50 protein-coding genes and 1 tRNA gene (1 of these 51 running past the window's edge) are annotated in these 57,671 nt (G+C 43.9%); 27 read left to right on the forward strand and 24 right to left on the reverse strand.

The window, feature by feature from the left end; genetic code table 11:
• The 4 genes from ACYVRA_RS11160 to ACYVRA_RS11175 form a co-directional block, all read right to left on the reverse strand.
• Positions 1 to 1,382: hypothetical protein (locus tag ACYVRA_RS11160; RefSeq protein WP_461252782.1), on the reverse strand; the 1,382-nt coding region annotated here is incomplete at its 3' end.
• Entirely contained in the window at positions 1,379 to 1,822 is a 444-nt protein-coding gene (gene nusB, locus ACYVRA_RS11165) for a transcription antitermination factor NusB (protein ID WP_461252783.1), read from the reverse strand. The genes nusB and ACYVRA_RS11160, both read right to left, overlap by 4 nt.
• A gap of 4 nt (positions 1,823 to 1,826) precedes the next feature.
• Positions 1,827 to 2,867 carry a peptidylprolyl isomerase gene (locus ACYVRA_RS11170; protein ID WP_461252784.1) on the reverse strand — a complete coding sequence of 347 codons (1,041 nt, stop codon included), beginning with the start codon at positions 2,865 to 2,867 and terminating at the stop codon, positions 1,827 to 1,829.
• Between the two features lie 224 nt (positions 2,868 to 3,091).
• Positions 3,092 to 4,900 (reverse strand): alanine--tRNA ligase, encoded by a 1,809-nt coding sequence (locus ACYVRA_RS11175; RefSeq protein ID WP_461252785.1) that lies wholly within the window; start codon positions 4,898 to 4,900, stop codon positions 3,092 to 3,094.
• A 777-nt stretch (positions 4,901 to 5,677) separates the two neighbouring features.
• On the opposite strand from ACYVRA_RS11175, the gene ACYVRA_RS11180 reads away from it, so the two are divergent.
• From ACYVRA_RS11180 to hflX, 4 genes are all read left to right on the forward strand, one after another.
• On the forward strand, positions 5,678 to 6,742 hold the full coding sequence (locus ACYVRA_RS11180) for a hypothetical protein (protein ID WP_461252786.1): 1,065 nt from the start codon (positions 5,678 to 5,680) through the stop codon (positions 6,740 to 6,742).
• Positions 6,743 to 6,864: 122 nt separating this feature from the next.
• The gene (locus ACYVRA_RS11185) at positions 6,865 to 10,155 is read left to right on the forward strand and encodes an InlB B-repeat-containing protein (RefSeq protein WP_461252787.1); all 3,291 of its coding nucleotides are present in this window, start codon (positions 6,865 to 6,867) and stop codon (positions 10,153 to 10,155) included.
• A gap of 18 nt (positions 10,156 to 10,173) precedes the next feature.
• Positions 10,174 to 10,566, forward strand: coding sequence for a hypothetical protein (locus ACYVRA_RS11190; RefSeq protein WP_461252788.1), 393 nt, complete (start codon positions 10,174 to 10,176; stop codon positions 10,564 to 10,566).
• Between the two features lie 178 nt (positions 10,567 to 10,744).
• A complete protein-coding gene (gene hflX, locus ACYVRA_RS11195; RefSeq protein ID WP_461252789.1) occupies positions 10,745 to 11,905 on the forward strand; it encodes a GTPase HflX in 1,161 nt (386 codons plus the stop codon).
• A gap of 212 nt (positions 11,906 to 12,117) precedes the next feature.
• Here hflX and ACYVRA_RS11200 read toward each other — a convergent pair whose 3' ends face one another.
• The gene (locus ACYVRA_RS11200) at positions 12,118 to 12,678 is read right to left on the reverse strand and encodes a DNA-3-methyladenine glycosylase (RefSeq protein WP_461252790.1); all 561 of its coding nucleotides are present in this window, start codon (positions 12,676 to 12,678) and stop codon (positions 12,118 to 12,120) included.
• A gap of 45 nt (positions 12,679 to 12,723) precedes the next feature.
• On the opposite strand from ACYVRA_RS11200, the gene ACYVRA_RS11205 reads away from it, so the two are divergent.
• Positions 12,724 to 13,848, forward strand: coding sequence for a ribonuclease H-like domain-containing protein (locus tag ACYVRA_RS11205; protein WP_461252791.1), 1,125 nt, complete (start codon positions 12,724 to 12,726; stop codon positions 13,846 to 13,848).
• Positions 13,849 to 14,016: 168 nt separating this feature from the next.
• On the opposite strand, the gene ACYVRA_RS11210 is transcribed toward ACYVRA_RS11205, so the two are convergent.
• Genes ACYVRA_RS11210 through ACYVRA_RS11220 form a run of 3 tightly spaced genes read right to left on the reverse strand, consistent with a single transcriptional unit; the run spans position 14,017 to position 16,644 of the window.
• Complete coding sequence (locus ACYVRA_RS11210) at positions 14,017 to 14,772, reverse strand: lysophospholipid acyltransferase family protein (protein WP_461252792.1); 756 nt, start codon at positions 14,770 to 14,772, stop codon at positions 14,017 to 14,019.
• On the reverse strand, positions 14,772 to 15,920 hold the full coding sequence (locus ACYVRA_RS11215) for a glycosyltransferase family 2 protein (RefSeq protein WP_461252793.1): 1,149 nt from the start codon (positions 15,918 to 15,920) through the stop codon (positions 14,772 to 14,774). The genes ACYVRA_RS11210 and ACYVRA_RS11215 overlap by 1 nt, the downstream gene beginning before the upstream one ends.
• Before the next feature lie 13 nt (positions 15,921 to 15,933).
• Positions 15,934 to 16,644 (reverse strand): tetratricopeptide repeat protein, encoded by a 711-nt coding sequence (locus ACYVRA_RS11220; protein WP_461252794.1) that lies wholly within the window; start codon positions 16,642 to 16,644, stop codon positions 15,934 to 15,936.
• Positions 16,645 to 16,755: 111 nt separating this feature from the next.
• Between ACYVRA_RS11220 and argS the strand changes: the two genes are divergently transcribed.
• The 11 genes from argS (at position 16,756) to ACYVRA_RS11275 (ending at position 31,324) form a co-directional block, all read left to right on the forward strand.
• Positions 16,756 to 18,600, forward strand: coding sequence for an arginine--tRNA ligase (gene argS / locus ACYVRA_RS11225; protein ID WP_461252979.1), 1,845 nt, complete (start codon positions 16,756 to 16,758; stop codon positions 18,598 to 18,600).
• A gap of 261 nt (positions 18,601 to 18,861) precedes the next feature.
• A complete protein-coding gene (locus ACYVRA_RS11230) occupies positions 18,862 to 20,790 on the forward strand; it encodes a glycosyl hydrolase 53 family protein (protein WP_461252795.1) in 1,929 nt (642 codons plus the stop codon).
• 194 nt (positions 20,791 to 20,984) lie between these two features.
• Positions 20,985 to 22,190, forward strand: coding sequence for a sugar ABC transporter substrate-binding protein (locus ACYVRA_RS11235; protein WP_461252796.1), 1,206 nt, complete (start codon positions 20,985 to 20,987; stop codon positions 22,188 to 22,190).
• Positions 22,187 to 23,674: an ABC transporter permease subunit gene (locus ACYVRA_RS11240; RefSeq protein ID WP_461252797.1), complete on the forward strand. Its 1,488-nt coding sequence runs from the start codon at positions 22,187 to 22,189 to the stop codon at positions 23,672 to 23,674. Before ACYVRA_RS11235 ends, ACYVRA_RS11240 begins: the two co-directional genes overlap by 4 nt.
• 18 nt (positions 23,675 to 23,692) lie before the next feature.
• Positions 23,693 to 24,568 carry a sugar ABC transporter permease gene (locus ACYVRA_RS11245; RefSeq protein WP_461252798.1) on the forward strand — a complete coding sequence of 292 codons (876 nt, stop codon included), beginning with the start codon at positions 23,693 to 23,695 and terminating at the stop codon, positions 24,566 to 24,568.
• Between the two features lie 35 nt (positions 24,569 to 24,603).
• The gene (locus ACYVRA_RS11250) at positions 24,604 to 26,442 is read left to right on the forward strand and encodes a hypothetical protein (protein WP_461252799.1); all 1,839 of its coding nucleotides are present in this window, start codon (positions 24,604 to 24,606) and stop codon (positions 26,440 to 26,442) included.
• On the forward strand, positions 26,415 to 26,630 hold the full coding sequence (locus tag ACYVRA_RS11255) for a hypothetical protein (protein ID WP_461252800.1): 216 nt from the start codon (positions 26,415 to 26,417) through the stop codon (positions 26,628 to 26,630). The genes ACYVRA_RS11250 and ACYVRA_RS11255 overlap by 28 nt, the downstream gene beginning before the upstream one ends.
• A gap of 7 nt (positions 26,631 to 26,637) precedes the next feature.
• Complete coding sequence (locus ACYVRA_RS11260) at positions 26,638 to 27,759, forward strand: glycoside hydrolase family 53 protein (protein WP_461252801.1); 1,122 nt, start codon at positions 26,638 to 26,640, stop codon at positions 27,757 to 27,759.
• Positions 27,760 to 27,767: 8 nt separating this feature from the next.
• The gene (locus ACYVRA_RS11265; protein WP_461252802.1) at positions 27,768 to 29,783 is read left to right on the forward strand and encodes a beta-galactosidase; all 2,016 of its coding nucleotides are present in this window, start codon (positions 27,768 to 27,770) and stop codon (positions 29,781 to 29,783) included.
• A 31-nt stretch (positions 29,784 to 29,814) separates the two neighbouring features.
• Positions 29,815 to 30,849 carry a LacI family DNA-binding transcriptional regulator gene (locus ACYVRA_RS11270; RefSeq protein WP_461252803.1) on the forward strand — a complete coding sequence of 345 codons (1,035 nt, stop codon included), beginning with the start codon at positions 29,815 to 29,817 and terminating at the stop codon, positions 30,847 to 30,849.
• A gap of 97 nt (positions 30,850 to 30,946) precedes the next feature.
• Positions 30,947 to 31,324, forward strand: a complete 378-nt coding sequence (locus tag ACYVRA_RS11275; RefSeq protein WP_461252804.1) for a hypothetical protein — start codon at positions 30,947 to 30,949, stop codon at positions 31,322 to 31,324.
• 83 nt (positions 31,325 to 31,407) lie between these two features.
• On the opposite strand, the gene ACYVRA_RS11280 is transcribed toward ACYVRA_RS11275, so the two are convergent.
• The 7 genes from ACYVRA_RS11280 to efp form a co-directional block, all read right to left on the reverse strand.
• On the reverse strand, positions 31,408 to 32,439 hold the full coding sequence (locus tag ACYVRA_RS11280) for a biotin--[acetyl-CoA-carboxylase] ligase (protein ID WP_461252805.1): 1,032 nt from the start codon (positions 32,437 to 32,439) through the stop codon (positions 31,408 to 31,410).
• A gap of 1 nt (position 32,440) precedes the next feature.
• The gene (locus ACYVRA_RS11285; protein ID WP_461252806.1) at positions 32,441 to 33,052 is read right to left on the reverse strand and encodes an energy-coupling factor transporter transmembrane component T family protein; all 612 of its coding nucleotides are present in this window, start codon (positions 33,050 to 33,052) and stop codon (positions 32,441 to 32,443) included.
• A complete protein-coding gene (locus tag ACYVRA_RS11290) occupies positions 33,046 to 33,798 on the reverse strand; it encodes an energy-coupling factor ABC transporter ATP-binding protein (protein ID WP_461252807.1) in 753 nt (250 codons plus the stop codon). Before ACYVRA_RS11290 ends, ACYVRA_RS11285 begins: the two co-directional genes overlap by 7 nt.
• A 7-nt stretch (positions 33,799 to 33,805) precedes the next feature.
• Positions 33,806 to 34,381, reverse strand: coding sequence for a biotin transporter BioY (locus tag ACYVRA_RS11295; protein WP_461252808.1), 576 nt, complete (start codon positions 34,379 to 34,381; stop codon positions 33,806 to 33,808).
• A 271-nt stretch (positions 34,382 to 34,652) separates the two neighbouring features.
• A complete protein-coding gene (locus ACYVRA_RS11300) occupies positions 34,653 to 36,260 on the reverse strand; it encodes a thiamine pyrophosphate-dependent enzyme (protein ID WP_461252809.1) in 1,608 nt (535 codons plus the stop codon).
• Positions 36,261 to 36,267: 7 nt separating this feature from the next.
• Positions 36,268 to 37,869 carry a sodium:solute symporter family protein gene (locus ACYVRA_RS11305; RefSeq protein WP_461252810.1) on the reverse strand — a complete coding sequence of 534 codons (1,602 nt, stop codon included), beginning with the start codon at positions 37,867 to 37,869 and terminating at the stop codon, positions 36,268 to 36,270.
• A gap of 63 nt (positions 37,870 to 37,932) precedes the next feature.
• Positions 37,933 to 38,496 (reverse strand): elongation factor P, encoded by a 564-nt coding sequence (gene efp / locus ACYVRA_RS11310; protein ID WP_461252811.1) that lies wholly within the window; start codon positions 38,494 to 38,496, stop codon positions 37,933 to 37,935.
• A 132-nt stretch (positions 38,497 to 38,628) separates the two neighbouring features.
• Between efp and ACYVRA_RS11315 the strand changes: the two genes are divergently transcribed.
• Positions 38,629 to 39,576 (forward strand): hypothetical protein, encoded by a 948-nt coding sequence (locus ACYVRA_RS11315; protein WP_461252812.1) that lies wholly within the window; start codon positions 38,629 to 38,631, stop codon positions 39,574 to 39,576.
• 138 nt (positions 39,577 to 39,714) lie between these two features.
• Here ACYVRA_RS11315 and ACYVRA_RS11320 read toward each other — a convergent pair whose 3' ends face one another.
• Together ACYVRA_RS11320 and ACYVRA_RS11325 are read right to left on the reverse strand one after the other, a co-directional pair.
• On the reverse strand, positions 39,715 to 40,467 hold the full coding sequence (locus ACYVRA_RS11320; RefSeq protein ID WP_461252813.1) for an RluA family pseudouridine synthase: 753 nt from the start codon (positions 40,465 to 40,467) through the stop codon (positions 39,715 to 39,717).
• Positions 40,457 to 41,605 carry a glycoside hydrolase family 3 N-terminal domain-containing protein gene (locus ACYVRA_RS11325; protein ID WP_461252814.1) on the reverse strand — a complete coding sequence of 383 codons (1,149 nt, stop codon included), beginning with the start codon at positions 41,603 to 41,605 and terminating at the stop codon, positions 40,457 to 40,459. Before ACYVRA_RS11325 ends, ACYVRA_RS11320 begins: the two co-directional genes overlap by 11 nt.
• Before the next feature lie 90 nt (positions 41,606 to 41,695).
• Between ACYVRA_RS11325 and ACYVRA_RS11330 the strand changes: the two genes are divergently transcribed.
• The 5 genes from ACYVRA_RS11330 to ACYVRA_RS11350 all read left to right on the forward strand — a co-directional run bounded on the left by ACYVRA_RS11330 (position 41,696) and on the right by ACYVRA_RS11350 (position 45,655).
• A complete protein-coding gene (locus ACYVRA_RS11330; protein ID WP_461252815.1) occupies positions 41,696 to 42,958 on the forward strand; it encodes a sodium ion-translocating decarboxylase subunit beta in 1,263 nt (420 codons plus the stop codon).
• A gap of 597 nt (positions 42,959 to 43,555) precedes the next feature.
• On the forward strand, positions 43,556 to 43,864 hold the full coding sequence (locus ACYVRA_RS11335) for a DUF2281 domain-containing protein (RefSeq protein WP_461252816.1): 309 nt from the start codon (positions 43,556 to 43,558) through the stop codon (positions 43,862 to 43,864).
• Positions 43,861 to 44,616 (forward strand): type II toxin-antitoxin system PemK/MazF family toxin, encoded by a 756-nt coding sequence (locus tag ACYVRA_RS11340; protein ID WP_461252817.1) that lies wholly within the window; start codon positions 43,861 to 43,863, stop codon positions 44,614 to 44,616. Before ACYVRA_RS11335 ends, ACYVRA_RS11340 begins: the two co-directional genes overlap by 4 nt.
• A gap of 5 nt (positions 44,617 to 44,621) precedes the next feature.
• Positions 44,622 to 45,248 carry a hypothetical protein gene (locus tag ACYVRA_RS11345; RefSeq protein ID WP_461252818.1) on the forward strand — a complete coding sequence of 209 codons (627 nt, stop codon included), beginning with the start codon at positions 44,622 to 44,624 and terminating at the stop codon, positions 45,246 to 45,248.
• Positions 45,245 to 45,655: a PIN domain-containing protein gene (locus ACYVRA_RS11350; protein WP_461252819.1), complete on the forward strand. Its 411-nt coding sequence runs from the start codon at positions 45,245 to 45,247 to the stop codon at positions 45,653 to 45,655. The genes ACYVRA_RS11345 and ACYVRA_RS11350 overlap by 4 nt, the downstream gene beginning before the upstream one ends.
• Positions 45,656 to 45,718: 63 nt before the next feature.
• Here ACYVRA_RS11350 and ACYVRA_RS11355 read toward each other — a convergent pair whose 3' ends face one another.
• Positions 45,719 to 45,892 (reverse strand): hypothetical protein, encoded by a 174-nt coding sequence (locus tag ACYVRA_RS11355; RefSeq protein ID WP_461252820.1) that lies wholly within the window; start codon positions 45,890 to 45,892, stop codon positions 45,719 to 45,721.
• A 33-nt stretch (positions 45,893 to 45,925) separates the two neighbouring features.
• Between ACYVRA_RS11355 and ACYVRA_RS11360 the strand changes: the two genes are divergently transcribed.
• Positions 45,926 to 46,186, forward strand: coding sequence for a hypothetical protein (locus tag ACYVRA_RS11360; RefSeq protein WP_461252821.1), 261 nt, complete (start codon positions 45,926 to 45,928; stop codon positions 46,184 to 46,186).
• Between the two features lie 105 nt (positions 46,187 to 46,291).
• Here the strand turns inward: ACYVRA_RS11360 and ACYVRA_RS11365 are convergent, their stop codons facing one another.
• Positions 46,292 to 46,543, reverse strand: a complete 252-nt coding sequence (locus tag ACYVRA_RS11365; protein ID WP_461252822.1) for a hypothetical protein — start codon at positions 46,541 to 46,543, stop codon at positions 46,292 to 46,294.
• Between the two features lie 89 nt (positions 46,544 to 46,632).
• Entirely contained in the window at positions 46,633 to 50,502 is a 3,870-nt protein-coding gene (locus tag ACYVRA_RS11370) for a GLUG motif-containing protein (protein WP_461252823.1), read from the reverse strand.
• A 35-nt stretch (positions 50,503 to 50,537) separates the two neighbouring features.
• Here ACYVRA_RS11370 and ACYVRA_RS11375 point away from each other — a divergent pair, with 35 nt between their 5' ends.
• Positions 50,538 to 50,663, forward strand: coding sequence for a hypothetical protein (locus tag ACYVRA_RS11375; protein ID WP_461252824.1), 126 nt, complete (start codon positions 50,538 to 50,540; stop codon positions 50,661 to 50,663).
• Positions 50,664 to 50,693: 30 nt separating this feature from the next.
• On the opposite strand, the gene fusA is transcribed toward ACYVRA_RS11375, so the two are convergent.
• Positions 50,694 to 52,739 (reverse strand): elongation factor G, encoded by a 2,046-nt coding sequence (fusA, locus tag ACYVRA_RS11380; RefSeq protein ID WP_461252825.1) that lies wholly within the window; start codon positions 52,737 to 52,739, stop codon positions 50,694 to 50,696.
• 274 nt (positions 52,740 to 53,013) lie between these two features.
• Between fusA and ACYVRA_RS11385 the strand changes: the two genes are divergently transcribed.
• Positions 53,014 to 54,183: a nucleoside-diphosphate kinase gene (locus ACYVRA_RS11385; RefSeq protein ID WP_461252826.1), complete on the forward strand. Its 1,170-nt coding sequence runs from the start codon at positions 53,014 to 53,016 to the stop codon at positions 54,181 to 54,183.
• 40 nt (positions 54,184 to 54,223) lie between these two features.
• Positions 54,224 to 54,295 (forward strand) — tRNA-Glu (locus ACYVRA_RS11390).
• Between the two features lie 231 nt (positions 54,296 to 54,526).
• Here ACYVRA_RS11390 and ACYVRA_RS11395 read toward each other — a convergent pair.
• Genes ACYVRA_RS11395 through ACYVRA_RS11405 form a run of 3 tightly spaced genes read right to left on the reverse strand, consistent with a single transcriptional unit; the run spans position 54,527 to position 56,452 of the window.
• A complete protein-coding gene (locus ACYVRA_RS11395; protein ID WP_461252827.1) occupies positions 54,527 to 55,057 on the reverse strand; it encodes an adenine phosphoribosyltransferase in 531 nt (176 codons plus the stop codon).
• Positions 55,057 to 55,443: a hypothetical protein gene (locus tag ACYVRA_RS11400; protein WP_461252828.1), complete on the reverse strand. Its 387-nt coding sequence runs from the start codon at positions 55,441 to 55,443 to the stop codon at positions 55,057 to 55,059. Before ACYVRA_RS11400 ends, ACYVRA_RS11395 begins: the two co-directional genes overlap by 1 nt.
• Positions 55,444 to 55,477: 34 nt before the next feature.
• Complete coding sequence (locus tag ACYVRA_RS11405) at positions 55,478 to 56,452, reverse strand: hypothetical protein (protein WP_461252829.1); 975 nt, start codon at positions 56,450 to 56,452, stop codon at positions 55,478 to 55,480.
• 67 nt (positions 56,453 to 56,519) lie between these two features.
• On the opposite strand from ACYVRA_RS11405, the gene mfd reads away from it, so the two are divergent.
• Positions 56,520 to 57,671, forward strand: the 5' end (the start) of a protein-coding gene (gene mfd / locus ACYVRA_RS11410) for a transcription-repair coupling factor (RefSeq protein ID WP_461252830.1). Its footprint extends 2,274 nt past the window's final position; 1,152 of the gene's 3,426 nt are visible here — the first part of the coding sequence; its start codon is at positions 56,520 to 56,522; its stop codon lies beyond the right edge, outside the window.

Raw genomic sequence — 57,671 nt, forward strand, 5'->3', positions numbered from 1 at the left:
TTCGCGAAATCATACCAATCGGGTTCTTGAAAAAGCAACGGGCGCAGAAGTTCTTCCGCCGCGTCAAGTTTTCCTTTTACCATTAAATATAAGGCTTTATAAACATCAACCCATTTCTCATTAATTTGAAGCTGATCAATGCGGTTAAGAAGAATCAACGCCTCGTCATAACCGCGCTGGAAAAAGAAAAGACGGCATGCCCATTGGTAAAGGTCTCTGTTTTTTTCATGGCGTTCCAAAAGAAGCCATGCTTGGGCTATTTGAAAGCCCGGATTCTGTCCCTGTATAAGACGCTTGCAAGTTTCAAGGTCAATGTACGGATAATCATTGGGAGAAAAGTTTTTATCGCTCCTTAATAGCGCAAGCGCCTTCGCGTTGTCAAAAAGGCGGCTGTAACGGATAATGCCAAATTGACGGCTGTCTGATACGGACGATTCAATATTTACAAGCTGTTCCAAATAACCAGCCGCCAAATCGCCGTCCTCTGAAGTTACGGCAAGGTTGTAAAGGCTCAGTTCATTTTGAATATTCGCCAGTATCAGCCAGATTGACATTGCGTTTTGCGGAAAACCGGCAAGGTACAGCGCGTCAGCCTGGCGGAGCATCGCGTCGTTGGTGTTTAATAGGGCGAACAGTTCCGCGCTCCGCAGAAGATCCCCAAAATCGTAATTGTACTCCGCCGCGAAACGTATTGTCGGTAATGAAGGCTCACTGTTCAACAGCGTCTGTATATCGGAGGCAGCGCCGTGGTAATCGGCGCGAAGAACTTTTAAAATTGCCAAATTAACGGCTACTGATTCAGTTCCGTCGGCGAATAGATTTTCAGGTAACAAATGGGCTTTTCGCGGGGAATTAAAGTCTCCAAGCAGCACATGTAAAGAAAGACGCAGTTCGTTATAAGAGGGGTCTGTTATAAACGGCAGCCAGTCGCGGAGTTGGCTGTCAATTTCCCTTGTGACGGCGGAATTTTTTATAAGAGCGGCGGCGGCGACCGCGATAACAGGCTCCGATTTGGGATATGCTTTTAGCGCTTTATTTATGGAAGAGCGGTAAATTTCTTCCGACGGCTGGTGATTTTTTGCAAGAATCCTCCGCCGTTTAAGGATAGAAAGCCACGATTCAACGCTTATTGCCTTTTTTTCCAACTTGTCAAGTTCGCGGTGAAGGCGGTCATACTCTCTTTGAGTCCCGAAAAATTCGCTTGCCATTACGTCATAATCGCGCAGAATGCTTAAAAAGCTGTCCTGCTTGCGGCTTCCTTTCCATTCGCTTCTTTCGTTGAAATAAAGAAAAATTAACGCGCCTAACGCTATAATTAAAAGTATCAGGCCCGCAAGCAGAGTTACGCGCAAATGTTTATGATAGCCGCGCGTTTCGCTCATGATAATTTCTCAGGCGGGGAATTTTCCCCAAGCGTTATGCGAATACTGTCAAGGACGCCGTTTACAAATTTGTAGGAGTCGTCCGAGCCGTATTCCAGGCAAATGCCGATAGCTTCGTCTATGACAATGGAAGGGGATATGTCTTTTTGAAACATCAACGTATACACCGACATCCGTAATATAGCGAGGTCAACGCGGTTTAAGCGCGTTATATCCCAATTTTGCAAATGTTTTTTTATCGTCTCGTCAATAATTTTTATATTTTCAATAGAGCCCGCGATTAACATTCTTGAAAAAACGGCTGTTCCTTCATCAAGGGATTTTAATTTTTTTTCATCAAGCCACGCGAAAGCCATAAGCTCTTCCGTAGGGACTCTGTTGGATTCCCATGAATAAAGGGCTTGAAACGCTAAAATACGGCTCTTCCGCCTGGATGCCATTTTTCTACCAATTTATATTGTTTTCGTATATTTGGAATGTTTTACCCGCTCTTAATTCCTTTACTAATTCTTCGCTTGCCTGTTTTAACGCCGCCTGCTGTCTTTGACTTAACAAACCTTGCCCTATATAATCCCTAACCGTTATTCTTGTTCCAAATTGTAAAATGTCAGTCAGCTCAAGCTGTTTTCCAGCGTAATTTTCAGTCACCTTAATAATCTGATAAGCGTCTTTGCCCTCGATTAATCTGGACACTTGCCCTTGTTTTAAGTTGAAAGCGATATCCATAAAGTTTTGCCCTAAAAGGTTTCTGGCCTCCTGATTTCTTGGAAGATAACCCGCGTCTCCCGCCTGATAGCCTGAGTTTGGGGTAACGCTCCTCTGGGCGACTTCGTCAAACTTTGCCGGATCATTGTTTATTTCTTTTAAAAGAGAGTCCGCGAGATTTTTTGCTTTTGTTCTGGACGCGGCGTCAGCGCCGTATGCGATTTGTATCACTGTGCAACGGATTGTTTCAGGGCGCACAAGTTCGTTTTTCATAAGGGTATATTCGGATAAAATTTCTTCATCAGTCGGAATTTTAACGCCGTTAATTATATCTCCCTTTTTCGCCATGAGGTACTTTTGAACGATAAATTGTTTGCGAAGCTGTTCCCTGAAAGCTTGCACGTCAAGACCGCTTTCTTTTTTAATAGCCTGCGCGAATTCCGCTTCCGTAGGCTGGCGGCCAAGCTGTTGGGCAAGGGCGCTTCGCAACTGCTGCATTTGCTGGTTTATTTCGTTTTCCGTAACTACTATTCTGTCACGCTCGGCGGCTTGTAAAACCAGCCTTTCATTGATTATTACATCCAAAACCTGAAGCCGTTCGGCTTTGCTTAATGTCTTACCTGAGGCTTTTTCCATCCGTTCCACTTCCGTACGGAGCTGTCCAACGGTAATAGCCTCGGTTTTTGTCAAATTTATAGTTGCCGCTGGCTGTAAAGCCGACTGAGAAAAAGCCGGTATTGCTATAAAAATCGCCAATAATAAAAATAAAATCTGTTTCATAAGTTGTCCTTATAAGTTAATATAACACATATATAAACAAATAGTAAATAATAAGGTTATAGGGGAATAAAAAAAACCGTTGATTTTTTAAGTTCTTACGATAGAAGATGTCTAAAAAGTAAGAAAATAACCACGGAGTACACGGAGGAAGAGAAGATTTTCGTACCAAAACTCCGTGAAACTCCGTGTCCTCCGTGGTTTAAAATTCTTCTTGGATATCTCCTTTACAGTAAAACAGCCCTAATCCGGCGTATTCCAGCGGAAGAAGATTGCTCTTTTTGTATCTTAAACGTGCCAAGAACGCCTATTTTTTCCACATGGGGGCCGCCGCAGACTTCTTTGGAAAAATATTCCGATACTGAGTTGCCGATAGTGTAGACTTTTACCTGCGATTCGTATTTTTCTCCAAAAAGGGCAATAGCTCCCCTCGCTTTTGCCTCTTCAAGAGCCATTGTCTCCATAAAAACAGTCAGGTCTTTCTTTATCTGCTCGTTTACAATGTCTTCCACTTTTTTAATTTCTTCGGCAGTCATAGGCGCGTCATGGGCAAAATCGAACCTAAGGCGCTCAGCGGTGATATTACTCCCTTTCTGGGCGACATGATCCCCCAGGATTGACCTTAGCGCCTTGTGCAAAAGGTGGGTGGCGGTGTGGTACTTTACCGCCATCTCGCCCTGATCTCCCAAGCCGCCCTTAAAAGCCTGCCCGCTTTGGGATCGGGAAAGTTCCTGATGTTTTTTAAAAGCCTCGTCAAATTCATCGCGATTTACGGTCATTCCGTGTTCTGCGGCAAGTTCTTCAGTAAGTTCGATTGGAAAGCCATAAGTGTCATATAGTTTGAAAGCCAGCCGCCCCGACATGATTTTTCGCGGATCTTTGAGCAAATTGGGAAGGATTTTTTCAAACTCATGTTCGCCCTTCTGCAAGGTTTCCATGAATTTTTCTTCTTCTTTATTAAGCTCATTTTTAATGAATGATCTGTTTTCTTCAAGCTCCGGGTATGACCCCTTAAATTGTTCTACGACAACTTCCGCGATATTCCAAAGGCTTATTCCAGAGGAGGTTAATTTTCTCCCATGCCTAACCGCTCGGCGTATAAGCCGTCGCAGAACATAACCGGCTCCCACATTGGAGGGGCTTACCGCTTTTGGATCGCCTAAAATAAAAGTCGCCGAGCGCGCGTGATCGGCGACTATCCGTATTGAACGATCAATATCAATATTGGCGCCGCTTGAATATTTACTGCCGGACGCTTTTTCAATCGCAGAGATGATAGGCTCAAAAATTACAGTGTCGTAAACGCTTGCCTTTCCGTTAAGGACTGTAACTGTTCTTTCAATGCCCATGCCCGTATCAACGCACTTTCTGGCAAGCGGTTCATAAGCGCCGCCGGAATTTTTGTTGTACTGCATAAAAACGTCGTTCCAGATTTCCAGCCATTTTTTACAGGAGCATCCCGGCTTGCAATCGGGATTGCAAGGAGAGTCTCCAATATAATAGAACATTTCGGTATCCGGGCCGCACGGCCCTGTAGTTCCCGCCGGTCCCCACCAGTTATCTTCCCTGGGCAAATAGGCAATCCGGTTTTCGGGAATGCCCAATTTCTTCCAAATAGCCGCCGATTCATCGTCCTTAGGAACTTCCCCTTCGCCCTTAAAAACAGTCACCCCCAATTTTTCAATCGGTATATTAAGCCACTGCGGGGAAGTTAAAAATTCAAAACTCATTTTAATCGCTTCTTCTTTAAAGTAGTCTCCCAAAGACCAGTTGCCCAACATTTCAAAAAATGTCAGGTGGCTCGCGTCTCCCACACAGTCAATATCCCCCGTGCGTACGCACTTCTGAAAATCCACAAGCCTCTTGCCCGCCGGGTGTTCCTGCCCCAAAAGATACGGAACAAGCGGATGCATTCCCGCCGTAGTAAAAAGCACCGTAGGGTCATTTTCCGGCAAAAGCGACTTGCCCTGTATTTGGGCGTGTCCTTTGGAAACGAAAAAATTGATATACTTGGAACGTAATTCATCGGCTGTCATGAAGGCAGTTTAGCATGAAATAACATTATTGTAAACTTTCTTTATCGTTTTTTGAGTTCTCTTTTATTAAATTAAGATTCATTTCTTTTCAAAAAAGATTTGATATGTAGAAATGCTGAATAGTACGCGCGAGAAGCGCCGGCATTATACGCCCCTAATTTCATGCACATTTCAGCCACCTTTTTATTTTCGGTGACTTTGTCTGAAAAAGACATATTAGTGTAATATCAAGTTACTTAAGTGTATGTATATATCAATCTGCGAAAAAGCTGACAGAAAGCCGTAAATTTTACAACTTCTTTTATTATATTTATTTGCAGTATTTTATTAAAAATGGAATAGTATTTATGTAATGGGATGTCCAAGACGTAAGAATAAAACCACGGAGTTTATGTCCGAAAATCCGTCTTTCTCCGTGGTTAAATCCCCGCTCGCCCTGTCCCTAATCTTTATCTGAGAAATCTTACCAAATTATGTAACTTTTCATGCTGTTTATTGGTTTATTTGTTTTGGACGTTACAAAATACAAAAAACGTTCAAAAAAGGGGTAAATAAAATTGACAACATTGTTTTTTTGCGATATATTAACTAGTGGTGAAGTGTAATATTAACACTCGCCATTGAATTTGTAATATGATTCATATTGGGAGGTATGATAACAATATCTAACAATATAGGAAATCATATTTTATTAAGTTTCTTTTCGGTTTTATTTTAAAACCGGCAGAAAAATCGGATATTTTGTCCGGTTATATAAATTTTAACAGGAGAGAAAAAATGAAAAAGATTCTCGCAAAGTTTTTAGTCTTAACGGTAATGTTAATGGTTCTTGCGTCCAGTTGCGCAGTATTCGTCGATAACAGCAATAAGGATGACAATGGCAATGGCACGGATGTACCAGAAAAGTACAAGGATTTCTACAATTATCCCGATGGAAGAAAGAATCCAGCCGGAACATTGCAAATTAGGAATTCTATCAATTCACCGGTATTGTTGTTTACAAGTGATGTAAGCGGAGCCAATTATATTGGTACTGTGGGCAGTTTGGATTCAATCAAGGTAACTCTGCCGGAACAGAAATTCTATACAATCGTGGCGGTAGACAAGAAAACATGGGAAGAAAAAGGTGACCAAGCCGAACGCTACAGTGATCTAACCTATTTTTCCAGAACACAGCCTTATTCCATGGCTGTAAGCCCATCCAGTTTGGGCGGCGGAGGTAAATGGATTATAAACAACAATACCAACTATTGGGTTTCTTTTAAGGAAGCGAATCAGTCAGGGGAAATATTCGCGGTAGCGGCACCTAACGCCAAGCGCGTATTGATTCCGGTACAAATAGGTGCAACCTACGATTTTGTTCCTCATTTTTACAGGGAATTGAAATATCAAGGTAATGTTATTGCTTTGGCTGAAAGTGACGTTATAAGCGAGGCGGATACGGTTATCATTCGTTCTACTACTCCTAATCTTACATTTACAACCGACATAGGCGAGCAAAAAATTCCCAGTTCGAAAATAAAGCCGACGGTCTTTTTTACAAATAACAGCGGAAAAACAGTCAGGGTATATAACGGCGGTGTACAGCTTTCAAACGGAGCGGAAGCGGCAGATGATTTTGCCCTTATGAACGGGGATTACAGTTTATTCTCCGGGTTAGTAGAGAATGCTAACGTAAATAATATAAACTTTAGATCCATTGCATGGACTTCGCCAAAATATGTTACTCAAAGTTTGTTAATGGAAAATAATAAAGTATATAAAATTACAATAGGTAATGAAGCTTCTAATTTTGCGACAACAGTAACTGAAGAAGATGCTGAAACTTTTTACGCTAATTAACAATTTCACCTTCCCGGTATAACCGGGAAGGTTTTTTAAAGGTTTAAGAGACTGTCCAAAAAAACTTTTGGTCAGCCTCTTCGATAAAAGCGCCGCTTGCGCAGTTTAGAGAGGTTAGACTTATGAAACGTATAACAAGCTTTACGCTCTGTTTTTTTGTGTTATTTACGTTGTTTTTTGTCTCTTGCGAAGATCCTGATCCCGATCCCAATAATCCTATTGATATCAGCAAATGGTTTACTGATGATCCAGCCACTTCGCCTGACGGCGGCACGTATGTAAAATTTAACAACAATAATAACGCCTTTGCAGTAAGTTTATACAGTGACAGCGCAAGATATGTAGAAATTGTGGAAGTTCCTGCCGGAAGCCAGTCCGACCCGATTCCGTTCGCTCCAAATACAAGCGGCGCACAATTTTATCCGACTTATCAAATAGAACTTGAAGATTTATCACTTCCTTATGAAGGGGCTGGTTTTATTTCAAGAGTAGATCAGAATAAAATCACTACATTAACTGTTCCTTCCCTTAAAGATATAAGTGATAAAAACCCGGACACGCAACTGACAAGTAACGCGTATATAAAAATTCAAAACAACGGCACTTCATCATTAACATTAAGGAAGGGCAATTCTGAAGTGTTTTTGGAAGGGATTGATTCGACAATATTAAACGGCGGAGAAACCGGATTGTATAAAATCACGCCGGGGACTGTTTCAGGTTATTCGCTCAGAAAAAATACAGTTGATCCTGTGGATTTTCCCTCGAGTGTAACGGAATTTAGCGCCGCCCGCGTATACATTTTTAATTTTAACGGCAGCGCGCTTACGTTACTGTCGCAAACCGCGTTAACTCTTGGAGAAGCCGGAAAAGTAGCCGTACCCAACGGTGGAAACAACAACGGCGGAAACAACGGCGACGGTACGGAATCATCTCCGATACAGTTAAATAGCAATACATGGGTTAACGGCGAAATTACCTCGGATAAAAGAAATGTCTGGTATTCAATCAATGTAATCAACGGGACATATTATTATATATGGTGGAATGACTCTGATAGCGGCAATTCTACAAAAACAGCGGATGTCGTAGTTTCAGCTTATTACAGCAATGGTACAAGGATATTTGAAGCGGTTGATTCAGGATATTCGACATCTCAGTCTTTCAGGGCAAGTTCAAGCGGTGTGGTAAAAATCAAAGTAAACGGGTATACGTTCAATAATGGAAGTTCCTCGACCGGCACTTTTGGAATAGCGTATAATTCCACTGGCACAAGACCGACTGTTCCGGTAACATATACTGTTTCATTTAACAGCAATAACGGCACCGGTACGATTCCGTCTTCAACCGGTGCTTCTGGCACTATCATAACGCTGCCAAGCGGGAACGGACTTATCAGAAGCGGTTTTATTTTTAGCGGATGGAATACCAATTCATCCGGCACAGGAACCAATTACGCCGCCGGTTCTTCCTACACCATTAGCAACAGTAATGTAACTCTGTACGCAAAATGGATTACCCAAGTAACTGTTACATTTGATCTCAATGGCGGCAGCGGGACGGTTCCCACTTCGCAAACTGTAAATTCAGGCTTTAATATACAGATACCTGACGGGAGCGGGCTTACCAGAGACGGTTATGCTTTCAGCGGATGGAATACCAGTTCAGCCGGCACAGGAACCAATTACGTCGCTGGCGCTAGTAGTTACGCTCCCAGCAGTAATGTTACTCTGTACGCGAAATGGAATCCCGAATATACCGTATACTTTGACGTTAATGACGGTAAAGGTACTGTTCTTCCCCCGCAAAAAGCATATTCCGGCGACAGTATAAATCTTCCATCGGTAACTGAACCCAGATACGGCTTCACTTTTGACGGTTGGAATACCAATTCGGCCGGCACGGGAACTAATTACCCCGGCGCTACATACACTGTAACCGCTAATATAACTCTGTACGCAAGATGGTCAACAAGTTATTCAACCTCAAACGCGTTATTATTAACAGCAAACGAATGGCTTGACGGTAATATTCTTACGGGTAATACTCATTACAAAATTAATGTTATTTCAGGGACTATCTATAATATCTGGTTGAATGAGAGTAGTAACAGTAATGGCAAAACCGCGAATATTAGTGTTGCTAATGCCATTTACACCAATGAAAATAATGATGATATAGCTAATGTTTCTGGTTTTAGTGTAGAAACCGCGTGGGGAACACCGAAATCGTTCACAGCCGATAGAGATGGGATTGTAAGATTGAGGGTAATCTATAGTACCGCCGGTACATACGCCATTGCGTATAATACGACTGGCACCAGGCCGGATGTTCCTGTTATTGTTAAATTTGACGTTAACGGCACTAATTCGGAGCCTGTTACAGGAGGAACGCCGTCTGAACGAATCGCGAATTCCGGTTCCGAAATAACGCTTCCATCCGGGGATGGATTTTTCAGAAACGGTTATGAATTTGGCGGTTGGATTACCAGTGCATCCAGCACAGGAGACCCTTACGCCGCCGGTTCTTACTATACAGTTAGCAGTACCAGTACCATAACTCTTTACGCGAAATGGAATAAAGTCTATACCGTAACATTTAACATTAATGGCGGCAGCGGGACGGTTCCCCCTTCGCAAACCGTAAATTCAGGTACTATTATACAGATGCCTGACGGGAGCGGGCTTTCCAAAGACGGTTATGAATTTGGCGGTTGGAATACCAGTTCAGCCGGTTCAGGAACTAATTATTCCGTCGGTTATTCCTATACAGTTAGCAGTACCAGTACCAGTCCCATAACTTTTTACGCGAAATGGAATCAAGTCTTTACCGTAACATTTAACATTAATGGCGGCAGCGGAAATATACCGACGCAATCTCCTCAAGCTTCCGGTTCCAGGATAACATTGCCAAGCGGAAGCGGGCTTTCAAAAAGCGGATATACTTTCGGTGGTTGGAGTACCAGTTCTGCCGGTGCCGGTACAGGTACTGATAATTACGCCGCCGGAGCTACCTATACCATTAGCGGTAATGTAACTCTGTACGCGTTATGGTATACAAGTTCAACTCAGGCAAATCCAATACCATTAACTAAACAAGTATGGACTGACGGCAATATTAACACCGCTAATTCTATTTCCGTATGGTACTCGTTTGAAGTTACAAACGGTTATACCTACTATATCTGGTGGAATGACAGTAAAAACGGAAATTCTACCAAAACAACGGATGTTGAAGTTTCCGCTTATTACGGCAATGGTTCAATGATCTTTGAAGATAAGGATTCAGGATATACGACACCACAGTCTTTTAAAGCGGATTCAACCGGTACGGTAAAATTGAAGGTGGCTACATATAGCGGCAGCGGTACTTTTGCTGTTGTATTTACCGAAAGCACCAGCGTCAGGCCTTAATTGGGATAGGAGGGAAAAATGAAAGTTAGAACAATACATATTGGAATACCGTTATTAGCTCTTATATTTGGATTAATATTGACAAGCTGTATAATTGACGATTATGGCGGACAGAAATATACGCTATGGAGCGGCACAACTTCATACTCTGTATTTTCTGAAGTGATCGACGACCTAAGTGACGGATATTTTTTTAATGAAGAGCTTACAGACGCCGAGTTCACTCAGATTTCAAAACACCTGTCAAATAAGAATAAACATTCATGGACTGAATATCAAATTCAAGATTATTTAGCGGAGCGGGGTTTTGGTTATGATCAAGCCGATCAGGAAACTTCAACGTTTCTCAATTACAGACATGGTTTCATCGCGGTCAGAAGCGGATCAACAGTACATATAATTATTAGATAAGGAAGGTTAACCGCAGGATTTCACACAAAGGTACAAAGAACACAAAGTGGATCAAAAGTGTCCGAAGGTTATGCGTGAGCTTCACGATAAGATAACGGACAAAAAATCCCCTTTCCCTCTTTGTGTTCTTCTCTTACTTAGTGTTCTTAGTGTGAACTCTTAACCAATAAATTCTATAATGCCGAAACTCTATGAAACAAAGGAAACTCCCCAAAAAGCGTTTTTAGTCAGTATAATAACCGGCAACTCAAACGACAACGCCATGTTTCGCGAGCTTGAAGGATTGGCGAAAACTCTGGATATTGAAATTGCCGCGCATGAAAAAATTCGCGTCCGCGAAAAAACCGCGAAATTTGGCATGGGCAGCGGAAAAGCTGAGGAATTGTCAAAAAAAGCAAAAGAAATGAACGCGGATATGCTGGTTTTTGATTGGAATCCAAGCCCGTCACAGCAGAGGAATTGGGAAGAGCTGTCAGAACTTCCAGTTGTTGACAGGCAGGAATTAATCATCCGTATTTTCGCGCAAAGGGCGATTACAAGAGAAGCGGAATTGCAAGTAAGGCTTGCCGAACTTACCTATTTCTTGCCGCGATTAACGCACAAGTATATCGATCTTTCACGCCAGCGCGGAGGCCGTTACGGGACAAAAGGTACAGGGGAGACAAAACTTGAAACTGACCGCAGAAAAATAGAAAAACAAATTAATCTGCTTGAAAAAGAAATTGATAAGATACGCAACCAAAGAAAGACCCAAAGAGGGCAGAGAGAACGCAACAACATGCCGGTATGCGCGATTGTAGGCTATACCAACGCCGGAAAGTCAAGCCTGTTAAACGCCCTAACGGGAGCGGACGTGCTGGCGCAAGACAAGTTATTTTGCACCCTAGACGCCGTTACGCGCCGTTTCCAAATTGCTCCCGATGTTACTGTTCTTCTTACGGATACTGTAGGTTTTATCCGTTCCCTTCCCCATTCGCTGATAAAAGCCTTTCACTCAACATTGGAAGAAGCGGCCTTAGCGGATATCCTGATACACATATTGGACGCCTCAGAGCCTGATATCGAAGGCAATTATGAAACAACAATAAATGTTTTAAGAGATTTAACTGCCATGAAAGGCTTAAGCGCAAACGAACTTAAACACGCCAAGAAGACTGATTCACAGGTAGAAAAACCGCCCATTGATATTCCGATGATTACCGTTCTAAATAAGATTGACCGTCTGACAAAAACTGATGTGGAAGAATTGCAAAGCCGTTTTAAGGACAGCGTCGCGGTCTCAGTAAAAAACGGCATTGGCTTGGATACGCTAAAAAATAAAATCGCGGAATTAATTTAAATTTTTACAAGAAGATTTCACACAAAGATCACTAAGGGGATTGAGGGATTGGAGATGAGTCTTACACTGGATGAGACAGGGGACAGGGAGGGAAGAATTTTTAACCACGGAGTACACGGAGGAAGTCCAAAGATTTTCGACAATACTCTCATCCCCCCTTTGTGCTCTTTGTCTCTTCGTGATCTTAGTGTGAGTTCTTGCGAAAAAAATCTTTACTTCGCCTTTGACACAAATTTATTGTCTTTAATAAAAAACCTTAATTCCAATTCTTTTCCCACCGACAAACCGATACGCGTAGCGCTGGCTATTTCATAATTTTTCTTATTATTAAAAACATATAACGGTCCGTCAATTAAAGACAAATTATTGTGCTTTTTTGTAATGCCAAACGCCTGCGTCAGTTTTCCCGGACCGTTACATAAATTCTCTATCTTTTTAGTCTTGCGTCTTTTTTGCATAACAGGAATACCCTCGACAGGCTCAAGAGCGCGAAGAAGCACGGCCTCGCCTTCGCCTGTTTTGCCGCTTACGATGTTAAGGCAGTGGTACATTCCGTAAATTAAGTAGACATAGGTATTTCCGGCAGGACCAAACATCGGCGCGTTACGGGAGGTTTTGCCTTTGCTCGCGTGGCAGCCGGGATCATCCTTGAAAAGGTACGCCTCAGTCTCGACGATCATCCCTTTTAAATCGCCAAAAACAAGATATTTGCCAAGAAGCGCTTTCGCAAGATTGACGGTAGGCTGGTTAAAAAATTTCTTTCCAAGCGGCATGAAAGACATTGTACAATATGATAAAATAAAACCATAGAGGGGAAAATGGCGGTAAATCTGCGTGAAAGACTCAAAAGAATACAGGAAATTAGAAAATTTGAATCTCATATTGACTCTCCGCCTGATGTTCCGCTTAGTGGTTTACCTGATGAATACTGTTTAAAACTGATAAATCTTGGCTGGAAACAGTGCGGTTATAAAACATTAAAAAGAGAAATTAACGCGTCTTCGCCATTTAAAAAGAACTCCACGCTTCCGCCAGCTTTGGCCGTTCTTGTCCCAGATTTGGCAAGCAGGGCATTGCCAAAAACAGAGGATTTTCTATTTTTTGACTTGGAAACGTCGGGGCTATACGGCGGATCGGCGGGGACAATGGCGTTTCTTGCCGCTTTTGGAAAGCCGCTTTCAGACGGAAAAATGCGCGTAACGCAGTATCTGCTCTTGGACTATCCGGGTGAGAATGATTTTTTGCAAAATGTAAATGCGGAATTGAACAAGGAAAACGCGGTAATCGTAACATATAACGGAAAATGTTTTGATTCGCAGATAATAAAAGCAAGGTGTCTTATAAACAGAATAAAGCCGCCTGAATATTTGCACGTTGATCTGCTTCATCCCGCAAGGCGGCTTTGGAAAAATATTATTCAGGACTGCTCTCAAAAATCGGTAGAAATTAATATCCTTAGTTTTGACCGTACAAATGACATTCCCGGCTCCCTTGCTCCTGAAATCTGGTTTGAGTTTCTTAAAACAGGCGAAACAGGCCGTTTAATGGGTATTTGCGATCATAATCTGTCCGACATAAAAGGGCTTGCCTCAATCTTAACGTCAATAATTTTAATAGCCGAAGATCCTTTTAACGCAAAACATAATTATGATGCAGGAAGGCTCGCCCTTTACTGGCGCATTTTTAGCAGGCGTTATGAATACGCGGCTTTACAGGAAACAGGCGCCAAACTTTTACGCTTTGCCGCTGATATTCAATGCCCGCCAAACATAAAAGCCGCAATACTAAACGCTCTGGCTATTGACTGCGAAAGAAAACAAAAAAACCCCGCCCTAGCGATGGAGTATGTTAAAAAAGCCTTGCTATTACCGGAAATCAGCGAAAACTGGCGCAAAGAATTTGAACGCAGAAAAGAACGATTGGAAAAAAGAATTTTTGGATAAGAATTCACACAAAGAACACTAAGGAAGAGAAGATCACAAAGAAGAGTCAGGGTTTTTTGTCCGCTATCCTAGCGTGAAGCTCATGTATAGCCTTCGGACAAAAACCCCTGATACCCCTTTGTGATCTTTGTACCTTTGTGATCTTGGTGTGAAATCTTTTCGAATAATTTAATCATTTACCCCTTTGATACGTTTCATCTGCCCTCGGTAGAAAGCGGAAGAGCCGCCGCGTTTGTCTATTTCCGCCTGCATTTTTTGGCGGACCGCTTGCGCGAATTCGCGTATTGAATCCGCCGTTATTTCGCCTCTTTCATCGCGTTTTACGTAACGGGAAGGGTATTCGGGATCAAGTATAATTAACGTCTCATTTGGAAGGGTACTGCCCCAAAAAGACCAGGGGCGGAACAGGCCTTCGGAAAAGACTGTAACCATAGGTATTACCGGAATATCTAATTCAGACGCGATTCTGAATGCGCCTGTTTTAAATTCTTTAATATTTTGATTGTATAAAAAACATTCGCCTTCAGGATAAAAATGAATAAATCTTCGGTGTTTAAACGCCTTATCGCAAACTTCTACAATTTTGCGGTAACCTGTAATGCCGCGCGGTATTGGAACCCCGCCCAAAAGGCGCGTAAATGTTCCTAAAAACGGAGATTCAACGGTAGATTCAAGCAGGGTATGAAATAACAAGCGCGGAAATGTGAGCAATCCTATTTTTACGGGATCTAAAAAAGTGGTATGGTTTGAAACTGTAATCGCCTTGCGGATACCGTAAACTTTAAAACGGTTTTTATATTTGGTAAAAAACATAAGATGATTAATCGACATGGCAATTGGAGCAATTAAAAGACACGTCAATACTGAGGCGATTCTGAATATTAAAGACGAATCAATTACTGGTCGTCCATGTTTATACGGCATCAGGTTACCTTGCGATCCTTCCAGATGAATCCCCTGCCGGAAATTGTTCTAAACCATGACCATGCCGCCATATAAACTAAATTTAAATAAAATAAAGGCCAAAAAAAACCATACCACCAGTTTAGTCTTAAGCCCAGGAACATAAATAACCATGTTAAGGTATAGAGAATGTTTACAAATAAAATGTGTAATGTCCACTGGCTATTGGTAATAATGTTTCCGATAAGAAGGGGCATTGGAAAAAATAAAAAGAAAACAACGCAAATTAAACACAAAAAAATAACTATCGTATGCTTGCCAAGAAAATTAAAGGTGTTTTTTCCGATGCCCTCTATGGCGCTGTGATGACTGTCATACATTCTGCAAAAAACATATTCGGAAATATTTAAGAAACTTGTTGAGTATCCTTTTTTCTTGACAATTCGCGACATATAAATATCTTCGATTGTTTTTTTCTTGAATGTCTCACATCTTCCTATCGCTTTAAATACGTCATTCCTGATTACTATAAATTGCCCAATCGCCGCCGAAAAGAAACTTAACTTTGTAAAACGGTTTAAAAAAAGCGGAATAACAAAACCTATTAAAAAAAACATTAAAGGGACGGTTATAATTTCTCCGAATGTGACAAAAATCTGCCCTATATAACCTGAGATCATGTCGGTTTTTAAATAATCCATGTTTGTAACAGCCCATGAAATGCTCGCGGGACTGTGAATTGTATCGGCGTCGGTAAAGACAAGTATGTCGCCCTTCGCGTGATATGAAAGCTGTTGAAGGGCGAAAGGTTTGCCAAACCAGTCATCGGGAAGAGGTTTTCCCGAAAACACTTTTACTTTTGAATTTTCCGCCGCGATACGGTCAAGAATTATTTTTGTATCATCTGTGGAATTGTCGTCTAAAACAAGAATCTCGTAATTTGTATAGTGCTGTTTAATAAGAGAATTAAGGCATTTTTCAATGTTTTTTTCCTCGTTTCTAGCGGGGATTAAAACTGAAACAAACGGGCCGTCAAAAATTTCAGGTCCGCGGGTAAATCTCCACATTTCATAATGATTCGCGAGGGATAAAATAAAAAAATAAGCGGCTAATAAAACAAGCGCGTTATAGTAATAAGGGCTGATAAGCGCGGATAAAGTGTTTAACATTTTGTTCCTTCCATTATAATGTTTTTGACAGTAAAATTTGCGCGAATTTATTTGTCGGATAAACTTCCAAACATTTTAAAAGCCAGGGTTTTGCCAGTGAATATTTTTTTTGCTGCACATACGCGTACCCGATGGCTATACATACGTTAAAGAGGTCATCCTTATCACAATTGCACTCCTGCGGAATAACAGTCATCATTTCTATTCCTTTTTTGTAATCGTAAAGGGGCCAGGGGGGATAAACCCATCTGGAAGCCAGCATTATTCTTGCAGCGGCGTTTTTGGGGTCTATTTCAAGAGCTTTCTTTGAATATTTTTCAACATTTAAGCCGTTAGCCATAACGTAAGACGTGGAATTAACGGCGCATGATTGAGATATGTTTTCAGCTAACATCTGGTACGCTTCGGCGCTTATCTGTATTTCCAGAGCCTTTTCCGCCCATTTAATCCCTTCGGCGTAGTAAGAAGCGGCCTTGTCTTTTTTTTCTTCATATTGATACGCCCTACCCATCATATATTCGCAACGGGAAAGCATTACATACAATGGCGAGCCTGAAAGATAAATTTTCGCTTTTTCAGACGTGTTTTTATATAATGGAAAAATCTCATCGGCGGTCAATTTTTGTCCGTAAATAGCGTCTCTCAAAGGCAAATACCACTGAGGCAAGGGTTCTGAGGATATATCAGCCGCCGAAACAAGCAGGATAAAAACAAATGCAAACATAATTTAAATATACCTATTTTTAAACTTTTTTCAATATTATAAATGAATTTTTATAAATTTGAAGATATTGAGTATTATTTTTATTTAAGTTATTGTATTATCGTAAATAAAATGTATGACTTTAAACAATCATGGAAAATAAAAGTAACGTCGGCTATTAACGCCGTATTAAATGACGCGGGTATTAATGAAATTATAAAACCAGATCAAGTTATAGCGGAAGATCCGCCAAATCCCGAATTAGGGGACATTGGTTTCCCAATGTTCAGTTTTTCAAAAATACTGCGAAAAGGGCCGCCGCAAATAGCGCAAATGGCGGCTGAAAAACTCGCGAAACTCCTTATTGAAGAAAAATCCGCCGCGAAGGTACAGGCGCAAGGGCCATATTTGAATGTAAAAATGGACCGCGCTGTTACGGCAAAGACAATTCTTGTGCAGGTTACTGACGGTTATAAAAATGATTTTTCGTTTGGAAGACCCGGGAACTTGGCGGGAAAAAGGGTAATGGTTGAGTTTTCAAGCCCGAATACGAACAAACCGCTTCATCTGGGACATTTGCGAAATGATGTGTTAGGTGAAAGCATTTCGCGCATTTTAGCGGCATGCGGGGCGCAAGTGCGTAAAGTTTGCATTATAAACGACAGGGGTATTCACATTTGCAAGTCAATGCTCGCATATAAAGAACATGGGCAGGGTAAAACGCCCGAAAGCGAGGGTGTAAAAAGCGACCGCTTTGTAGGCGATTGGTATGTGTGTTTCAACAAGGAGTTAAAAAAAGAAACTGAAGAATTGATAAAGGCGGGCGTTGATAAAGACGCGGCGGAAGCGCAAACCAAGTCGATGAAAAAGGCTCAAGGATTATTGCGTGACTGGGAAGCGGGAGACGGCGAAACCGTTGAACTTTGGAAAAAGATGAACGGTTGGGCGATTGAGGGAATGAAAAAAACTTATAAAAGAACCGGCGTATCATTTGACAAATACTATTTTGAAAGCGAAACCTATATGCTTGGCAAGGATGAAGTTTTAAAAGGTCTGGAAAAAGGCATTTTTTTCCGTCAGGAAGACGGTTCTGTCGCCGTCGATCTTAGCGAAGAAAAACTCGATAAAAAGATACTTTTGCGCGGAGACGGCACTTCGATTTACATTACGCAGGATTTTGGAACGGCGATTAACCGTCATAAAGACTGGCCTTTTGACAAGATGATCTATGTAGTCGGCTGTGAACAGCAGTACCACTTTAAAGTTCTTTTTATTTTACTGGAAAAATTAGGCTACTCATGGGCAAAAAACCTTCATCATCTTTCCTACGGTATGGTTAATCTTCCCGAAGGAAAAATGAAAAGCCGTGAAGGTACCGTAGTTGACGCCGACGATTTAATTGACTCCCTGCGAGACATGGCGTTATCTGAAATACGAGAAAAGGGCAGGGAAGAGGACGTGGGAGACCCTAAGGAAGTGGCGGAAAAAATCGCCCTAGGCGCGCTGCATTATTTTCTGCTCCAGCCAAGCCCCGTTAAAGATATGCTTTTTGATCCAAAAGAGTCGCTTTCATTTACAGGGAATACAGGTCCTTATTTGCAGTACATGGGGGCGCGGATATCTTCGATGTTGCGTAAAAATGAGCGATTAGCAATGTGCAATGAGCAATTAGCAATGAGTAATGATCAGGATGGGTTTTCTCTGTTGGTGTCTGATCCTGAGTGGGAGCTTGTTAAGACATTGGCGGAGTATCCGGCTAAGATAAGAGAGTCGGCTGAAGAGCTTGATCCTTCCCATTTGGCGGGATTTCTTTATGACCTTTCCAAGTCATTCAGCCGTTTTTATCATGAGTGTCCAATTCTTAACTGCGAAGATCCCGCACTCTCAAAAGCAAGGCTTGAATTGAGCCGCGCCGTGATGATGGTGTTAAAGGACGCGTTTCATTTAGTTTGCATACCGTTTCTGGAAGTTATGTGACAGGCAGGAAAAGTATTTTTCGCATAGAATCTCACGCAAAGAACGCAAAGACGCAGAGGACGCAAAGTTGTTGTTTGCAGGATCATAGTTTTTCTCTAAAGATTTGTAGTTAAGCTAATAGATCTAGCTCAATAATGGGCTATCAGACAGGAACTTTGCGCCTTCGCGCCTTTGCGAGTAAAATATGAGAATAATACTTTCAGTTACGGAATGTTTATGATAAAATATAACGAAAATTAAAGACAAGATAAGGAACGTTATATGAAGAAGATTATTTTTTTAATCATGGCAGTTATTTTAACGGCTGCGCTTGCCGCTTGTTCATCAAAGTCGCTGAAACCTAAAAATGTATCCGTGCCTAAAGATAACAACGCGAATATTTTCGTGGAGGCCGTGCCAAATCTGCCAAAAAATTTTATGTTCGGCGTTGACGTATCCAGCGTAATAGCGCTGGAAAACAGCGGCGTTAAATTTTACGGTTTTAACGGCGAAGTACAGGATATTTTTAAAACGCTTGCCGAAGCGGGAGTAAATTATATTAGGGTGCGCGTCTGGAATAACCCTTATGATTCAAAGGGCAGGAGTTACGGCGGCGGCAATTGCGATATTAAAAACGCTGCGGCGATTGCGGCTCGCGCGAAAAAATACGGGTTAAAATTATTTGTCGATTTCCATTACTCCGATTTCTGGGCGGACCCCAGCAAACAAATGGTTCCAAAGGCTTGGGCTAATATGGAAGTCGATAAAAAAGCCATCGCGCTGGAACAGTTTACAACAGAAGCTTTGAATGAAATCGGCAAGAACGGAGTTATCGGCATGGTGCAGTTGGGTAATGAGACAAACAACGCCATGAGCGGCGAAAACAAATGGATGAATATTTCAGTGCTGATGAACGCGGGGGCGAAAGCCGTCCGTAAATACGACAAAAACATTAAAATCGCGGTTCATTTTACAAACCCACAAGAAGGGCGTTATGTGAATTTCGCCCAGTATTTAAAGAATTTTAATGTTGACTATGACGTATTCGCAAGTTCTTATTACCCATATTGGCACGGGACGCTGGAAAACCTGACGGCCCAGCTGCTCATGGTCAAAGAACGTTATGGCAAAGAAGTTCTGATTGCCGAAACTGCTTACGCCTACACTGAGGATGAAGGCGACGGGTTCAGTAATGCCATATCCGACCCGCGCGGTCAGGCGTATCCGTTTTCAGTCTACGGGCAGGCGAGGTCATTGCGGAATGTTATCGCGGCGGCGGCGGACGCTGGAGCAATCGGCGTGTTTTACTGGGAACCGGCGTGGATACCGGTAGGGACGGATATATACGCTAACTTTGAAAAATGGGAACGGTTTGGAAGCGGTTGGGCGACAAGTTACGCCGCGGAATATGACCCCAAGGACGCCGGCGTGTGGTACGGCGGCAACGCTGTAGATAACCAAGCGCTATTTGATTTTAAGGGTTACCCTTTGCCGTCTTTGAATGTGTTTAAATACGCAAAAAACGGCGCATCAAAAAAAGAGAATTTTATCGACGCGATACCGGATATTGAAATTACGCAACTGCTGACAGATCCAAGAGTCCTGCCGGAAACTGTCAGCGTAGTTTACGCGGACGGCAGTAAACAGGCCGTACCGATAACGTGGAATAGGACGCAGTTAGACAAAGTAAAAAGTATAGGCGATTATGTCATTGACGGAGAGACGGACGGCAAAGCGGCGGTCAAATGTTACCTGAGCGTCGAATTAAAAAATTGCATTGTCAACGGCGATTTTGAAGATACAAATATGAAGATGTGGAATGTTTCCGGTTCCGTCAGCGCCGACGGCCATATTGAACGGCGCACTACGGACGCAAGGTCAGGGGAGGCTAGTTTTCATTTTTGGGACAGTAAGCCGCTGGATTTTACCGTAACGCAGAACATTTCAAATTTGGAGCCGGGAACATATATGCTGTCGGCGTATCTGCAAGGAGATAAAGGCGGACCTGACGCGGAATTATTTATTTTCGCGCAAGCCGGATCGCTTTATGAGCGAGCGAATATTAAATTGGAAGGTTATAAAAACTTTCAACAGGCTGTTGTTAATTTTAAATTAAGCGGATCAAGTTCCGTAACCGTTGGCTTTACGGTAAAATGCGCTGCGGGCGGTTGGGGCGGTTGGGACGATATCAAGCTGTTTAAATTGGAATAAGAAGTAATCTTATACCACGAAAATCACGAATAAGCAAGAAATATTTTTTAAATTTTTTTGTTGACAATTTTCTATTAGTACGTTATCATTAATTATCAACACGCGTTGATAACACGCGTTGATAAAAAGGTAAAGCGATTTCAAAATTTCAAAATTTGGAGTCACTGCCAAAACTTTATTTTAAGGAGAAACAAATGAAAAAACTTATCAGAATTTTTTCAGTTTGTCTGTTGGTTTTGATGCTGGTTCCTATGGTATCCTGCACCAAAAAAGAGGCAAAAAAGGCGGAGAAACTCACATTCTGGGTATATGATGCAGGCCGTATTGACGTGCTTAATACGCTGGGCAAAAAATTTGAAGCTGAGTTCGGCGTACCGGTGGAAGTATCAATGGTTGATCTGGGGCAGATACGCAACCAATTCCTGTTGGCGTCAGGCGGGGATGAATGCGCTGATATAGCTATTATTCCCCACGATAACTTAGGGGCTCTGGTTGAAAATGGCATGGTAATGGAAATAAACCTTGGCTCAAAAAAAGGTTCTTATCTGGCGCCAGCGCTTGAAGGGTTTAACTATAACGGAAAACTCTACGGTGTTCCTTTGGCGGTGGAGAATATCGGATTCTTCTATAATACTACCATGATGTCCACTCCTCCCGAAACATGGGACGACGCTATAACTATAGCTCAAAACCTTATTAAGGACAAAAAAGCGGAAGTTATGATGGGGCTTCCAGACGCCACTTACAATGCGTACCCCGTATATGACTGTTTTGGAGGGGCGATTTTCGGCAGGAAGAGCGACGGCAGTCTGGATGGGAAGAATGTGCTTCTGGCGGATCCCGGCTTTGTAGCGGGATTAGATTGGCTTACAACCCAAGTTAAACGTAAATTGATTCCGGAAAATATTGACTGGGACGCGGCCCACGTGTTATTTGAAAGCGGCAAAGCGCCTTTCTGCATGACAGGACCTTGGGCGTTAAATCGTTTTAAAGAAGCCAAAGTACCTTACGCTATCGCCAAATTCCCGGCGGCTAAAAAAGGCGGACCGGCGGGCAATCCTTTCCTTGGAGTCCAAGGCATGATTATCAGTTCCGCAAGCCCGCGCAAACTGCTGGCGCAATCGTTCGCGGTTGATTTTATGGCTAGAGAGGAAAATTACAGGGCGATATTCCAAGCTGAACAGAGGCCTTCCGCGTGGAAGTCAGTATTTGAAGGCGCCACCGACAGCGATACCAAAGGATTTAACGCTGCCGGCGTAGCCGCCGTACCAATGCCGTCAATTCCTGAAATGGGCAATGTTTGGGACGCGTGGGTAGCCGCAGCCGCGTTGGCTTTTTCCGGCGAAAGAACGCCGCAAGCAGCGTTAGATAACGCTAAAGCGCAGATTTTGAATAAATGATAAAACAGATAATTAAAATTGCCGGAACAGCGGTTTTTTGTTTCTTTGGCTGTTACTTCATGTTCCGGCTTTTCAGGGATGGGTTTGCCGCTTTTGCGATATTTGTAGGCGCCGCAACCTGTTTTGTTACTCTTATCATGCTTCGCAATTCTCTCACTCCCTGGCGTTGGCTTGCCGCCGGATTGGTAATGGCGGTACTGTTTACCGTGTATCCCATTTTATATACTATTTACCTTTCCTATACCAATATGAGCGGCGGCCACCTTCTGACAAAGGCGCAAGTAGTAAGGCGTCTTTCACAGGAAATGTACAACCCTGATGACGGCGGTTCTTGGGCATGGACCGTCTACAAAAAGGGAAAAGATTATTTGCTTTTACTTCAACAGGATGACAACTTTTCTTCCATAAAGCCCGGCGGTTCTCTTGAAGAACGTGACTTCAGGGAACCGCCTTTAAAAGTTGACGGTTATACGGAAATGAAAAAAGCGGAGATCATGCAAAATCTGAAAGAACTTGGACAAGTGGAGTTTGGGCGGCCTCCGTTTGTCGTCAAAATACTGTCCATGCAGGAAGCTTCGGTACAATTGCCCGTCTACAGTTATAATAACGCCGAAGATACGTTTACCGATAACCGAGACGGCGAGGTTTATAAGAATGTGGTCGGTACCTATACCTCCCAATCCGGTAAAACGCTCACCCCCGGCTTTTTTACAACTATAGGCTGGAAAAATTACAATCGATTTTTAAGCAATAAAGGTTATTTAAAGCCGGTATTTGGCATCTTTATCTGGAATATAGCGTTTTCCCTCTTTTCAGTGCTGATAAGTTTTGCCCTTGGCATGATGATCGCCCTGCTTTTTGAAGATCTAAAACTCAAGCGCCTTATAAGGACATTGCTCATCGTGCCTTACCCTATTCCCGTATTGGTTTCAATCATGGTGTGGCGCGGTTTGCTTAATGAAAACATGGGTTTGGTTACAACGGTAATATCCAATATTTTTGGCTCTTCTCCCAGATTCTTTACCGATTTAAATTGGACCCGCTTCGCGCTGATCCTGATCAACGTGTATTTGTCATATCCCTATTTTTACGTGCTTGCCTCAGGGGCGCTTAAGGCCATACCCAAAGACTTATTTGAGGCCGCCTCAATTGACGGAGCGAATCCTTTTACAGTGGTAAGAAAAATTATTTTACCTCTTGTAATGCGAATATTGGCTCCGCTTGTAATAGCCTCTTTCTGTTTTAACTTTAATAATTTTACCCTTATCTGGGGCTTCAACGCCGGATTGCCGGCAATGGCGGATACCGCGGTTCCGATGGGATATTCAGACTTGCTTATCTCATTTATTTACCGTCTTGGTTTTAGTTCGTCTAACGCCGCCGATTACGGCTTTACCGCAGCCATTACTGTAATGCTTTTTATTCTGGTGGCGTTGATGGTGTTATTCCAAACAATGAATACCAAAACCATTAAGGAATCTTAAAAGGCAAGGAGTATTAATATGGGAAATAAGTTAAACATATATGTCGCTAACAAGATGGTTATTAAAACGGTAAAATACATAATTGCTCTGGCGCTTATTATTTTTGCGGTAGTCCCATTCTTTTGGATTATTGCCACTTCTTTTAATCCTGCCCGCTCCCTTCTTGGGGCGCGGATGATTCCCGCTACGCTTACGACAAACAACTACAGGGATTTGCTTGGCAATACCAATTTATTTTTTAGCAAATGGATGTTTAATTCGTTTAAAATATCGGTAATCTCCGTAGTTATAATCGTGCTTCTGACATGCACTTCGGCTTACGCGTTGTCGCGCTTCAGGTTTAAAGGCAAAAGGGGAGTGATGATGGGCATTATGATCCTAAACATCTTTCCCGGAATTCTAGCCATGATAGCCATTTTTATCATGATGCAGCAAATAGGAAATTATTTCCCAATGATCGGGCTTAATACCCACAGCGGTTTAATTTGCATATATGTCGCGGGGTCAATGAGCATTAATGTACTGATGGTTAAATCGTACATTGATTCCATTTCGCAGGAACTGGATGAGTCCGCGCTTATTGAAGGCGCCACTTACTGGCAGGTTTTCTGGAAAATTATTTTTCCGGTTATAAGGCCTATGGTGATCACTGTCGCGATTCTGGCGTTTATGAGCACTTACGGCGATTTCGTAATCGCCAATCTCCTCCTAAAAGGAAATGATAAAATTACCGTAATGGTCGGCATTTTCCAATTTACGCAGCAGCGCTTTGACACAAACTGGGGGATAGTGACTGCCGGAACGGTACTGGCCGCAATTCCCGCGGTTGTACTGTTCTTTGCTTCCCAGAAGTACATAATTGACGGAGTAATGCTGGGGGCTTTAAAAGAATGATCATTACGGGTAAACACGTTTAAAGCGGGGCGGAAATGTCTAATTTTATACTAAATCTGATACACCGTCCCGAAATGGTTCCCGAATACGCGGAAAAAGTTACAGGGCACGGTAAGAAAGAAGATATTGGCGCGAAAAGCCTGTTAACCGAATCTTTGGATATTTTTAAATTACAGCAAGGCATAGCCCACAAAAACGGTTTAAAAACAACCATTCAAATGACATACGCGAGTTTGTTTAACGCCGAGGCGGTGCAAATCGCGAAGGACGACAGCCTCAAATACGGCGATGAGATCGCCTTGTCGCTGTTGGGGCTTCCATGCGGCGAATTTAGGGAAAAATACAAGACAAAAGATTTTTGCATTTGGATGTTCTCAATAGAAGACAAAAAGGCGATAGTCGATGACGTATTCGGAAAATTTTATGAAATATTCGGCTTCTATCCATCCTCAACCGGGTCTTATTACATGGACGCGGAATTAATAAATTATATAAAGGAAATGTATCCTTCCGTCATATGCGCGATTGCCACTTGTTGGGAGGAAGGCCCGAAAGCGTACAGAACCTGCAACAATTCATGGTATACGCTTTTTGACGGCGGGCCGTGGAATCCGTGGATACCCTCCAAACAAAACACTCACGCTCCCGCCGCCAATGAAGCTGAAGACTGCGGAATAGTAGCCATACCGCATCTGTCGCGGGATCTCCTGGCGTGCTTTGACGGCAACGGTTCCAATTTTGGAACGCATCCGCAGAATGTGTTGCGCGGGATGATTTATAAGGACGGCGAATATCCGTACCTTTTTAACCTTATCGACCAATACCGGCATTTGGAAAAATATAACGGGGGCGAAGCTTACAACATGGTGTTCGTAGGCCCGGGTTGGATGAACAAGGCGGGCAGATGGGAAGTTCCGTTTGAACTGAGCGTAAAAAGTTACGAAGATTGTCTTGCGTATTACGGCAAACTAAAAAAAGAAGGCAAGTGCGTCGATATGACAATGGCGGAATACGCCGGCCATTACCGCTTTAAAAAAACTTACACAACGCCCGAATGTGCCCTGTGGAAGGACATACTTTACGGCTCGGACAAACAGTTGTTCTGGTACTGCGATCCTTTTATGCGTACCTGCGTTGATATGAATCAGGGCGGAGCGTTGATAGACTTAAGGCCTTATGCCGCGAAAATTAATTGGCCTGTGGGCATAGGGACTAAACATGTTCAAGACGCGTCCTATCCGTTTTTAATACAGTCAATGTACCGCGCTGGGTACTTTACTCATTACGCTGGTGAGGGAACAATCCGCAGTTTAAAAATTTATTACAACGGCGAAGAGGCCGACCTGTGTTTATGCCGTACCAAGGCGAAATTCAGCCAAAACGGCAATACGCGCAGCCTTACCCTCGACCCGGTTGAAATAGAGTTTTCAGATCTTAAATTGAAAATGCAAACCATTTATGATTTTGAAGAAGGATCGTCCGCAATTAAAACCACGCGAAAGATATTGAATATGTCAAAACCTGCCGAAGTGGAGTTTGACGAATACATTACCGCCTGCTACGGCACCACCGAATACCCCGAGGATATGACCTGCGTAATGTTGACTGTTAAAGGCGCCGTTGGCGGCGCGGAATGTGAAGAGGTTATTTATTATAATTATAAGTGCAGAGAGATAAAGGCTGAGGGCGCGGTTTGCGCTTGCGCGGAAATCGGCGCGATTAACACGCGCGTTGATTTTGAGCCGGCCGGCAACGCGGAAGGTTACGCGAGGGAGGGGTATGCGTTTTCACCAATGTTTACGTTGGGGTTAAAAAAGAAGATCGGCGGATCTGGGGAGTTTGTATCATGGCTCAGGCTAAAAAAGGCAAAATGAACTACCGGTGTCCGTCCTGCTTTATGCGCGATTTGGATATCGATATGTTTTACGATGAAGAAAAAAAAGAATATTACTGTTTACGATGTTGTTATACGGGTGATGAGGCGGACGTAATTAAAAAAAACGATATGGCGCGTTTTCGCTACCGTAACCTTCTTAAGCGCATAGAAAAATTTGAGGATTAAAACGGTTATGATGGAAATAGGAATGGACGTTTCAACGCTTGAAGAGACCGAACGCATGGGCGGCAAATTTTACGAAGACGGAAAAAAAGCGCAGATTTACGATATATTAAAAAAGTACGGGGTTACGAGTATCCGCCTGCGCCTGTGGAACAATCCGTTTGACGAAAGAGGCGAAAGCTATGGCGCTGGCGGCTGCGATATAGAAACCGTTTTACGGGAGGCGCGGCGGGCGGTTAATAACGGAATGAATTGGGTGTTGGATTTTCACTACTCGGATTTTTGGGCTGATCCCGCAAGACAGCTTATTCCAAAAGCGTGGCGAGGTTTTACTCTTGAACAAATGGAAAAGGCGGTTTATGAGTATACGAAAGAGACTTTAGCCCGCTGTAAAAAAGAGGCGATCTATCCAAGTTATGTGCAGATAGGAAATGAAATTACAAACGGCATGCTTTGGCCTGTCGGCAAGGTGGATTACGATAATGTAACAGGCGCTCCTGTAAGCTACGGTAATTTAACGCGCCTGTTAAAAGCGGGTGTCGCGGCGGCGCGTGAAAGCGGGAACGTCAAAATAATTCTTCATCTTGAACGGTCATACGATAACGAAAGATACCGCCAGTGGTTTGACGCGGTTACGGAGGCAGGAGTCGATTACGATATTATCGGAATTACATACTATCCGCATTGGCATGGAACAATGCGGAAGATAAAATATAATTTGGAAGATATTTCGGCGCGTTACAGTAAGGATGTAATGGTTATGGAAACCGCTTACCCGTTTACCGATAAACATTATACCGACATTCCGGGCGTTTCGCTCGCCGTCAAAGGAAAAACTTTATTTGACGGCACTACTTTGCCGTATCCGTATAGCGTGGAAGGACAGTGTAATTTTTTGCGCGATATGGTAAAAATGGTAAAAAGCGTTAAACGCTGCAAAGGCCTTTACTATTGGGAACCGGCTTGGCTTCCGATGGGCGGGTCAACATGGGCGACAGAAGCCGCGCGAAAGTATATAAGAGAGGAAAATAAAGCGGGGGGGAATGAATGGGCGAATCAATGCCTGTTTGATTATAATGGGAATTTATTGCCCGCGATTAACGAATTGGATAAATTGCGCGGTATTAATTAGGAGTAGAAATGAAAAAAGCCATGCGGCATCCGCCGATTGCCGCGAAATTTCCTTGTTTCTTGCACGGGGGCGATTATAACCCGGAACAGTGGTTAAAATGGAAGGATACAATCTGGAAAGAGGATATGCGGCTGGCGAAGATCGCTGGCGTGAACACTCTTTCGCTTGGGATTTTCGCGTGGGCGGCTCTTGAACCGTCGGAAGGCGAGTATCATTTTGAATGGCTTGACGAAATAATGGATATGCTGGCGGAAAACGGAATGGCCGCAGTCCTTGCGACTCCGTCAGGATCGCGTCCCGCGTGGATGAGTCAGAAATATCCGGAAATATTGCGGGTAAACGGAAACAGGCAGAAAAATATTTATGGGGAGCGGCACAATCACTGTATGTCATCCCCCGTTTACCGTGAAAAAACGGCGGCGATCAATACTCGTCTTGCACAACGGTATAAGGAACATCCCGCGCTGGCTGTCTGGCATATCTCCAACGAATACTCAGGCGAATGCCATTGCAATTTGTGTCAGGAAAATTTCCGCAGTTTTCTGAAAAAACGCTTTGGCGGTTTGGACGCTCTTAACGAAGCATGGTGGAACAGCTTTTGGAGCCATACCTATACCGACTGGTCGCAGGTGGAAAGTCCCAGTCCGATAGGCGATGTCAACGTACACGGCCTTAATCTTGAATGGAAACGTTTTTGTACGGAACAAATTGTCGATTTTTATTTGAATGAAACGGCTCCGTTAAAAAAAATTACCCCTGATATTCCCTGTACTACCAATCTGATGTCTGGCGCGTCCGGCGTGGACAATTTCCGTCTCGCGCGAGTTCTTGATGTTGACTCTTGGGACAGTTATCCCCAATGGACCGGCACTGAAAAAGATATTGAAACCGGCGTGTTGTTTTCGTTTTATCACGACATGAACCGTTCGGCAAAAGGCAAGCCCTTTATGATGATAGAATCATGCCCTTCCGCGACAAGCTGGCGGCCTGTGGCGAAACTGCACCGGCCAGGCGTGCACATGCTCCAGTCAATGCAGGCCGTGGCGCATGGGGCTGATTCCGTGCAATATTTTCAGTTCCGCAAGAGCCGCGGTTCCAGCGAAAAATTCCACGGCGCCATTGTTGACCATGAGGGAACTGAAAACACCCGAGTTTTCAACGACGTGGCGGAAGTCGGCAAACGCCTTGCAAGCATGAATGATATTGTTGGAACGTCAACCCCGTCGGCAGTGGCAATAATCTACGATTATCAAAATCAATGGATATTGGACGATATTAAGGGATTGCATAAGGGAAATAACAAGTACAAAGAAACCGTTGTCAGCCATTATCGCGCTTTCTGGCGCATGGGCGTATCTGTTGACGTATTGGATTCCGCCGGTAATTTTGACGGTTATGACTTAGTCGCCGCCCCAATGCTGTATATGCTGCGCCCTGGTTTCGCGGAAAAAATTACCGCGTTCGTACAGGCGGGCGGAACTTTTGTCGCCACTTATGTTACCGGTTACGCCGATGAAAACGATCTGTGTTTTCTTGGCGGTTTTCCTGGCCCGCTGAAAGAAGTTTTAGGCGTCTGGTGCGAAGAAATTGACGCGTTGTATCCGCAAGACAAAAATTCGTTTACATGGAACGGCAAGGATTATGACGTATTTGACTTTTGCGAACTGGCGCATTTGCGGGGCGCGGATTGCCTTGCGGTTTATAACCGGGATTTTTACAAGAACCGGCCCGCCATTACAATGAACCGTTACGGCAAGGGCAAAGCTTATTTTCTGGCGGCGCGTACCGGACAAGACTTCCTAAATGATTTCTATAAATGGCTTGTAACGGAAACAAAAATACCGCGCGTTCTTGATTCACAATTGCCCGAAGGAGTAACGGCGCAAACGCGGAGCGACGGTAATACCAATTATATTTTTTTGATGAATTTCTCGCCTTACGAAAAAATAGTGGAAACTGACGAAGGGCGTATAACTCTCGCGCCATGGGGAGCGCATATTAAGGAAGAAAGGAAAAAAATGTGAAACTGATTTTTTTAATAAGAGAGCGGTTCAAGTGAAAAAAACTCGAAAACCAAAGACAACGCAGGATGATGTGGCGCGTCATGCGGGGGTAACCCGCAGCATGGTATCCTATGTAATTAATGGCAGCGGCCGTTCTGTCGCGCCTGTTACCAAACAAAAAATTCTTAATGCAATCAGCGAGCTTGAATACAGGCCGAATAAATTCGCCCAGGCTTTGAGCATGGGCGAAAAGAGAGTTTTAGCGGATCAAAATATCGGCATTGTTCTGTGCAATGCCGATATGTTCCTGCGTCCGTATTATACGGAAATATTGGCTGGAATTCATCAAGCGGCCCACGAAAAAGATTTTCACATACGGTTTATCCGGTTTTTTGATGAATTAAAAGATCCTGTTCTTTTTAACCAGCTTGTTCATTCCGAGGAAATCTGCGGACTTCTGCTGGTAGCCCTTGATCAATGTATAGAAACCCCTGAGGACAGACGGCTTATTGAACGCATTCAAAAACAAATCGATCAGATAGTCTGCGTAGATTGGCAGATAACGGGTTTGTCATCAGTATCTTTTGACAGGCAGACGGCGGCATCTCAGGCTGTAAATTATCTTTTTGATCAAGGTTATTCTGACATCGCGTATATCGGCGAGTCGGATCAGCGCGTAATCGGATTTAAACAGGCGTTTTTTGAACATGGGGTGGAAGATATATCCAAGCTTTACATAGGCGCCGCCGCGGATATGGCGTCAGGTCATGACATTGTACGACAGATGCATCAAAGCAGGGGCGCTTTACCGAAAGCCATTTGCGCCGGCTCCGACGAAGTAGCCATTGGAATTCTCCTTTATCTGCATGAGCATGGAATTGTCGTTCCTGAAGATATCGCGCTTATCAGTATTGATAACATTGAAATGGCTGAATACACTAATCCCCAACTTACCACAGTGAACGTTCAGAAGCGGGCAATTGGTTACCGCGCCGTGGAAATGATTATGAACAACGCCGCCGGACAGGGAGAAAACGCGTTGACCTTGCTTTTGCCTACCAATTTAATAATACGCAAATCGGCATAATTTGCCGATTTTACCTGAAAATTTCAACCGGGAAAATAAATAAAAAACTTGACATATTTAATATAATTTGGTAATATTGCGTAAGGAGTGAAAAAAAATGAAAAAATTAATATTTATTGTAATGATGTTAGTTGCAGTCAATTTTGTTTTTAGCGATCCCGCGGATGACGCGATAGATAGTGAAGCAAAGTCAATAGTGCAACAAAATGAAGATTTTTATCAAGAATTTCAACAGAAATATAAAACCTTAAAAGCTTATGATACAAGCAAACAATCAAAAGACGCATTAAAGCAAATGCAAGAAATGATAGCTCGATATAAGAGACTTGTTGACGCAAAAATAGAAGAAATTGATGGAATTGAAAAAACCGGCAGAACCGTACCGGTAGCGGAATTTGATCAGCTTAGAAGTTTAATTGCCAGATATCATCAAATGACTCTTGATTTAGCTAACTGGATTAATACTAAAAAGTAGATATATTCGCGTTTACAAAAAGTCGCTCCGCTCCCTTCGACAGGCTCAGGGAGCGATTTTTTTTGGTTAGTTGAATGTCGATGCTACCCGTTCAGGAAGGCTAACGAGACGGAACCGTGGTTAAAGTACAACGTGCCGTCATCTGTTTTTATGATACATCGTCCTGCGGGATCAACTCCCTGAAAGATTCCGCGGGCGAGGATTTTTTCGCGTTTGTCATATAAATCATCGTCATTGTTTGCCTGTATTGGAACAGGTTCAAAGACGGCAGTTTTCGCGCCGACGCAATCCGATAATGAATTCCATTCCGCGGCAAGAGGACGGTTGCCCTGCGAATACGCCGCGGTTGAGACAAAAGTTTTCTTTACATTGTCAAACTCATCTAGTATTTTATTTAACACTTCGCGGCGTGAAACCTGCCGCTTTGTAATCTCAGCGCAGCTTGCCGCCCTGCCTGAAGGGACCGGGTTATTCACATTAACGCCGATTCCGCCCGATAGCCATGTAATTAAATCGCCTTCGCCGCAAACTTCGGTAGTAATACCAGAGATTTTCCGGCTGTCAATATAAATGTCGTTTGGCCAGCGCAGAAAAGCTTTTTTGCCGCAGATTGACGACAGGCTTCGCGCGACGGCAATTTGCATCATAAGCGATAATTGGGTATAGTCAGTTACTGTAAGGCGCGGACGTTCCAAAATAGAAAAGAAAAGCCCTCCCTGCCGCGATACCCATGTTCTGCCGTTTCTTCCCCTGCCCGCAGTTTGTTTTTCCGCGGTAAAAACACTCCCGCTTTCTACGCCGCGGACAGCCGATTCCCTTGCCCTGTCCATTGTGCTTCCCGTGTTTTTATAGTAAAAAAATAAATTTTCCTTCTCGCCGAATTCCCACGGGTAGAGAAAATCTTTTTCTTTTTTAGGGTCAATAGCGTAACCCGCCTCTCCCGTTTCTATGGAATAGCCGGCTTCTAAAAGATACTGAACGGTTTTCCATACCGCGACGCGGGAAATGCCCATATCTTTAGCGAGAACGCTTCCGCTGGTCGGAGCTCCTTGTTTTTCCCTTAACAGCATAAGAAGCCGCGCCTTGCTTGAAAGCGTATCTTTTTTTTCCCTCATATTAACTCCTTGCCTCAAGCGCCTTTGCCTTTATAGCCGCTTTTTCAAAACTTAGCGAAATTAAAATAATAATAAGCGCTTTTATTTTAACAAATCCATCTTTGCCGCCGCGTGATTTCCATGCGAGATTTATTGAAGTCCATATTTTAAAAATTTCCGGAATAAAACTTAAAAATAAAGATATTATTTCCAATCGTACAACATCCCTTATTTCAAGCGGGCTTGTCGTGCGGAAAAAAAGCGCGGAAATCTGCACAATAAGAACAAGGCGCAGGGTAATACGCAAATATTCATTGTTTGGAATGAATACGGTTAAAAATTGATTTACAGTCATAAGCCTAAAGTTATCGGTTAATGTTGAGAATACTGACAAGGCGTACATAAGGATCGCGTAAAAAAAGACAGGTTTAAAATCCGTTAGTTGATCTTGTAATGATAAACCGCAGATAAACGCGGCAAAAACGGCTGATAAAATACCGACTCCAAGCCATAACGGCGGCAGGGACAAACAAAAAAAAGAAAGCGGCAACAGAAGTATTATTTTTATTACCGCTGGAACTTTATGCAGAGGCCCCTTGATTGTTTTATACTTGAATACCGTATTACTCACCATAAAAGGTCTCCCAATTCGCGCGCGGAGTTTTTTAACGGATGATGTATCCCCCAGCTTTCAAGATCGCGGGAAAGCGCGTCAGACGCGGTACCGTCATAAACTATTTTCCCCTTACATAATACAATAAATCGATTTGAAAGAGCCAAACATTTTTCAAGTTCGTGGGTAAGGATAATGACGGTTTTGCCGTCGGCGATTAGTTTTTGAAAAAGAGCGTTTACTTGCACGACGCCGGGATAGTCCATGTTGGCGTAAGGTTCGTCAAAAATGATTATTTGCGCGTCCATTGCCAAAACTCCCGCGCAGGCAAGCCGGCGTTTTTCTCCCCCTGAGAGCGAGCGGGCGGGGAAGTCCGCGCGGTTTTCAAGGCCTGTTTGTAAAAGAGCCGCGTCAACTCTTGTTTGTATTTCATTTTTTAAAAGCTTCATGTTGCGCGGACCAAAAGCGACATCCTCTCTTGGAGTCTCTCCAAGTATCTGAGAGTCAGGCTCCTGAAACACAAGCCCCACTTTCGAACTTGTCTTTACTAAGCCAAAAGTAGGGTCTTCAAGCCTAGCGATGATGGACATTAAAAGGCTTTTCCCTGAACCGTTAGCTCCCGCTATTATCGTACATTCGCCTTTTTCGATGGAAAGCGAAATATCGCTAAGAGCGTAAAAACTTCCGTCTCGCATCTGCTCGCTTTCCCGTATATCGTCAAAGACTGGGAATTTTTTTGTTACATTAAAAACTTCCACCGCAGGCATTTTTCCGTTACCCTTCGCTGTTTATATATCTTGCCGCTATCGGACGAAGCGCTAAAGCAAGTGGAATACTAAGCGCCAATTTAATTAAGTCGCCAATGATGAAAGGTAGCGTTCCCGCTAAAAACGCCGACTTAAGCGTCATTGATTTTAGAAGCATCATGTAAAGAGAGCCGCATATTAGGATAAGGGCGAATCCTAAAAAAGACGCAATACAAACTCTTACAAGCGGAATAGGGCTAATTTTTTTCTCGCTTACTTTTGGAAGCCCGCAAACAAGCCCAGCGCATAAACTTGCGATAAAATAGCCGATTATATACCCGCCAAGCGGAGTATTAAAAACTCCAATGCCTCCTGGAATTACAAACACCGGGATACCGATAAGCCCCGCGGCGATTAGTATAAGAACCGCAATGCCGCCGTAGAAACTTCCAAGCACCGTTCCTGAAAGAACTACAAACATATTTTTAAGCACGATAGGCACTCCGATAGGAGTCGGTATTTGAAAAAAATTAGAAACCGCAATCATTGCCGCGAATACTGCCGCAAAGACAAGGCGATTCCTAACTGATCTGTTATTTTTCATGGTAAACCTCGTTATGTAAAAAGGTTAACCGCTATTTGCTTTATTGTCAATAAGAAATATTACGAAAAAGACTCACACAAAGATCACAAAGGGGGGAAAGGGAATAATTAGCAGTGAGCAATTAGCAGTGAGCAATGAGCAATGAACAATGAACAATGAGCGAAGTTAGCAAGCATAGCGGCTTGCCAAAAGACCGCGCCCGCAAACAACGAAATTGCTCATTGCTCATTGCTCATTGCTCATTGAAACAATACCTTCTTTGTGAGATCTCTTATTGTTTTTTACTCTTTCTGAACGCTTCCAGGCACTCACGTTTGAAAATGACAACGGAGAGACCCATGTGTTCAATCTCGGCTTTCAGTTTATCGGCGTTTTCATCTACAAGGGACGGTTTTGCTTCAAGTTCAAGGATGCGTTTGGCGCCGCAGCCTGTTATCAGGTTTTTTAAGTTTTCAGACGGCACTATTGTCGGCTGGCAGCCTGTCATTGCTACGGTGGAGTTGTCAAGAATTATCAGAGTCATTGGAATATCGGATTCAACCGCGTCAATTAGGGGGGTAATGCCGGAGTGAATGAAAGTTGAATCGCCGATTACGGCAAGCGCGTATTTTAGGCCGGCGTCGCTCGCGCCCTTTGCCATGCCGACGCAGGCGCCCATGCAGATAACGCTCTCAATCGCGGAAAACGGCGGGGTGGCGCCAAGCGAATAACAGCCAATATCGGAGTTGATTCCCACGTCGGGATGATTGGGGCGCGGGTCAATGGAGGCGACGGCTTTGTTAATCGTATTGTAACTGTCGGCGTGGGGGCAGCCTTGGCAGAGTTGCGGAGGCCGCGCGGGGAGTTCGCCCGCGTCAACCTTGACGCTTTTTCTGGGGGGGAGACCTAGAGCTTTGCGGACATTATCGGGATCAAGCTCCCCGCATTGAATGATTGGTTTTAAGTCCGCGCCCGTAACGCCAAAAACCCTTTGCGCTATAAACGGCTGGCCTTCTTCGATAATTAAAACCTCATTTACATTGTCATAGAGTTTGCGGATTTTTTTCTCGGGCAGGGGATATGCGCCGATGTGCAAATGAATCGGCGCTTCCTTTCCCTGTTTTTTGCGTAAGGCTAAAAAGTCAGGAAGGTTTTCTTCGTAGTAATTGCAGCCAATCCCGGATGTGATTACGCCAAGGGTACTTTTTTCGCCTGTCAGTTTGTTTACAGGGTGCCTGAATGACCACTCTTCAAGAATTTTTTGTTTGTCAAGAAGCGCGGAATAATTTATTCGCGCAAAAGCGGGAAGAAGCATCCACGCTGATTTTTCCAGTGTTTTGGAAACTTTATTCTGCGCTTTCGCCTCCCTTACGCTAACCGCCGCGCGCGCGTGAGACAATCGCGTAACAAGGCGCAATAGCACTGGAACGTTAAAACGCTCAGATACGTCAAAAGCTTCACGCGCCATGTCGTAGGCTTCCTGTTGGTTGCGCGGTTCAAGACAGGGAACCAACGCAAAATTCGCGTAAAAGCGGGAATCCTGCTCGTTTTGGGAACTGTGCATTCCTGGATCGTCGGCGACTGCGACTACAAGCCCGCCCTTTATTTTTAAAAGAGCGGCGTTAATAAATGGGTCAGAGGCGACATTTAACCCCACATGTTTCATAGTAACGAGCGCCCTGCGCCCCGCGAATGAAACGCCCATAGCCGCTTCCAGCGCGGATTTTTCATTGGCGCACCACCTAGCGATTGGGCCGCCCTTTTTATATTCGTTAATCAAGTACTGTAAAATTTCCGTTGACGGAGTGCCAGGATACCCGTAAGACACGCTCACACCGGCGTGTATCGCGCCTAACGCGACCGCCTCGTCTCCTAAAAGGGCAAGCTTTTCGTTATTCATTTATTATTCATGCTCCGCCAAGATCGTCGCGGACTTTTACGCTGACTGTTTCTTCATAACATGAGAAGCAACTATCCACCGCTTTTTTATCCGGCGCTTTTGTAAGAATACTTACAAGCGGCACGATAATAAAACCGGCAAGCATCGTAAATGCTCCAGCGTTAATCGGTGATTTTAAAATTGTCGGGAACCATGCGCTTTTAGCCGATAAAAAGAAATTAAGAATGACAATAAATATCATAAATACAGTGGCGAAAATAAAATTGCACCAAACGGCCGGTTTTGTAACTCGTTTCCAGTACAGCCCGTAGAGGAAGGGGGCGAGGAAAGAGCCCGCGAGAGCGCCCCATGAAATGCCCATAAGCTGGGCGATAAATGTAATTGAACTGGGGTACTTATAATTTAATATCGCTATAAAGGAAGCTATCGCTATAAATATCACAATCAAGGTACGGATGATAAACAGTCGCTTTTTTTCGTGCTTTTCCTCGTTCAGATTTTTAATAACATGGCCTGCCAGAAAATCCAATGTCAGAGTTGATGATGAAGCCATGACAAGGGACGAAAGCGTGCTTATGGACGCGGCAAAAACCAAAACGATAACAACGCCGATCAATATATCAGGAAATCCTGAAAGCATGGCCGGTATAATTGAATCAAAAATGATAGCGCCGGCTTTATTAACAGCGATATTTTCTGATCCCGCGTATAACCTTCCAAAACTGCCCAGGAAATAACAGCCGCCCGCTACTATAAGCGCGAAAAAAGTTGATACTATCGCGCCCTTAGTTATCATTTTCTCGGATTTAATGGAATAAAATTTTGAAACCATCTGCGGCAAGCCCCATGTTCCAAGAGATGTCAGAATTACGACGCCTAACAAACTTAAAGGATCGGGGCCGAAGAATGACGTAAGAATGCCGGGGACGACGGCTCCGTTTACATTCTTTGCTTCTACAGTAGCCATTTTCGCCAAAGCGTTTATAAAACCGCCGTTAGTGTGAAGCACCGCCGCGATAATGGCGACAATTCCGCAAAGCATGATTATGCCCTGAATAAAATCGTTTGCCGCCGTCGCGAAATATCCGCCGACTACGACATAAACGGCGGTAAGAACGGCCATGCCGATAATGCAGTAAATAAAATCAACGTGAAACGCCATCTCGAATAAACGCGACAGGCCGTTGTACAACGAAGCGGTGTAGGGGATAAGGAATATGAAAAGAATAATTGACGCGCCGATTTTTAACGATGTCGAGTCGAACCTTGAGCCGAAAAATTCAGGCATGGTCGCGCTTTTTAAATGCTGCGTCATAATGCGCGTCCGCCGCCCAAGTATTACCCACGGCATAAGCGAGCCGATAAACGCGTTGCCCAAACCGACCCATGTGGCGGCGGTTCCGAACCTCCAGCCAAATTGTCCGGCGTAACCGACAAAAATTACAGCCGAAAAATACGATGTTCCATAAGCGAAAGCAGTAAGCCACGGGCCTACGGCGCGTCCGCCCAGCACGAAATCATTGACGCTTTTTGCCCTTTTCTTGAAATAGAAACCGACAAAAATTGTGATGATGAAAAACAAAACTAGCAGAATTACTTTGATTGCCATAATGCACTCCTTAACTTATTTTTTTAGCCTGACCGCATACGGCAAGTCAGGCGTTTTAACCAATTAATTATTTACTCTTTCAAGATATTCGTTTGTTTCGGTATTAACAAGAATTTTTTCACCTTGTTTAATAAACAGCGGAACGCGCACGGTCAATCCCGTCTCCGTGACAATGGGTTTTGTCGCGCCCGATACCGTATCGCCCTTTACATAATTCTCGCTTTCCGCTACCGTAAAGACCACCTTGTAGGGAATCAGAATATCAATAACCTTTCCTTCCCAAATGGTAAGCTGGTAAACATCGTTTTCTTTTAAGTACAATTTTTTATCCGGGTTATCGGCTATGGAAACTTCATATTGGTCGTAAGTTTCGTTATCCATAAAATGGTAATTGTCCTGATCGGCATATTGATACTGGCAGGCGTGAACATCGACCTGCGCGTCTTCAACTTCCTGTTGTGTGGGGACCGTAATGCTGAGTACCGAGCCGTCCTTTATGCTTTTCATTTTTATTCTGGCGATTGCCGTCCCCTTGCCGGGGGTGTGAAATTCCCTTTCAACTACAATATAGGGCTGGCCTTTTTGTAATAGGCAGGTTCCTTTAACGATTTCTCCGCATCGAATCATTTTAATCCTCTTTATAAGTTGTAATAGATAAGTATATCAAATATGGATTTTTTTTGGAAGTGGTAAAAAACGCCTAATTTGCCTGTTTGTTATAGATGACAAAGGTATTTTTTTATGATAATTTAAGGCATCATGAGCCCCAAAGACAGCGTTTACGGCGAGGATTGGTTTTATGCGTTTTATAAATCAATTTTAATACCATTCCTGCGTCCGGGATTTTGTAAAACTGTTCCGTCAATTTTTTACAATTTTTTCTTCCGTCAGTTCCGTGCGGCGTACTTGCCGGGCAGGATTCCTGTTACAAAAGTCGATCATGCCCTTGACGAAAAAATTCCGTTTGTTCCGGCATGGGTGACAATTTATCTTGACTTTATTCACTTTTGGATAAGAATGATTTCTTTTTTTCTAAGGCGCTATAAACGCAAGGCGCATGCCCTAATGAAAGAATTTATTTATTCAATTGGCGGACTCTACGCTTTCGCGGCTGAAGTCTACAAAAAAAACATGTCAACGACAAAACGCCCGTTTTATATAGCAAGGCCGCGATTTTTTCTGATTCATTTAATGGACCCCCACCTGATGTGCATTCCAAGCCTTCACGTTATGATAGTTATTCACACTTATTTGCAATTTGTAAAAACCGCCAAAGAATTGGGAGAATATGAAAAATTAAAAGCCCAAGCGTTGGAATTAAAACAAGGCGCGTTGGCGATAAGCCAGGCGATTCTTTTTGTAAAACAGCACAGCGTAAACTGTATTCCCGCGGCGTTATACGCGATGACCTGTTTCAGCCCCGACCTATTTCCGCCGCAGGAAGCGGAAGCTTTTACGGCTCTTCTTTTCTCTCCCGCGCCCAAAGCCGATGAATCATTACAAAAAATCCGCGTACACCCCTCCGCCGCCCCGTCAACAAAAATTCAAGAAGAAGACAAGGCGCGGATAAAGAGCCACATTCTTAAATTGTATTATCAGTTTCTAGAAGATAAAAAAACAGCTAAATCATGGGATGAGCCGCTGCTTAAATTCCTTAGTGAGTATAAGGGGAACAGTGAGCAATTAGCAGTGAGAAGTGAGCAATGAGCAGTGAGCAATGGGGAGCGGTGTTGTTATTTGTAAGCAAAGCGTATTACTTTCACGCGCAGATAACGAACAACAACATTGCTAATTGCTAATTGCTCACTGCTCATTGCTCACTTCTCACTTCTCACTTCTCACTTCTCACTGTTCAAACTCTTTCCACAAATTATCCATCACGGGCGGATTAGCTGTTACGCGAATTATTTCGCTTCTGTTCAATGGATCGGGGAATGAAAGCGATCTTGCGTGAAGGCGGATGCCGCCGGTTTTTTCGCTGCGTTTTGCTCCGTATTTTAGGTCGCCTTTTATGTGGAGTCCTTCGGCGGCAAATTGAGCGCGTATCTGATGATGTCTGCCTGAAAGCAGTTGCACTTCTACAAAAAGATAATTCCGCCCTTTGCCTGTTACCCTGTAGCGCATAGACGCTTTTTTACGGTTTGGACCGTCTTTCTTATGTGCGAATGATTTGTTTTTACCGGAGACGGTTTCTATCCAGTGGACAAACTCTCCGCTTTCAGGCAGAGGGCGGGAAGGCTTTTCTATTACAGCCCAATAAGTTTTTTCGACAGGGCAGGGCAGGGCGCTATCTCCCGCAAAAGCTGCGTTTAAAAAGGAAAGCGCGGCCTTAGTAAACGCGAAAAGAGCGCACCCCGTAACAGGCACGTCAAGCCGATGTACAGCCTCAATAACCTCCACCCCATTGCTCATTGTTAATTGCTCACTGCTCACTGCAAACTGCTCACTGCTAATTGCTAAAGCCAGCTCTTTTGGCAAATCAATCATATTTTCTGTCGCGCCTTCGACGGCCTCGCCTATTAATTTGTTTACGACAACGCACGCCGCGCTTTGATAAAGGATGCGGGATTTAACGGGAAGCGGGGAATTATTCTCCATTTATTAATCCCATTTTTAATTTTTCATAAATAACCCTTTGAGCCGCATCCTGTAATCTGTTGCGGGGAAGCCGTCCGTCTTCAAGAGCGGTAATTATCGCTTGATGGGTTTTTGGTAAATTCTCAGGCCAGACAAGAATCATATCCGCTCCGGCGGCGATGGAAAGAACAGCCGCTTCTTCAGGGCTGGAACTTCCAGCCGCCGCCATTATAAAATCATCGCTTATAATAATTCCGTCAAAGCCTAAATCGCCTCTTAGCCAGTTTCCCATAACGACGGGAGAAAGGCTGGCAATTTTATCGTCAATAGCGGGAGCGAGGGTATGGGCGGCCATTATCGCCCTTGCACCATTTTTAATTAGGGAGGCAAAAGGAGAAACCAGATTATCAAGAGCGGTTCTGTCCATGTCAAGAACGGACTGGGAATGGTGGGGGTCGGGTCCCGCGCTTGCTGGAAAATGCTTGACTACGCATAGAACTCCAGCCTGTTCCATTCCATTGATAAAGGCAGTGGCTGCCTGCGCGGTAAAATACGGGTCCGGTCCGTAAGAGCGGCTTGATAGGAATTTGCGGTTGCCGTCAAAAAGATATTCCGCGACAGGGGCAAGATTCATGTTAATGCCCAGATTATAAATATCTCTGCCTGCTTTTAAACTGTCGGCTTCTATCGCCAAAAGCGTTTTTTCTCTTCCCTGTGAAATATTTTCATAATAAACAGACGCGGCGGGCAGGTCCGCGACTCCGCGCCTGAAACGGTTCACAGTTCCCCCCTCATGATCCACGGCGATAAAAGGGGGAATATTTGATTCATTTTTAATTAGCGATTTAATTTGCGAATGACGGGCTTGAATAGCGTCGTTATCGTTATTTAGGTTGTACTTGAACAGCATAATCCCGCCCGCGGGTATCGCTGTAAATAACTCAATCATATTGACGGACATACCCCCGTTGCCGTCTATGCCGCTTATCAGTACCTGAGAAGCGAGAAGCCGATTGTCCAAAGAAGCGGTTATTTCCCGCGCCCTGACTTTAAGCGGGTCTTCAACCATAGCGATTTCTTCTTCAATAATCGGCGTCACCACGCGCCCGACGCATGAAGAAAAGAGAAAAACCAGCATTACCCCGCGTAAAAATCGCATTAAAATCATTATATATCAAATTATTTGACTTCTCCAACCGCTTGACATTTTATTTCTTTCTCGGTACTTTGTTATTATCAGGAGAACAAAATGATAGCATTTCTAAAAAGTATTGTAGACAGTTTTGGCATACTAAACATGACGCCGCACCAGGGGATAATGATAATTATCGCCTTATTTTTTCTATACCTTTCCGTCGCTAAAAAAATTGAACCTCTTCTTTTGCTTGGGCTGGCGTTTGGAATGTTGATAGCCAATCTTCCCAGTTCAAGAACAATGGGCGTGGATTTAAACGCGCTTGAAGATGTCGCGAGGGCGGCGGCGAACGCGGCTCCTCTTTCTTCATATTATGTTAATCCGGTAAGCGGAAACCCCGGACTTTTAAATATAATATATAAAGGCATAAAACTGGTCGTTTTCCCGCCGATGATTTTCCTTTGCATAGGAAGCATGACGGATTTCGGACCGCTTATCGCTTCCCCAAAAAGTTTTCTTATCGGTCTTGGAGCGCAATTTGGAATATTTGTATCGATGGCAATTTCCTATGCTGCCGGAAAATATCTTTCACCTTATATTCCAGGTTTACAGGAGTTTAAGATTTGGGAATGCGCCGCTATCGGCATTATCGGGGGCGCGGACGGTCCTACCGCCGTATATACGTCGATAATGCTCGCTCCTAAATTATTGCCCGCTATCAGTATAGCCGCCTTTTCATACATGGCGCTTGTTCCTTTTATCCAGCCGCCTTTTATGAGGCTGCTTACAACCAAAAAAGAACGCGTGATTGTGATGCCCGAACCAAAAGCGGTTACGCAAAGTCAAAAAATAATGTTCCCAATTTTGCTGGCTATCGGCGTGTTATTGCTGATTCCCGCCGCGGGGGCGTTAATCGCTATGTTATGTCTTGGAAACCTGATTAAAGAAAGCGGCGCGGTGGATCGTATCGCGAAGGCGTTACAGGGTGATTTTTTAAGTATCATTACTCTTTTTGTAGGCTTTTCAATCGGCTCTTCTGCAACGGCGGAAATCTTCCTTACATTCCAGACGATAATTATTCTTGTCTGCGGCGTCATAGCCTTTGCCTTTGGAACAGTCGGCGGCATTCTTATTGCCAAGCTTCTTAATGTATTAACGGGCGGAAAAGTTAATCCGCTTATCGGTAACGCGGGTGTTTCCGCAATGCCAATGGCAGCTCGTATTTCTCAGAAAATGGGCATAAAGTACAACCCCGATAATTACCTTTTAATGCACGCTATGGGGCCGCTTGTTTCTGGCGTAATTGGGTCGGCTATTTGTTCGGGTATTTTTATCACTTACTTTGTGCCTATAATGAATCAGGCTTTGATGCCATAGGGGATACATGGTTGTTACACGGTATGCCTAAAGAATTATTCAGTACAGACGGGCAGACTGCGCACGCTGTAAAAACTTCGTAAGAGTCCGCCTACGAGCCTTTCGGCGACTAAATAGTGGTGGGTAGAAAGCTTTATCTAGGGTGCGTCGCCGAACTCTTATTCTCTGAATTTTCTTTGTTTTATTCCAAAGTCTCTCCGGCGGGGAACGCCCGAAAGATGTTTTTACATCGCACGCAGCCTGCCCGCCTGTACTCAAGAATTTTATTGGGCATACATTCTGAACACTAAAACACATTAAAAGTATCATCGAAAAAGTCCTATTTATGTGTTTTAGTGGTCAGACGCTAATAAGAAATAAATCGCCGTGATAGCAATTCGCAGTCTGGAGTTTTTTATTTGGTAAAACTCCCAAGCCTATACGCTACATATGGGGCTGGTCGGGAGTCAAGGTACACCATGAAAAAGTGGTGTCGGTTACGTTTGCGTGTACCTACCGACAGATCGGTAGCAGATACTATACGCCACCACTTTTCGCCGCTTCTTGATTTTCATTCTTTTTCATGGTATATTTACTTTATAAGACAGGAGGCTGTTTATGAGCCAACAGGCTGAATTATATAGAAAGATTGATAAACTCCCCCAAAAATACTTTGGCGAAGTGATTGACTTTGTGGGGTATTTAGAGAACAAGGCGCGAAAAGAGGCTGAGCAGACACAGCCAAGTTTGAGAGAACAGCAAAAAGCGCGGGATATTGAAATTATCAACCAATATGCCGAAGAGCTTAACAGGGAAGCGATGGATGTGCTTTCATACCAGTGGCCTGGCTTTTCTGAGGCGCAATTGCGGGAAATGGAATTTGTCAACCGCCAAGCCGCAGAACTTAACAAGGAATTTGATTCATGAGGCGCGGGGAACTTTTCCGTGTCTATCAGGGAGCGAAATATGATCCGAAGAATTTTCGGGTTTTCCTTGTTGTTTCCAGACAGGCGCTTATTGATACCCAGTTTTCTACTGTTATCTGCGCTCCGGTTTATTCCAAATATAAAGAAGCTATACCCACTCAAGTTGAGGTCGGTGCAGATGAAGGACTTAAACACGACAGCGCCATTTATTGCGATGATTTGGCAAGCATCCCAAAATCTATACTCACTAACTACATCGGTTCTCTTTCCGCAGACCCTCCCTCTCTTTCTTCATTTTTCTCTCTTCTTTTTTCTTTTTCTCTCCTCTCCCTCTCTCACTTCTCACTTCTCACTTCTCACTTCTCACTTCTCACTTCTCACTTCTCACTTCTTTCCCCCCCTACCTCTGTCCCCCTCATCTCCGACTTGTCGCTTGCCCGCAGAATGGGATGGCGCATGCTGACCGTGGTGGAGAAACCTCTAACCTTTAAATTTCCCTTGCTTCTTGATTTTCGCTTTTTTTCATGCTATATTTACTCCATGACCATTACACAAACTGTAGAGATACCGGAAAACCGGCGGTTGATAATTGACGTTCCGCGCGAAGTACCGGCGGGCAGGACGATAATTATTTTTAAACCGATAAACGAACTGACTGTATCCGAAACTACAGCTTCCGCTGATGAAGCGTTGAATTCCGCAAATAAAATACTTGAAAAACATCTTCCCGCATTTAAGGAATTGGCAAAATAACAAGCATGAAAATTCTGATGATGAACTTATCAAACTTGGCTTGGGACTTGCAGATAGTTCTATTACAGAAGCTGATCTGCTTGACTGGATTAATTTTCACAGTTAAATTACACCGTGTACTCTCATTACGATTACAGTTTTTGCTCTCCCTCTCTTTCTTCATTTTTCTCTCTTCTTTTTTCTTTCGCTCCTCTCCCTCTCTTTCTTCTCACTTCTCACTTCTCACTTCTTTCCCCCTCATCTCCGACCCGTCTCTTGCCCGCAGAATGGGATGGCGCATGCTGACCGTGGTGGAGAAACCTCTAACCTTTAAATTTCCCTTGCTTCTTGATTTTCGCTTTTTTTCATGCTATATTTACTCCATGACCATTACACAAACTGTAGAGATACCGGAAAACCGGCGGTTGATAATTGACGTTCCTCGAGAAGTGCCAACAAGGACGGTTGCGCGTTTTGAACTTGTCTGGTCTCCAAAGATAAAAACACCTGAAGAACTTAAAGCCTCTTTGGAAAAGGTATGGGAAATTTGTAAAGACGCTCCAATTTCAGTGGACAGCTTTCTGGAAATGCGCCGAGAAGACCTTGAGCTTGAGGAAGCCAAGTACCGACGTTTATTTGGAGAAAGTAATTGACATACATTTTGGACGCTTGCTCTCTTATTGCCTTGTACAAAAAGGAAAAAGGGCTTGATAAAATTAGAGCCTTGATTGATGAGGCTCTGGCAGGGCAAGCAGAAATCTATATGCACACTATCAATTTGATTGAAGTTTATTACCATTTCTGCCGTGTTTTTGGAAAGGGAAAATCCGATGTTATTCTTGATGAAATTTACAAAATGCCTATTAATTTGATTGATTTTATTGATAATACGATTTTTACTGAAACTTCCCGATTGAAAGCTCAATACGCCATTCCTCTTGGCGACGCTATCGGATTGGCAACGGCTATAAAATTCGGCGGCTCTTTTGTGTCTGCCGATCATTCCGATCTTGAAAAAATCGAAAAAGCCGAGTCTGTTTCTATTTTTTGGTTCCGCTGACCCTCCCTCTCTTTCTTCATTTTTCTCTTTTCTTTTTTCTTTCGCTCCTCTCCCTCTCTTTCTTCATTTTTCTCTCTTCTTTTTTCTTTCGCTCCTCTCCCTCTCTTTCTTCTCACTTCTCACTTCTTTCCCCCCCATCTCCGACTTGTCGCTTGCCTTGAAAATGGGATGGCGCATACCGATAACTCGGTAGCAGATACTATGCGTTCCAAGTAAAAAAGCTTGCATTTTTACCATAAAAAGCGGTATATTATACATGAGGAGCTTTTTATGGTTGCGGTTAAAGGAATATATCAAGGTGGGGATACGGTTAAATTAGACTCTCTTTCTGTTCAGTTTACTGAACCTTACGAAGTAGTAGTAGCCTTTTTGAACCCTCTAAAAAACATTGATAAAACAGAGGCAGTTAATAAAAGAAGGCAAGAGGCATTTGAGCGTTTTATGAAGTACAGCGGCGTTTTACCCGCAGATTTTGATTATAAAAAAGAACTGAACGATTACCGTGAAGAACGTTATGGACATATTAATTGATACAAATGTAATACTGGATCATCTTTGTTCAAGGCAACCGTATGCCGCCAATGAAAATTTTATAGTGACTGTCACCAAGCCGGGAATAATTGGAAAGAAGAAACTTCACACAAAGAGCACAAAGGTACAAAGATCACAAAGAGAATAATCCCTCTCTTTCTTCATTTTTCTCTCTTCTTTTTTCTTTCGCTCCTCTCCCTCTCTTTCTTCATTTTTCTCTTTTCTTTTTTCTTTTTCTCTCCTCTCCCTCTCTTTCTTCATTTTTCTCTCTTCTTTTTTCTTTCGCTCCTCTCCCTCTCTTTCTTCATTTTTCTCTCTTCTTTTTTCTTTCGCTCCTCTCCCTCTCTTTCTTCTCACTTCTCACTTCTCACTTCTCACTTCTCACTTCTCACTTCTCACTTCTCACTTCTCACTTCTCACTTCTCACTTCTCACTTCTTTCCCCCCCTACCTTTGTCCCCCCATCTCCGACCCGTCTCTTGCCCGCAGAATGGGATGGCGCATGCCGACCGTGGTGGAGAAAATCCAGTCGTCCTCGGAGAAACCTAAATCTTTCCAGAAAGTCGGTTTGCGGAAATCGCCTTCGTATTTGCTGTCGCCGTCTTTTGTGGCGGCTTTCTCAGGATCAGTAAGAGTATCAAGATAATCAAGGGAAACAGGAATCCATGCCGCGCCATTTGCCGTGCGTGTTGAGAGCGTCATATCACCGTTAGCGTAGTTGTTAGATAAAGAAGGATTATTATATAATCTCCCGGCAATCCGCCCGATGTTTGTGGTAATTGAACTGGTAACCTTAACGCTTGCGCCCAAAGCAACATTATTGTGTAAACTTATTTTATCTACAAAACCAATAAGACACCCTGTATTTATCGAATCATAAATAGAAGTAGAAAGAGACGTTGCTACTACTGCGCCCATAGAAAAATTATGTTCAATTGTAGTACCACTAACAACACCTATTAAACCTCCGGCTTGCATTGTAGAACCTGAATCGACAAATACATTCCCCAGAGAGTAACAGTTTTTGATGTACCTTCCTGAGTAATTACCAATAAACCCTCCTGCCGAACCACCTCCTGTTAATATATTTACATTTCCCGAGGCATAACAGTATTCGAGATCGCTTAAAAACACATAACCTGCAAAACCACCTATATTACCCCCAGGACAATATAAACTTACATCACTATTTGAATAACAGTATGAAATGGAGGAATTACCAACAAAACCAACAAAACCTCCCAAAAAAACGGGACTTTCATAACTATCATCTGAACTAACAGATATCGGGTTATCAGAATAACAATTATCAAAATCTGCTAGACTAAACTGACCTACAAAACCTCCAATTGCTGCTGCTCCATCAGAGACAGTTATAATTTCAATTGATCCGGCAACAGAGGAACAATTGATTGTTTTAGCGGAAAAATTCAAATCAGTAAAATAATCAAGTCTTCCAATAACTCCAGCTACGCCTCCTAAATTGAGGCTTCCAGAATTAATATATACATTAATAAGCCCCTGCCGGTATTGGGAATCTTCAATATTAGCATCGTAAAAAAGGCCCACAAGCCCGCCCACGCAAAGACCTTGAAAGCCTGCGTCTTCTATATAGCAGGCACTGGTATTATTAACATTGATATTTCCCACTCCTATTACTTCATCAATATTTACTTTTACAGTATTATCTTCTATTTCGTCACCCGTAACAATTCCCGCTATACTGCCTATGTAAACGGAGCTTCCTTCATAAGGATTAGACATCTTACCACTACAGGTGGGGTGTTCCACCGTAAGATCAAGCCCGCCGTAGGCGTTTAGTATGCTTGCCGAGTCTTTCATCCTTCCCGCGAAGCCCCCGACTTCCGTATCATGGTCAGTGTTTACCTTAACTGAAAAGTTGCCCAAAACCAGCGTGTTTTCCAATCTCGCCGTACCCGACATAATGCCCGCTATGCCGCCGAAGTGGGTCTCGCCGGAACGGGTTACGTCGCCCGAATACCGCACGGTTAAATCGCGTACAACGGCGGTCTCGCCGGACACCTCGCCGAAAAGCCCGATATTGGCGGGCCCGGTGGCCGGAACTGTTAAACCGCTTATGCTAACGGTATGCCCGTTGCCGTAGAACTTGCCGGTAAATGTTCCTGTCGGCGTCCAATCGCTCACGCTGACATCGCTGGTAAGGACCAAGGTTCTTGAAAGATTCGCGTTCAATGTCGCTGTCGTAAAATTATCCTGCACAAGTTCAACCGCCGGGTCGGTCTGGCTCACGCTCATGCCCGGTATGTTCCAGACCGACAGCGTTACGGGAGCAGCGTCTCCGGCGGCGTTATACGCTATTATTTTAATCTCGTATTTTTGGACGTTGCTTACCGCCTGACCGTTTCTTACATTGTCAGCGTTTATTTTCTGAACGCTGACGGGGCTTGTTTTTAATTCGTTGTTTACATACAGCCTCGCTCCGGTCATGCCCGCCGGGGTTGACCATGTTACCGTTACCGAATCGCCCGCCGCATTGACCGCCGCCGCAAGATCGGTAACAGGAATGGGAGAACCGCTTATTTGCCGTATCACTCCCGCCGATACGGGGGAGGATTCGTTTCCCATCGTGTCGATGAAATACACATTAATGTCATACTGTGTCGCTTCATCTAACGATAAAGAGGAAATGGCGCTTGAAAAGGAATTAGTCTGAACGCCAAACCAAACTGAAGAGTCGGCATTATAACCGCCTATGGATACGCGCCATTGAAGGTTCTGCCATTCGTCCATCGTCCAGGGCTTGTTCCACGCTTCCAGATGCGGTATGCCACCCTCCGTGCCGTTGTCGCGGAGATTTGTGAGGTTGTTTAATACAAGCGTCAGGGCTGCGTTTTCGCTGAAGGTGTAGGTGTTTACGTTGTTTACAACGGAAGGAGAACCGCCTGTTATTATCGCTCCAAGATCAAGCAAGCGGGGCGCCGCCGTGTCCAATACCACCGTTACATAGCGGCCCGTATCACGGGCGACGTTCGCGTCCTGCGGTTCTATGCTGTCGGCTTGAACGGCATCTTCATACCACGGGAGTATTATCAACTGGATTATTCCGGGCGCTGTGGTTTGCAGAGGGTGGGCGATGGAATAGACGTTGCTTACCGGGGCAAGGTTTGCGTAATCGGTTGTCGTGCTTCCCGACGTAGAAATTCCGTCAAGATTATTAGACAGCCTTTCCATTACCTTAAAGCGGTTCGGCAGTTGGGTAACGCCTTCCGGCGGATTTACGGTAAACCGCAGATATACGGTGTTTTTATCGGTTTGATTAAACCGCCTGTCTATCGCGGGGTTGTTCCACTGCGTCCCCGCATCTTGAAAATACCCGCCGCCGTCCGTCCTGCTCGCCTGTATGTTGTTGGCTTCGTACACTTTCTGCGCCATGCTTGTGTCGGTAAGGTAAGTTATAGTCTGGACTGACGGCATGGCGACGCCTGAAAGGTTGGTTATGCCCGGCCCGACTTCCACGCTGATGTTGAGAAGCTGCAAATCGGATGCGGGATACGGGGCTTCGTCTTTTACGACGATCTCAATCCGCGAGGCTTCGATATTGGGGTTAGCTGACATTTTGAAAAACCCGGAAACGTCCCCGTCGTCTCCGGCTGGCTGCCCCGCTCCCGTGCCTGTTCTGTAGACCGCGCTTATGCGGATCGTATCGCCTATTACCGCCGTATCCCTGTTAATCGCCATATTGAATTCGAGCGATATTTTTTGGTCGAACGGGAAGGCGCTTAAAGCCGGTATAAGCGGCGGGTTGGAACGTATTATTTGCGGACGCCCTCCGCAGAATGGGACGAGTGTGACGGGAATGTTGACGCGGACGGTGACGACGGCGGGATACGCGCCGGTATTTGTAACTTCCCCGTTGGATATTTCAACGCCGTTGCCGTTAATAGACGCGCTTAACGCCTGTTCATAATCCATCGCGCTTACTGCGGACTGGCTGTAATCGCCGCTGTTAAACGCAAGCCACCCTTGAAACCCATATCCCGAATCGGGTGTAAATTCCACATTGAACGGATAGCCCACTCTGGTGTCTCCGCATTTGCCTTCCCCAAACTGCGGGCTGTTGCCCCACCCCGAAGGGATGGCGACAGTCACCGTCAACTTTGCCGCATTTGCCCAATCCACCTCGTCGCTGATTACCTGAAACAGGTCTACTTTTGGCCCGGTGAATAAATCGCATGACGAAAGAAGAATTAAAAGAGAAAAAAGAAGAAAGGCAAGAGCGGGAAGAAACTGTTTTTGTGTCGAGAATTTTGTATTTATAGCTATTTTTTTATTCATTGAGAGTATATTATCATTTCAAAGTGAGATTGTCAATGGCAATACGGCTACATGACAAAGGCGTTCTTGTTTTTTACAAAAAAAACGGCTTTATCCCCAATGCTGTGCATTACAACAAAAACCGTAAAACAATCAGCATGAGGAAAGATATTTACAGTTAAACAGTCGTGACACTGTTTTAAGAAAAATGCTTATGAGCGGTCAGAAGACGCTTTTTTTTCAAAATGTGAAAATTGCAGCGTAAAGCTTGCCCTTCCCTGCGACACGCTTCTTAGGCTTGTCATAAACCCGAACATCTTTTCCATTGGCGCCTGGGCTTTTATCTCGTCAACATCGGATTTTGAATTCATGCTGATTATCTGCCCGCCTCTTTGCGTGACAAGGCTCATCACTTCGCCGACAAAATCATGGGGAGCGCTTAAATCGACCGCCATGATCGGCTCAAGAAGAATGGGGCTTGCGTTTCTGCACGCTTCGTCAAAAGCCATGCTGGCGCAGGCTTCAAACGCGAAGGGGGTGCCGGTTTGTTCCGAATACTGAATATTTGTTACTGTGGCGGTTATATCGATACATGGGTATCCCATTACTATGCCCGACGAAAACGCCCCGTTAATACCGCGCTCAACCGCCTCGATTATCTCCTGCGGAATTTCGCTTTTGCCGGAAGAAGTTTTTGCCGCATAGACATATTTATTGCCGCTGCCGCGTACTGCCGGTTCTACGCGCAGGGTAACACCGGCGGCGTTTTCTTTTCCGGCGATAATTTTAGAAAAACTTTCGCTGTGTTCTTTTACCGCGCTGATTGACTCGCGGTATGTTACCTGCGGATTGCCCACCTTCGCTCCAAGTTTGTACTCTCTTAATATGCGCGTAACAAGAACGTCAAGGTGCAATTCCCCCATGCCGGAAATAATTAATTGCCCTGTTTCCTCGTTTTCCCTAGTTGTAAAAGTCGGGTCTTCTTTAGAAAGAATCGCCAGTATGTCCTTTAATTTATCTTGATCGGAAATTGTTTTTGGCTCTATGGAAATTGAAATTACAGGTTCGGGAAACTGCATTTTTTCAAGTACTACAGGCCAGCCTTCGCTTCCTATTGTGTCCCCAGTCTGGGCAAGCTTCATCCCGATAATAACGCCGATGTCTCCCGCGCTAAGGCTGTCAATCGGCTCGGATTTATTCGAGTGCATTCTTAAAATCCTATTCGCCCTTTCCCGTTTTTTCTTACCGACATTGTAAACGGAACTGCCCGATTTAAAAGAACCGGAGTAAACCCTCACATAACAAAGGCTTCCGGCTTCTCTGTCATTCTGAATCTTAAAAACAAGGCCGAGCGGATTCCCGTCTGGATTGCACGGAATGTTGATGTCTTCCTCTTTTTTTAAATTATGCCCAACCTCAGGAGCGCACTCATCGGGCGCGGGAAGGTAATCGACAACCGCGTCAATAACCGGCTGAACGCCCAAATTACGCCGTGACGCGCCCGCAAACATCGGAAGTATGTCGCGTTTAATCACCGCTTTGCGAATAACGCTCTTTATCAAAGAAGCCTCTATTTCTTCACCGGCAAGGTATTTTTCCGTAATCGCGTCGGAAAAGCCCGACAGAGTATCAATAAGTTTTTCCCTCCATTGTTTTGCCGCATCCTGCCGCTGGGGCGCTATCGGAGAAAAAGCCATATCTTCGCCGTCGTTATCCCAGCGTATTTCTTTCATCTCTATTAAATCAATAACGCCCTCAAAAGAACTTTCTTTCCCGATTGGTATTTGCAAAGCGAGAGTGTTAATTTTTAATTTGTTTTTTACGTCTTCAATAACGTTAAAAAAATCCGCTCCCGCGCGGTCCATCTTATTTACATACCCCACGCACGGGACGTTGTATCTGCAAGCCTGCCGCCATACGGTTTCAGTCTGCGGCTCCACTCCATGAACTGCGTCAAAAATAGCGATAGCCCCGTCCAAGACGCGAAGGGAACGCTCAACTTCGGCGAAAAAATCGACATGGCCTGGAGTATCGATAATATTGATTTGAAACCCTTTCCAATAAGCGGTAGTGGCGGCGCTTTGAATCGTTATCCCGCGTTCCTGCTCCTGATCCATCCAGTCCATGATAGCCTCGCCGTCGTCAACCTCGCCGATACGGTGGCTTTTTCCGGTATAAAAGAGAATTCTTTCCGTGGTAGTCGTCTTGCCGGCATCAATGTGCGCCATTATGCCGATATTCCGCATTGTCGAGAGCATAGGTCATTTTAGAGAAGAAATAAAAATTATTCAACACAAAACATAATTTTCAAATTTTTTCTCGCAGAGGCGCAGAGGCGCAAAGTTGTTGTTCGTAGGATCGTCGTTTTTCCTTCGAGATTTGTAGTTAGAATAATATATCTAGATCAAAGATGGACTGTCGGACAAAGACTTTGCGCCTTCGCGCCTTTGCGAGCGGTCTTTTTGTAAATATTTAATTGTTCCATAATACATAGTTGCTTATTACTAAAAAATAATGTAAAATTATTTAAATATGGCTATAGGTTTATCTTATGTTCTTGTTACTCCTTACACTGTCGCTAAAAGCAGGACAGGAGGGGTGCTTTCGCGGCTTTTAACGCGCACCGATTTAGAGTTGGCGGGGGCGCAGATATTTGCGGCGGATCAGAACTTCGCGGATGAATACGCGCTTTCACTCAGGAAGAGGGCGCCTCAGAACCAGCTTGTTCTTTTGGCGGATTATGTAAAACAGTATTTTGGCCCGTCAGGCGGAAGGCCGCATAGGACGCTTTTTCTTTTATTTAAAGGAGAGAACCCATGCGAAAAACTTTTAAACGTATGCGGACATTTATACACCCAGCATGTAGAAGTTGACGCTCTCGCCGGAGAGACAATCCGCGACACGTATTCGGATTTGATCTTTTCCGCCGAAAATCCCGATGAAGTCCGCTACTTTGAACCCGCCGTTCTTACTCCAAGATCGCAGGAAGAAGCGAATCTCGATCTTAAAATGTTCGCCAATTTTCTTGACGGCAAGGAAAACCTTGTTCAAAATGTAGAGTATCCCGATCCATCAAAAATAGAAAGAACCCTTGTAATTATAAAACCTGACAACTGGAAATACAATTCTTCCCGCCCCGGCGCGATTATCGACATGTTTTCCCGCACCGGCCTTCGCATAATCGGAATTAAAGTTCACCGTTTTTCACTCGCGCAGGCTCTTGATTTTTACGGTCCTGTGGAAGAAGTGCTAAAGAAAAATTTAGCTTCCAATTTTGGCAAAAAGGCGGTTGAGCTTTTAGAAAAAGAATTTCATTTTACAATCAGTAAAGAGCTGTCGGATGTTTTAGGCGCGGGGTTTGGCTCGGAATGCGCGAGGGATCAATTTTACAGTATTGTAGAATTTATGTCGGGAAGGCGGCCTTACGGTTATTCGCCAGAAGACAAGGAAAAACCCGGCGATGTTAAGTGCATGATCATTGTTTACGAAGGCGAGAACGCGATAAAAAAAATAAGGGATGTCCTTGGCCCGACTGACCCGCTCAAAGCCCCCGACGGCACCGTCCGCCGAGAGTTTGGCAGCAATGTAATGGTAAACACCGCGCACGCGTCTGATTCTTCGGAAAGCTACGAGAGGGAACAAAACATCGTTAAGATCAATCATAATTCGGTAGTATCAATTATCAAAGAGCAGATAGGCTAAAATATTGACTCTAAAAAATTAAATTGCTATATTAAAGAAAGGCCCCTTCGTCTATCGGTTAGGACATGAGATTCTCAATCTTAAAAGAGGAGTTCGATTCTCCTAGGGGCTAATTAGTCTAACAGCTAAATATTTATAAAGAAGACCTCACGCAAAGGCGCGAAGGCGCAAAGTTGTTGTTCGTAAGATCATCGTTTTTCCTTCAAGATTTGTAGTTAAACTAATATATCTAGTCAATATGGACTATCGGATAAGTACTTTGCGTCCTCTGCGCCTTTGCGCCTCTGCGTGAAAAACTTGGGAATAATGTTTTGTAAAGTTTTTGCTGTTACAACAAAAAAATTTATTCAACGCTATAATTTATTAAAGTAGTAACAGGAGTGGGAGCCAGTATTTTGCCGTAATTTAGGAAGGGTAGGCCTACTATGCCGAAAATTTCCGGGACTATCGCGCCGCCTTCTAGCAGCAGGGAGCGGGCGGCGTTTAGGGTGCCGCCTGTGGCGATAAGATCGTCGGTAAGAAGAACGCGCTTTCCTTTTGGAACGTCGGCGGCGTGAACTTCAATCTCGGCTTGGGCGTACTCAAGATCGTATTTCTTGGACAGGGTAACGCCGGGAAGTTTGCCTTTTTTGCGGATTGGAATTACGGGAATACTGTTGTGATACGCGTAAGCGGCGGCAAATAAAAAACCTCTTGCCTCTATCGCGGCTATCGCGTCAATGGTTTGCCCTTTGTAGATTTCAGTCATTTTGTCGATACAGTATTTAAAAGCTTTAGGAGAGGCAAGAATGCTTGTTATATCATAAAAAAGAATGCCTTTTTTGGGGAAATCGGGAACTTTTCTGATGTAATCATCAAGATTAAATTCTGACATTATTTTAATAACCCTTTAATCCATTTGTTTATGTCGGACTGTTGATAGCCGCCGTCTGCCGAAAGCATAGTCTCGCCAAGAGCGGCTTCGCAGTCTTTTAAAATACCGCTAAGGTATTTTAGCGATTTTTGATTTACGGAAAAAATACCGCATTTTCTTCCCGCGAGATTGATGTGGGAGAGCATTTCTTCAAGATAGGCAAACGATGACGGGGACGGATTTTCACAGCCAATAAAAAATATATCGGCTGGGAGCAAGTCGGTTCCCTCAAATTTATCCCCATTTTTGATTTTTACGTCAAAACCGGCAAGGGCGTTTTTAATCGGCTCCGCTAAAGAAATAATTGATTCAGTTCCGTCGGTTATAATTAATGCTTTTTTGCTCACTATATTATCATCCTATAATATTTTTATTTAAGTGTCAATCATTACTTGTGGTTCCCATTTTTTGAACCGAGTAATTTACAATACTCCAGAAATTGTCTTCTTTTTCAAGATAGTACGTATATTCCCTTAATTCCGTGTAATTTGGGAACCTGTACCGCTGAAGAACTACGACGGTTCCCTCATCGTTGTTGTATTGGGTTTTTAAAATCTCAAAAGAAGTGGGAATAACCACAATATCCCCGTCGATTACGGCATTTTGAAGGTTTTGCCTGTAAGCGATAACCATCCGCCGCCTGCCTTCCTCGTTTTCAGCGTTATATTTGCGGCTTTGAACAGGGTCTTTTTTAAGCATGGCTTCAAGGTCAAGGTATAAAAAGAATTTTTCCCATTGCGACGTTTGGCGGGCTGTAATCATATAGGAGACGACCTCGTCGGGGGGAATTCTCTGCCTTACAAGAACCGCGCCCGTGGCTACGTCCATTTCAACAGGGATGCCGTCCGGGCCATTAATGAGGGCAGGGCGCAAAGTCAGGCTGAGGTAATTTGATTCAAAAGCCAAGGCTCCGCCTGATTTGAACAGTTCCGGGTAAATCCTTGCCTTGACCCTGAAAGAGCCGGTTTGCCCAAAATTGATATAATCGCAAAGATTCTCTACAAAGGAGAACGATTCGCCGCTTTCAATCGCCACTTCGCGGAAGAAAACCTGGCCGGTTACAGTCCGTTTCCTGATTAACGAATCTGCCTGCTGTAAAGGGCGGTTGGACATCGTTCTTATGTCAAAATCAACGGAAAACGCCCTGTCATCGGCAAGCTTAAAACGGTACGGGGACGGGCTGTTATTGGTAATGGTTATCTGCACAAAAATCGGATCGGTTTGCGCGTAGTAAACGCGCCTGTCATAAAAACGTATGCTAAAATCCACCGTACCGGGTGATTCAAGAGCGTAAATGTTGGAAAGGTTTGTCAGAATCAAAAAGCTCAATATCCCAAACCGGAATAAATTTTTCATTATAACTCCCTCATTTTTAGTGTTCACATTAAACACACTTCTATATTATAGTAATCGGTAGATTTCTATGAATACCTTATCATTTCCTGAGCTTTTACAGAAGACGGGCGTATGCCGCAGTATTTCAACCCTTTTTGCCGCCGTAAAAGAAGGGAAATTTCCAATAGATATTGAGGGCTGCGAAGGCTCGCTAAATTCCCTGTTAATCGCTCAAATTTACAAGATTTTAGGCGGAAATATTTTTGTCATTGTCCCGCATGAGGACGCGGCTAACGGTCTTTTGACGGATTTGGCGAATTCAGGCCTTCCCTGCGTTAAATTCCCCTGGTGGGGAAACGCGCCTTACAGGGAATTGTCCCCGCTTGCGCTTGTCTTTAGGGAAAGAGCCAAAGTTTTAGCGGACATGGCGGTTAAAAAAGAGGGTATTGTCATTATCCCGCAAAGGGCGCTTCTTACCACTGTCCCCCCTGAAAGCTACATTAAAAAACTGGTTTTCTCGCTTAAACCGGGAGGCAAAATTGATACCCCCGCGCTTTCAAAAACCCTTGTCACATACGGGTACACGCGCGTTCCCCGCGTGCAAGTTCAAGGGGAGTTCGCCCTTCGCGGGGAAGTGCTTGATATTTTCATGGGCGGCGATGAAGACGCGTACAGGGTTCTATTTGACTTTGACAAAGTGGAGACAATTAAAAGTTTTGACCCTTTAATGCAGGGTACGGGTAATGTAAAGTTACAGGAGTTAATTATCCGCCCTATGAAAGAAGTTATCTGGACTGATGACAGGATTGATACTCTGCAAAATAACCTGTCTGCCAGTAAGGAATTTTCCGACGGCGGAAAATCCGTGATTGAAAGCCTGATTTCCACTCAGAGCGTAAAGGGCGAAGAAATGTTTTTTTCCCTTGCCTTTGAAAAACCAAGTTGCCTTTTTGATTACATCGGGCAAAAAGGCACGTTGTTTTTACTCGACAGGGAGCGGCTTGAAAATACCCATGAGAGCCTTGTGCGCGAATACCACGGTTTTTATTCAAGAGCGGTAAGGGAAAAATGCGAATACCCGCTTCCTGAGAAACTGCTTTTTAATTTTGATGAAATTCTTAATGAACACGCGTCTTCCGTTTCCCGTATGATCTCATTCAGGTCGATTAAGGGAGAGGCAAAAAAAGGAGCCTGCCACATTGAGCTAAGCTGCGAACCGGGACGCAGTTTCTTTGGCAAC

This window comes from Treponema sp. R8-4-B8, from assembly GCF_054786175.1.

What these genes read in the sequence shown, in the direction of transcription:
- efp (WP_461252811.1), bottom strand. Translation starts at nt 38,496, where the DNA reads ATGATTCGATGCGGAGAAATCGTTAAAGGAACCTGCCTATTACAAAAA.
- ACYVRA_RS11370 (WP_461252823.1), bottom strand. Translation starts at nt 50,502, where the DNA reads ATGAATAAAAAAATAGCTATAAATACAAAATTCTCGACACAAAAACAG.
- ACYVRA_RS11295 (WP_461252808.1), bottom strand. Translation starts at nt 34,381, where the DNA reads ATGAAAAATAACAGATCAGTTAGGAATCGCCTTGTCTTTGCGGCAGTA.
- ACYVRA_RS11280 (WP_461252805.1), bottom strand. Translation starts at nt 32,439, where the DNA reads ATGAGGGAAAAAAAAGATACGCTTTCAAGCAAGGCGCGGCTTCTTATG.
- ACYVRA_RS11265 (WP_461252802.1), top strand. Translation starts at nt 27,768, where the DNA reads ATGAAAAAAGCCATGCGGCATCCGCCGATTGCCGCGAAATTTCCTTGT.
- ACYVRA_RS11205 (WP_461252791.1), top strand. Translation starts at nt 12,724, where the DNA reads ATGGCGGTAAATCTGCGTGAAAGACTCAAAAGAATACAGGAAATTAGA.
- hflX (WP_461252789.1), top strand. Translation starts at nt 10,745, where the DNA reads ATGCCGAAACTCTATGAAACAAAGGAAACTCCCCAAAAAGCGTTTTTA.
- nusB (WP_461252783.1), bottom strand. Translation starts at nt 1,822, where the DNA reads ATGGCATCCAGGCGGAAGAGCCGTATTTTAGCGTTTCAAGCCCTTTAT.
- ACYVRA_RS11340 (WP_461252817.1), top strand. Translation starts at nt 43,861, where the DNA reads ATGAGGCGCGGGGAACTTTTCCGTGTCTATCAGGGAGCGAAATATGAT.
- ACYVRA_RS11255 (WP_461252800.1), top strand. Translation starts at nt 26,415, where the DNA reads ATGGCTCAGGCTAAAAAAGGCAAAATGAACTACCGGTGTCCGTCCTGC.
- ACYVRA_RS11245 (WP_461252798.1), top strand. Translation starts at nt 23,693, where the DNA reads ATGGGAAATAAGTTAAACATATATGTCGCTAACAAGATGGTTATTAAA.
- ACYVRA_RS11190 (WP_461252788.1), top strand. Translation starts at nt 10,174, where the DNA reads ATGAAAGTTAGAACAATACATATTGGAATACCGTTATTAGCTCTTATA.
- argS (WP_461252979.1), top strand. Translation starts at nt 16,756, where the DNA reads ATGTATGACTTTAAACAATCATGGAAAATAAAAGTAACGTCGGCTATT.
- ACYVRA_RS11335 (WP_461252816.1), top strand. Translation starts at nt 43,556, where the DNA reads ATGAGCCAACAGGCTGAATTATATAGAAAGATTGATAAACTCCCCCAA.
- ACYVRA_RS11220 (WP_461252794.1), bottom strand. Translation starts at nt 16,644, where the DNA reads ATGTTTGCATTTGTTTTTATCCTGCTTGTTTCGGCGGCTGATATATCC.
- ACYVRA_RS11355 (WP_461252820.1), bottom strand. Translation starts at nt 45,892, where the DNA reads ATGGTAAAAATGCAAGCTTTTTTACTTGGAACGCATAGTATCTGCTAC.
- ACYVRA_RS11235 (WP_461252796.1), top strand. Translation starts at nt 20,985, where the DNA reads ATGAAAAAACTTATCAGAATTTTTTCAGTTTGTCTGTTGGTTTTGATG.
- ACYVRA_RS11325 (WP_461252814.1), bottom strand. Translation starts at nt 41,605, where the DNA reads ATGCGATTTTTACGCGGGGTAATGCTGGTTTTTCTCTTTTCTTCATGC.
- ACYVRA_RS11275 (WP_461252804.1), top strand. Translation starts at nt 30,947, where the DNA reads ATGAAAAAATTAATATTTATTGTAATGATGTTAGTTGCAGTCAATTTT.
- ACYVRA_RS11285 (WP_461252806.1), bottom strand. Translation starts at nt 33,052, where the DNA reads ATGGTGAGTAATACGGTATTCAAGTATAAAACAATCAAGGGGCCTCTG.
- ACYVRA_RS11375 (WP_461252824.1), top strand. Translation starts at nt 50,538, where the DNA reads ATGGCAATACGGCTACATGACAAAGGCGTTCTTGTTTTTTACAAAAAA.
- ACYVRA_RS11230 (WP_461252795.1), top strand. Translation starts at nt 18,862, where the DNA reads ATGAAGAAGATTATTTTTTTAATCATGGCAGTTATTTTAACGGCTGCG.
- ACYVRA_RS11210 (WP_461252792.1), bottom strand. Translation starts at nt 14,772, where the DNA reads ATGCCGTATAAACATGGACGACCAGTAATTGATTCGTCTTTAATATTC.
- ACYVRA_RS11385 (WP_461252826.1), top strand. Translation starts at nt 53,014, where the DNA reads ATGGCTATAGGTTTATCTTATGTTCTTGTTACTCCTTACACTGTCGCT.
- fusA (WP_461252825.1), bottom strand. Translation starts at nt 52,739, where the DNA reads ATGCTCTCGACAATGCGGAATATCGGCATAATGGCGCACATTGATGCC.
- ACYVRA_RS11300 (WP_461252809.1), bottom strand. Translation starts at nt 36,260, where the DNA reads ATGAATAACGAAAAGCTTGCCCTTTTAGGAGACGAGGCGGTCGCGTTA.
- ACYVRA_RS11240 (WP_461252797.1), top strand. Translation starts at nt 22,187, where the DNA reads ATGATAAAACAGATAATTAAAATTGCCGGAACAGCGGTTTTTTGTTTC.
- ACYVRA_RS11175 (WP_461252785.1), bottom strand. Translation starts at nt 4,900, where the DNA reads ATGACAGCCGATGAATTACGTTCCAAGTATATCAATTTTTTCGTTTCC.
- ACYVRA_RS11185 (WP_461252787.1), top strand. Translation starts at nt 6,865, where the DNA reads ATGAAACGTATAACAAGCTTTACGCTCTGTTTTTTTGTGTTATTTACG.
- ACYVRA_RS11250 (WP_461252799.1), top strand. Translation starts at nt 24,604, where the DNA reads ATGTCTAATTTTATACTAAATCTGATACACCGTCCCGAAATGGTTCCC.
- ACYVRA_RS11305 (WP_461252810.1), bottom strand. Translation starts at nt 37,869, where the DNA reads ATGGCAATCAAAGTAATTCTGCTAGTTTTGTTTTTCATCATCACAATT.
- ACYVRA_RS11345 (WP_461252818.1), top strand. Translation starts at nt 44,622, where the DNA reads ATGAAAATTCTGATGATGAACTTATCAAACTTGGCTTGGGACTTGCAG.
- ACYVRA_RS11215 (WP_461252793.1), bottom strand. Translation starts at nt 15,920, where the DNA reads ATGTTAAACACTTTATCCGCGCTTATCAGCCCTTATTACTATAACGCG.
- ACYVRA_RS11320 (WP_461252813.1), bottom strand. Translation starts at nt 40,467, where the DNA reads ATGGAGAATAATTCCCCGCTTCCCGTTAAATCCCGCATCCTTTATCAA.
- ACYVRA_RS11405 (WP_461252829.1), bottom strand. Translation starts at nt 56,452, where the DNA reads ATGAAAAATTTATTCCGGTTTGGGATATTGAGCTTTTTGATTCTGACA.
- ACYVRA_RS11395 (WP_461252827.1), bottom strand. Translation starts at nt 55,057, where the DNA reads ATGTCAGAATTTAATCTTGATGATTACATCAGAAAAGTTCCCGATTTC.
- ACYVRA_RS11260 (WP_461252801.1), top strand. Translation starts at nt 26,638, where the DNA reads ATGATGGAAATAGGAATGGACGTTTCAACGCTTGAAGAGACCGAACGC.
- ACYVRA_RS11330 (WP_461252815.1), top strand. Translation starts at nt 41,696, where the DNA reads ATGATAGCATTTCTAAAAAGTATTGTAGACAGTTTTGGCATACTAAAC.
- ACYVRA_RS11180 (WP_461252786.1), top strand. Translation starts at nt 5,678, where the DNA reads ATGAAAAAGATTCTCGCAAAGTTTTTAGTCTTAACGGTAATGTTAATG.
- ACYVRA_RS11200 (WP_461252790.1), bottom strand. Translation starts at nt 12,678, where the DNA reads ATGCCGCTTGGAAAGAAATTTTTTAACCAGCCTACCGTCAATCTTGCG.
- ACYVRA_RS11315 (WP_461252812.1), top strand. Translation starts at nt 38,629, where the DNA reads ATGAGCCCCAAAGACAGCGTTTACGGCGAGGATTGGTTTTATGCGTTT.
- ACYVRA_RS11290 (WP_461252807.1), bottom strand. Translation starts at nt 33,798, where the DNA reads ATGCCTGCGGTGGAAGTTTTTAATGTAACAAAAAAATTCCCAGTCTTT.
- ACYVRA_RS11360 (WP_461252821.1), top strand. Translation starts at nt 45,926, where the DNA reads ATGGTTGCGGTTAAAGGAATATATCAAGGTGGGGATACGGTTAAATTA.
- ACYVRA_RS11170 (WP_461252784.1), bottom strand. Translation starts at nt 2,867, where the DNA reads ATGAAACAGATTTTATTTTTATTATTGGCGATTTTTATAGCAATACCG.